53 protein-coding genes (1 of these 53 cut by a window edge) are annotated in these 56423 nt (G+C 66.8%); 30 read left to right on the top strand and 23 right to left on the bottom strand.

From position 1 onward, the window contains the following. The 8 genes from ACFVTD_RS06075 to ACFVTD_RS06040 all read left to right on the top strand — a co-directional run. A protein-coding gene (locus ACFVTD_RS06075) for a substrate-binding domain-containing protein (protein ID WP_387559591.1) crosses the window boundary here: on the top strand, positions 1 to 999 show its 3' portion. 96 nt of this gene lie to the left of the window's left edge; 999 of the gene's 1095 nt are visible here — the last part of the coding sequence; its start codon lies off the left edge, out of view; the stop codon is at positions 997 to 999. Positions 1000 to 1197: 198 nt separating this feature from the next. Beyond that, complete coding sequence (locus ACFVTD_RS06070) at positions 1198 to 2643, top strand: ABC transporter permease (RefSeq protein ID WP_387559588.1); 1446 nt, start codon at positions 1198 to 1200, stop codon at positions 2641 to 2643. 2 nt (positions 2644 to 2645) lie between these two features. Then, the gene (locus ACFVTD_RS06065) at positions 2646 to 3353 is read left to right on the top strand and encodes an ABC transporter ATP-binding protein (RefSeq protein ID WP_387559585.1); all 708 of its coding nucleotides are present in this window, start codon (positions 2646 to 2648) and stop codon (positions 3351 to 3353) included. A 120-nt stretch (positions 3354 to 3473) separates the two neighbouring features. After that, positions 3474 to 4544, top strand: a complete 1071-nt coding sequence (locus ACFVTD_RS06060) for a Gfo/Idh/MocA family protein (RefSeq protein ID WP_387559582.1) — start codon at positions 3474 to 3476, stop codon at positions 4542 to 4544. A gap of 204 nt (positions 4545 to 4748) precedes the next feature. Then, positions 4749 to 5711, top strand: a complete 963-nt coding sequence (locus tag ACFVTD_RS06055; RefSeq protein ID WP_387559579.1) for a hypothetical protein — start codon at positions 4749 to 4751, stop codon at positions 5709 to 5711. Positions 5712 to 5799: 88 nt separating this feature from the next. Continuing rightward, positions 5800 to 7227, top strand: a complete 1428-nt coding sequence (locus ACFVTD_RS06050) for a hypothetical protein (protein ID WP_387559576.1) — start codon at positions 5800 to 5802, stop codon at positions 7225 to 7227. A gap of 285 nt (positions 7228 to 7512) precedes the next feature. Beyond that, positions 7513 to 8721 carry a serine/threonine-protein kinase gene (locus ACFVTD_RS06045; RefSeq protein WP_387559573.1) on the top strand — a complete coding sequence of 403 codons (1209 nt, stop codon included), beginning with the start codon at positions 7513 to 7515 and terminating at the stop codon, positions 8719 to 8721. Beyond that, entirely contained in the window at positions 8718 to 9215 is a 498-nt protein-coding gene (locus tag ACFVTD_RS06040; RefSeq protein WP_387559570.1) for a hypothetical protein, read from the top strand. The genes ACFVTD_RS06045 and ACFVTD_RS06040 overlap by 4 nt, the downstream gene beginning before the upstream one ends. Before the next feature lie 80 nt (positions 9216 to 9295). Here the strand turns inward: ACFVTD_RS06040 and ACFVTD_RS06035 are convergent, their stop codons facing one another. After that, positions 9296 to 11515: an NADP-dependent isocitrate dehydrogenase gene (locus ACFVTD_RS06035; RefSeq protein WP_387559567.1), complete on the bottom strand. Its 2220-nt coding sequence runs from the start codon at positions 11513 to 11515 to the stop codon at positions 9296 to 9298. A 327-nt stretch (positions 11516 to 11842) separates the two neighbouring features. Here ACFVTD_RS06035 and ACFVTD_RS06030 point away from each other — a divergent pair, with 327 nt between their 5' ends. Then, positions 11843 to 12811 (top strand): hypothetical protein, encoded by a 969-nt coding sequence (locus ACFVTD_RS06030; RefSeq protein ID WP_387559564.1) that lies wholly within the window; start codon positions 11843 to 11845, stop codon positions 12809 to 12811. A 7-nt stretch (positions 12812 to 12818) separates the two neighbouring features. Further along, entirely contained in the window at positions 12819 to 12968 is a 150-nt protein-coding gene (locus ACFVTD_RS06025) for a hypothetical protein (protein WP_387559561.1), read from the top strand. A gap of 139 nt (positions 12969 to 13107) precedes the next feature. Here the strand turns inward: ACFVTD_RS06025 and purH are convergent, their stop codons facing one another. After that, positions 13108 to 14793: a bifunctional phosphoribosylaminoimidazolecarboxamide formyltransferase/IMP cyclohydrolase gene (gene purH, locus ACFVTD_RS06020; protein ID WP_387559558.1), complete on the bottom strand. Its 1686-nt coding sequence runs from the start codon at positions 14791 to 14793 to the stop codon at positions 13108 to 13110. A gap of 140 nt (positions 14794 to 14933) precedes the next feature. Between purH and ACFVTD_RS06015 the strand changes: the two genes are divergently transcribed. Then, on the top strand, positions 14934 to 16286 hold the full coding sequence (locus ACFVTD_RS06015) for an MFS transporter (RefSeq protein ID WP_387559555.1): 1353 nt from the start codon (positions 14934 to 14936) through the stop codon (positions 16284 to 16286). 113 nt (positions 16287 to 16399) lie between these two features. Here the strand turns inward: ACFVTD_RS06015 and purN are convergent, their stop codons facing one another. After that, on the bottom strand, positions 16400 to 16981 hold the full coding sequence (gene purN / locus ACFVTD_RS06010; protein ID WP_387559552.1) for a phosphoribosylglycinamide formyltransferase: 582 nt from the start codon (positions 16979 to 16981) through the stop codon (positions 16400 to 16402). A 39-nt stretch (positions 16982 to 17020) separates the two neighbouring features. Here purN and ACFVTD_RS06005 point away from each other — a divergent pair, with 39 nt between their 5' ends. Then, positions 17021 to 17452, top strand: a complete 432-nt coding sequence (locus ACFVTD_RS06005; protein WP_387559549.1) for a hypothetical protein — start codon at positions 17021 to 17023, stop codon at positions 17450 to 17452. Between the two features lie 14 nt (positions 17453 to 17466). On the opposite strand, the gene ACFVTD_RS06000 is transcribed toward ACFVTD_RS06005, so the two are convergent. Together ACFVTD_RS06000 and ACFVTD_RS05995 are read right to left on the bottom strand one after the other, a co-directional pair. Next, on the bottom strand, positions 17467 to 18783 hold the full coding sequence (locus ACFVTD_RS06000) for a DUF6350 family protein (RefSeq protein ID WP_387559546.1): 1317 nt from the start codon (positions 18781 to 18783) through the stop codon (positions 17467 to 17469). 438 nt (positions 18784 to 19221) lie between these two features. Next, positions 19222 to 20064: a DUF2382 domain-containing protein gene (locus ACFVTD_RS05995; RefSeq protein WP_387559543.1), complete on the bottom strand. Its 843-nt coding sequence runs from the start codon at positions 20062 to 20064 to the stop codon at positions 19222 to 19224. A gap of 259 nt (positions 20065 to 20323) precedes the next feature. Between ACFVTD_RS05995 and ACFVTD_RS05990 the strand changes: the two genes are divergently transcribed. Both ACFVTD_RS05990 and ACFVTD_RS05985 read left to right on the top strand, forming a co-directional pair. Continuing rightward, a complete protein-coding gene (locus tag ACFVTD_RS05990; RefSeq protein ID WP_387559540.1) occupies positions 20324 to 21481 on the top strand; it encodes a glycosyltransferase family 4 protein in 1158 nt (385 codons plus the stop codon). Beyond that, entirely contained in the window at positions 21478 to 22845 is a 1368-nt protein-coding gene (locus ACFVTD_RS05985) for a UDP-glucose dehydrogenase family protein (protein WP_387559537.1), read from the top strand. Before ACFVTD_RS05990 ends, ACFVTD_RS05985 begins: the two co-directional genes overlap by 4 nt. A gap of 19 nt (positions 22846 to 22864) precedes the next feature. Here ACFVTD_RS05985 and ACFVTD_RS05980 read toward each other — a convergent pair whose 3' ends face one another. Next, entirely contained in the window at positions 22865 to 23728 is an 864-nt protein-coding gene (locus ACFVTD_RS05980; protein WP_387559534.1) for an HAD hydrolase family protein, read from the bottom strand. Between the two features lie 198 nt (positions 23729 to 23926). On the opposite strand from ACFVTD_RS05980, the gene ACFVTD_RS05975 reads away from it, so the two are divergent. Both ACFVTD_RS05975 and ACFVTD_RS05970 read left to right on the top strand, forming a co-directional pair. Continuing rightward, positions 23927 to 24196, top strand: a complete 270-nt coding sequence (locus ACFVTD_RS05975) for a GlsB/YeaQ/YmgE family stress response membrane protein (protein WP_141161250.1) — start codon at positions 23927 to 23929, stop codon at positions 24194 to 24196. A gap of 210 nt (positions 24197 to 24406) precedes the next feature. Then, entirely contained in the window at positions 24407 to 26518 is a 2112-nt protein-coding gene (locus tag ACFVTD_RS05970) for an EAL domain-containing protein (RefSeq protein ID WP_387559531.1), read from the top strand. A 14-nt stretch (positions 26519 to 26532) separates the two neighbouring features. Here ACFVTD_RS05970 and ACFVTD_RS05965 read toward each other — a convergent pair whose 3' ends face one another. Continuing rightward, the gene (locus tag ACFVTD_RS05965) at positions 26533 to 26907 is read right to left on the bottom strand and encodes a hypothetical protein (RefSeq protein ID WP_387559528.1); all 375 of its coding nucleotides are present in this window, start codon (positions 26905 to 26907) and stop codon (positions 26533 to 26535) included. 221 nt (positions 26908 to 27128) lie between these two features. On the opposite strand from ACFVTD_RS05965, the gene ACFVTD_RS05960 reads away from it, so the two are divergent. Beyond that, positions 27129 to 27683, top strand: coding sequence for a dihydrofolate reductase family protein (locus tag ACFVTD_RS05960; RefSeq protein WP_387559525.1), 555 nt, complete (start codon positions 27129 to 27131; stop codon positions 27681 to 27683). Here the strand turns inward: ACFVTD_RS05960 and ACFVTD_RS05955 are convergent. Beyond that, positions 27680 to 28030: a hypothetical protein gene (locus tag ACFVTD_RS05955; protein ID WP_387559522.1), complete on the bottom strand. Its 351-nt coding sequence runs from the start codon at positions 28028 to 28030 to the stop codon at positions 27680 to 27682. The genes ACFVTD_RS05960 and ACFVTD_RS05955 overlap by 4 nt on opposite strands. 73 nt (positions 28031 to 28103) lie before the next feature. Between ACFVTD_RS05955 and rlmC the strand changes: the two genes are divergently transcribed. Further along, positions 28104 to 29231, top strand: a complete 1128-nt coding sequence (gene rlmC, locus ACFVTD_RS05950; RefSeq protein WP_387559519.1) for a 23S rRNA (uracil(747)-C(5))-methyltransferase RlmC — start codon at positions 28104 to 28106, stop codon at positions 29229 to 29231. On the opposite strand, the gene ACFVTD_RS05945 is transcribed toward rlmC, so the two are convergent. Together ACFVTD_RS05945 and ACFVTD_RS05940 are read right to left on the bottom strand one after the other, a co-directional pair. Next, positions 29228 to 29869 (bottom strand): FMN-binding negative transcriptional regulator, encoded by a 642-nt coding sequence (locus tag ACFVTD_RS05945; RefSeq protein ID WP_387559516.1) that lies wholly within the window; start codon positions 29867 to 29869, stop codon positions 29228 to 29230. The two genes, rlmC and ACFVTD_RS05945, sit on opposite strands and share 4 nt — an antisense overlap. A gap of 16 nt (positions 29870 to 29885) precedes the next feature. Next, positions 29886 to 30809, bottom strand: a complete 924-nt coding sequence (locus ACFVTD_RS05940) for a DMT family transporter (RefSeq protein WP_387559513.1) — start codon at positions 30807 to 30809, stop codon at positions 29886 to 29888. Here ACFVTD_RS05940 and ACFVTD_RS05935 point away from each other — a divergent pair. From ACFVTD_RS05935 to ACFVTD_RS05920, 4 genes are all read left to right on the top strand, one after another. Further along, positions 30808 to 32220, top strand: a complete 1413-nt coding sequence (locus ACFVTD_RS05935; protein ID WP_387559510.1) for a PLP-dependent aminotransferase family protein — start codon at positions 30808 to 30810, stop codon at positions 32218 to 32220. The genes ACFVTD_RS05940 and ACFVTD_RS05935 overlap by 2 nt on opposite strands. Positions 32221 to 32349: 129 nt before the next feature. Further along, positions 32350 to 33369 (top strand): DUF6454 family protein, encoded by a 1020-nt coding sequence (locus tag ACFVTD_RS05930; RefSeq protein ID WP_387559507.1) that lies wholly within the window; start codon positions 32350 to 32352, stop codon positions 33367 to 33369. A 61-nt stretch (positions 33370 to 33430) separates the two neighbouring features. Continuing rightward, positions 33431 to 35125, top strand: coding sequence for a phospholipase C (locus ACFVTD_RS05925; RefSeq protein WP_387559504.1), 1695 nt, complete (start codon positions 33431 to 33433; stop codon positions 35123 to 35125). 188 nt (positions 35126 to 35313) lie between these two features. Next, positions 35314 to 35787 carry a hypothetical protein gene (locus tag ACFVTD_RS05920; RefSeq protein ID WP_387559501.1) on the top strand — a complete coding sequence of 158 codons (474 nt, stop codon included), beginning with the start codon at positions 35314 to 35316 and terminating at the stop codon, positions 35785 to 35787. Positions 35788 to 35799: 12 nt separating this feature from the next. Here ACFVTD_RS05920 and ACFVTD_RS05915 read toward each other — a convergent pair whose 3' ends face one another. Further along, positions 35800 to 36663: an SDR family NAD(P)-dependent oxidoreductase gene (locus ACFVTD_RS05915; protein WP_387559498.1), complete on the bottom strand. Its 864-nt coding sequence runs from the start codon at positions 36661 to 36663 to the stop codon at positions 35800 to 35802. 211 nt (positions 36664 to 36874) lie between these two features. Between ACFVTD_RS05915 and ACFVTD_RS05910 the strand changes: the two genes are divergently transcribed. Both ACFVTD_RS05910 and ACFVTD_RS05905 read left to right on the top strand, forming a co-directional pair. Beyond that, positions 36875 to 38281 (top strand): gluconate:H+ symporter, encoded by a 1407-nt coding sequence (locus tag ACFVTD_RS05910; protein ID WP_387559495.1) that lies wholly within the window; start codon positions 36875 to 36877, stop codon positions 38279 to 38281. Continuing rightward, positions 38281 to 38892 carry a gluconokinase gene (locus ACFVTD_RS05905; protein WP_387559492.1) on the top strand — a complete coding sequence of 204 codons (612 nt, stop codon included), beginning with the start codon at positions 38281 to 38283 and terminating at the stop codon, positions 38890 to 38892. The genes ACFVTD_RS05910 and ACFVTD_RS05905 overlap by 1 nt, the downstream gene beginning before the upstream one ends. 78 nt (positions 38893 to 38970) lie before the next feature. Here ACFVTD_RS05905 and ACFVTD_RS05900 read toward each other — a convergent pair whose 3' ends face one another. The 6 genes from ACFVTD_RS05900 to ACFVTD_RS05875 all read right to left on the bottom strand — a co-directional run bounded on the left by ACFVTD_RS05900 (position 38971) and on the right by ACFVTD_RS05875 (position 43265). Further along, the gene (locus ACFVTD_RS05900) at positions 38971 to 39924 is read right to left on the bottom strand and encodes a plastocyanin/azurin family copper-binding protein (protein WP_387559490.1); all 954 of its coding nucleotides are present in this window, start codon (positions 39922 to 39924) and stop codon (positions 38971 to 38973) included. A gap of 408 nt (positions 39925 to 40332) precedes the next feature. Further along, on the bottom strand, positions 40333 to 40536 hold the full coding sequence (locus ACFVTD_RS05895) for a cold-shock protein (protein WP_015936345.1): 204 nt from the start codon (positions 40534 to 40536) through the stop codon (positions 40333 to 40335). Positions 40537 to 40737: 201 nt separating this feature from the next. Then, a complete protein-coding gene (locus tag ACFVTD_RS05890) occupies positions 40738 to 41085 on the bottom strand; it encodes a PRC-barrel domain-containing protein (protein WP_387559487.1) in 348 nt (115 codons plus the stop codon). Then, positions 41072 to 41482: a hypothetical protein gene (locus ACFVTD_RS05885; RefSeq protein WP_387559484.1), complete on the bottom strand. Its 411-nt coding sequence runs from the start codon at positions 41480 to 41482 to the stop codon at positions 41072 to 41074. Before ACFVTD_RS05885 ends, ACFVTD_RS05890 begins: the two co-directional genes overlap by 14 nt. Next, a complete protein-coding gene (locus tag ACFVTD_RS05880) occupies positions 41479 to 42705 on the bottom strand; it encodes an Nramp family divalent metal transporter (protein WP_387559481.1) in 1227 nt (408 codons plus the stop codon). The genes ACFVTD_RS05885 and ACFVTD_RS05880 overlap by 4 nt, the downstream gene beginning before the upstream one ends. Beyond that, positions 42702 to 43265, bottom strand: a complete 564-nt coding sequence (locus tag ACFVTD_RS05875) for a hypothetical protein (RefSeq protein WP_387559478.1) — start codon at positions 43263 to 43265, stop codon at positions 42702 to 42704. Before ACFVTD_RS05875 ends, ACFVTD_RS05880 begins: the two co-directional genes overlap by 4 nt. A 171-nt stretch (positions 43266 to 43436) precedes the next feature. Here ACFVTD_RS05875 and ACFVTD_RS05870 point away from each other — a divergent pair, with 171 nt between their 5' ends. Together ACFVTD_RS05870 and ACFVTD_RS05865 are read left to right on the top strand one after the other, a co-directional pair. Next, on the top strand, positions 43437 to 43829 hold the full coding sequence (locus ACFVTD_RS05870) for a TfoX/Sxy family protein (protein ID WP_387559475.1): 393 nt from the start codon (positions 43437 to 43439) through the stop codon (positions 43827 to 43829). A gap of 2 nt (positions 43830 to 43831) precedes the next feature. Further along, the gene (locus tag ACFVTD_RS05865; protein ID WP_387559472.1) at positions 43832 to 45094 is read left to right on the top strand and encodes a flavin-containing monooxygenase; all 1263 of its coding nucleotides are present in this window, start codon (positions 43832 to 43834) and stop codon (positions 45092 to 45094) included. 104 nt (positions 45095 to 45198) lie between these two features. Here the strand turns inward: ACFVTD_RS05865 and ACFVTD_RS05860 are convergent, their stop codons facing one another. After that, positions 45199 to 45903, bottom strand: a complete 705-nt coding sequence (locus ACFVTD_RS05860) for a hypothetical protein (protein ID WP_387559470.1) — start codon at positions 45901 to 45903, stop codon at positions 45199 to 45201. 316 nt (positions 45904 to 46219) lie between these two features. Between ACFVTD_RS05860 and ACFVTD_RS05855 the strand changes: the two genes are divergently transcribed. The 3 genes from ACFVTD_RS05855 to ACFVTD_RS05845 all read left to right on the top strand — a co-directional run bounded on the left by ACFVTD_RS05855 (position 46220) and on the right by ACFVTD_RS05845 (position 47882). Further along, complete coding sequence (locus ACFVTD_RS05855) at positions 46220 to 46756, top strand: hypothetical protein (protein WP_387559467.1); 537 nt, start codon at positions 46220 to 46222, stop codon at positions 46754 to 46756. 23 nt (positions 46757 to 46779) lie between these two features. Continuing rightward, on the top strand, positions 46780 to 47118 hold the full coding sequence (locus ACFVTD_RS05850; protein ID WP_387559464.1) for a hypothetical protein: 339 nt from the start codon (positions 46780 to 46782) through the stop codon (positions 47116 to 47118). A 77-nt stretch (positions 47119 to 47195) separates the two neighbouring features. Then, positions 47196 to 47882, top strand: a complete 687-nt coding sequence (locus ACFVTD_RS05845) for a response regulator (protein WP_387559461.1) — start codon at positions 47196 to 47198, stop codon at positions 47880 to 47882. Positions 47883 to 47913: 31 nt separating this feature from the next. Here ACFVTD_RS05845 and ACFVTD_RS05840 read toward each other — a convergent pair whose 3' ends face one another. The 5 genes from ACFVTD_RS05840 to ACFVTD_RS05820 form a co-directional block, all read right to left on the bottom strand. Further along, positions 47914 to 49593 carry a GAF domain-containing sensor histidine kinase gene (locus ACFVTD_RS05840; RefSeq protein ID WP_387559458.1) on the bottom strand — a complete coding sequence of 560 codons (1680 nt, stop codon included), beginning with the start codon at positions 49591 to 49593 and terminating at the stop codon, positions 47914 to 47916. 115 nt (positions 49594 to 49708) lie between these two features. Then, positions 49709 to 52435 carry a magnesium-translocating P-type ATPase gene (gene mgtA, locus ACFVTD_RS05835; RefSeq protein WP_387559455.1) on the bottom strand — a complete coding sequence of 909 codons (2727 nt, stop codon included), beginning with the start codon at positions 52433 to 52435 and terminating at the stop codon, positions 49709 to 49711. Between the two features lie 97 nt (positions 52436 to 52532). Then, complete coding sequence (locus ACFVTD_RS05830; RefSeq protein ID WP_387559452.1) at positions 52533 to 52844, bottom strand: alpha/beta fold hydrolase; 312 nt, start codon at positions 52842 to 52844, stop codon at positions 52533 to 52535. A 15-nt stretch (positions 52845 to 52859) separates the two neighbouring features. Then, complete coding sequence (locus ACFVTD_RS05825) at positions 52860 to 53501, bottom strand: class I SAM-dependent methyltransferase (RefSeq protein WP_387559450.1); 642 nt, start codon at positions 53499 to 53501, stop codon at positions 52860 to 52862. 41 nt (positions 53502 to 53542) lie between these two features. Then, on the bottom strand, positions 53543 to 54250 hold the full coding sequence (locus ACFVTD_RS05820; RefSeq protein ID WP_387559447.1) for a hypothetical protein: 708 nt from the start codon (positions 54248 to 54250) through the stop codon (positions 53543 to 53545). 469 nt (positions 54251 to 54719) lie between these two features. Here ACFVTD_RS05820 and ACFVTD_RS05815 point away from each other — a divergent pair. Continuing rightward, positions 54720 to 56423, top strand: a 1704-nt coding sequence (locus ACFVTD_RS05815; RefSeq protein WP_387559444.1) for a S8 family serine peptidase, incomplete at its 3' end; no start/stop codon positions are given.

Here is a 56423-nt window from a genome sequence, read left to right as displayed (position 1 = left end):
TCCAGCAGCGGTGCCGCGGGATTCGACCAGAACTCCTCCATCGGCGTCGCCCTCCCCCAGAAGACCAGTGAAAACTGGGTCCTGGCGGAGAAGCTGTTCAATGACGGCCTCAACGGTGCCGGGTTCAAGGCTGACGTCCAGTTCGCCAACGGCGGCGTGTCGGAGCAGCAGAACCAGATCAGCGCAATGGTCACCAAGGGTGCCAAGGTCATCATCGTGGGCGCCATCGACGGCTCCCAGCTGGGTACCCAGCTCAAGCAGGCCAAGGACGCCGGCGCCACGGTCATCGCCTACGACCGCCTCCTGCTGAACACGGACAACGTGGACTACTACGTGGCCTATGACAACTTCAAGGTCGGCGTGCTCCAGGGCCAGGCCCTGCTGGACGGCATGAAGGCGAAGAAGCCCGCTGGTCCGTACAACATCGAACTGTTCGCCGGTTCCCCCGACGACGCCAACGCCAAGGTGTTCTTCAACGGTGCCATGAGCGTCCTGAAGCCCAAGATCGACGACGGCACCCTGAAGGTCGTCTCCGGACAGAACAGCTTCGAACAGGCCGTGACCCAGGGCTGGAAGGCTGAAAACGCCCAGCGCCGCATGGACACCCTGCTCAGCGGCAGCTACACCAGCGCCAACGTGGACGGCGTCCTGTCCCCGAACGACACCCTGGCCCGCGCGATCCTGACCTCGGTCAAGGCTGCCGGCAAGCCGATCCCGGTTGTCACCGGCCAGGACTCCGAAGTTGAGTCGGTCAAGTCGATCATCGCAGGTGAGCAGTACTCCACCATCAACAAGGACACCCGCAAGCTGGTTGAGCACGCCATCACCATGGTCAAGGACCTGCAGGCAGGCAAGAAGCCTGAAGTCAACGACGACAAGTCCTACAACAACGGCAACAAGGTGGTTCCCGCCTACCTGCTGGAGCCGGTCATCGTGACCTCGGCCAACGTCAAGACGGCCTACACGGACGATCCCGTACTCGGCCCGATCACCAAGTAATACCGATAGCACAGCCGGCACCCGCCGGCGGGCGGAAAGCCCGGTCCTTCAAAAGGACCGGGCTTTCCTGCGTCCTGCCCCAGGAGCAACACCCTTCACAGGCCAGACACAGGTGTGGCCGTATTCCCGCACAGGATGCCCGGCGAGGGTTGATGCGAAGCCGGCCCCCCGCGCCGGCACCTGAGTCATAGGAGTAACGTGAGCGTCCTTGCCCGAAGCGTAGGCAATGCCTTCAGAAACAAGGTCCGCACCGCAGCAGTCGTAGCGGTGCTGGCCGTCGCCATTGGCCTGGCCTTGGCCATGCTGGTGGCGAACCAGGCGGTCGGAGCGAAGGTGCAGGAGCTCAATGCCTCCGTCGGCACCGTCCTGACCGTCAACCCCGCCGGCGGGCAAGGCTTCGAAGGCGGCGGTGAACCCCTCACGGCCAGCCAGGCAGCCACTGCCGCCGGCCTGCCCAACGTCAGTGCCGTCGTCGGGACCACCTCCCTGCGGTTGAGGAACGCGGCCACAGCAGCGGCACAGGCAGCCGCAGGCCAGGCCGGCCAGGCCGGCCCCGGCGGCCAAACCGGACAGGGCGGTCCCGGCGGCCAGGCTGCGGCCACCCTGACCACCAGCCTCACAGCCGCGGTGGACGCCGGCACCCTGGGCAACCGCAACCAGCAAGCCAACGGAACCGCAGGGTCCACCGGTACCACCCAGCAGCCGGTCCGTTCTCTCCCGATCACCGCCACGGGGATCGGGGCCGAAGTGGACACAACCGGCAAGGCCCTGAACATTACCCAGGGCACCGGGCTGGGCGACTACTCGGCAGCCTCCACCGGGGCGCTGCTGGGAACCACCCTGGCGGAGAAGAACAGCCTCTCGGTCGGCTCCACCTTCACCATCAATGACCAGGCCTACACCGTGACCGGACTGTTTGACGCCGGAACAGCCTTTGGCAATAACGCTGTTTACCTCACCCTCCCTACGGCCCAAGCACTGGCCGGGACGCCCGGTGAGCTGTCCAGCATGATCGTCACGGTCAATTCCATGGACAACGTGGCCACCGCGAAGACTGCCCTGCAGGCCGCCCTGGGCACCGACAAGGCGGACGTCACCCAGGGACAGAACCTGCAGACCGCCGTCAGCTCCCTTGACAGCGTCAAGAACATCTCCTTCATCGCCTTCATCGCTGCCCTGGGCACAGCCGGGCTGATCATCCTGCTCATCATGGTGATGCTGGTCCGCGAGCGCCGCCGCGAAATTGGTGTCCTCAAGGCCATCGGCGCACCCAACCGCACCATCGGCCTGCAGTTCGTCCTCGAAGCACTGGTCCTCGCGGCCCTGGGCAGCGCAGTAGGGGCAGCGATCGCATCCTTCGCCAGCGGCGGGATCGCCTCGGCCCTGATCAGCAGCAACACCACCACGGCCACCGCCGGCCGCAACATCTCGGCCGGCGCGGCAGGTGGAGGAGGTTTCCGCGGTGGACAGGGTGGCCCCTTCGGCGGCGCTTCCCAACTGCTGGGCTCCGTCACCGCGAGCGCGTCCCCGGGGGTGATCGCAGGCGGCATCGCAGCCGTGTTCGGCGTGGCCATTATCGGCGCCCTGGTCCCCGCGCTACTCACCGCGCGCATCCGTCCCATCGAAGTCCTGCGAGGAGAATAGCCATGATTGAAGTCAAGAACCTTGTCCGCACCTTCAACTCCGGTGACCGCGCCATCAAGCCGGTCAACGATGTCAGCTTCGTCCTGGAGCAGGGCACCCTAGCCTCGATCGTGGGCAAGAGCGGCAGCGGCAAAAGCACCCTGTTGTCCCTCCTGGGTGCGCTGGACAAACCCACCAGCGGGGACGTCGTCGTCAACGGCGTCAGCCTGGCGGGAATGCCGGACGGCAAGCTGACCGAGTACCGGCGCCGGGACATCGGATTCGTGTTCCAGCAATTCAACCTGATCCCCAACCTGTCCGCCGTGGACAATGTCATGCTGCCGATGGAATTCGCCGGCATGCGGAAGTCGGCCAGGCTGGAGCGGGCCAAGGGACTGCTGGAACAGGTGCAGCTTGATCCGTCCAAGCACGACCGGCGGATCAACAGGCTCTCGGGCGGCGAGCAGCAGCGCGTGGCCATTGCCCGCGCCCTGGCCAACGAGCCGAAGCTGATCCTGGCCGACGAGCCCACCGGCAACCTTGATGAGCAGACCGGTGACCACATCATCGAGCTCCTCAGCTCACTCAGCCGCGACCACAACACCACCATTTTGGTGGTCACCCACGACAGGGTCCTGGCAAACAAGACCGACCGCCGGTTCCGGCTGCAGCAGGGCAAGCTGACGGAAGAGCCGGTCCGGGGACGGACCGCCGTCGCCGCGAGCGCCTGACCTCCGGAAGAGGGCCAGGGGCAGGGGCTTGCGCTCCACCCCCGGCCCTCTTTTCCCATAGCTCCTCCCCTCGCCGGAGGTTCTCCTCTCCTGCGGTGCCGCTGTGACAGGATGGCAGCTATGAGCGCTCCCATCGCCACACCGTGGCTTTCCACGCAGCCTGACCAGGATCCCCGGACCGCCACCGGAAACCCGCTGCGCTGGGGAATCATCGCAACGGGCAGCATCGCCCGGGCCGTCTCCCAGGATTTGGCACTGCTTGAGGATGCCGAGCTCTATGCGGTCAGTTCCAGGGCGCAGGACACCGCGGATGCGTTCGCCGTGGCCTACGACTTCGCAAAGGCCTACGGGGACGACGGCGGGGTCCCCGGCTACCAGCGGCTGCTCGCCGACGATGCGGTGGACGTTGTCTACGTCGCCACCCCGCATGCGCAGCACCACGAGATGGTCCTGGCTGCGCTGAACGCGGGCAAGCACGTCCTGTGCGAAAAGGCCTTCACTATCAACGCCCGGGAAGCGGCGGAGCTAATCGAGGTTGCGCGCAGCCGGAACCTGTTCCTGATGGAGGCGGTCTGGAGCCGGTTCCTGCCGTCAATGCAGCGCGCTTTCGAAATTGCGGCGTCCGGCGAGCTGGGCGACATCCATTGGGTCACTGCAGACCTTGGTTTCCCAGCGCCCTACTCCCCCACGGCGAGGTTGTGGGCGCGGAAGGACGGCGGAGGTGCCCTGCTGGATCTGTCCGTTTACCCGCTGCTGTGGGCGCTGGGTACTATTGGTTTTCCGCAGACCGTCAGTGCCACAGGCTTCGTCAACGACGACGGCGTGGACGCCCAAAACGCACTGAGCCTTGGCTACGGCCACGCCGCCCAGGTCCAGCTCACCTCCTCCCTCCTGGCCCACGGTCCGCGCACTGCCACGGTGGCCGGGAGCCTGGGGTTCCTGCAGAGCGTGGGTTCCATCAACAATCCCCGCGAACTGGTCATCGCCAGGGGGTGGGAGGACCGCCGGACAGAGACCTTCGACGTCGTGGGAAAGGGCTATGCCTACGAGCTCCGCGAGGTGATGCGGTGTGTCCAGCAGGGGCTGACCGAGAGCCCGGTAATGCCGCTTGAGGACACCCTGAACACGATGCGCCTCTTCGACGGTGTTCGCGCGCAACTCGGGGTGACCTACCCCAACGACAGGCACTAGCAGGACCGACAGAGGCTGCGCACGACGGCGACGGGCAGCTTTTGCTTGAAGATCAAGTACCGCGGCCCCTTTTTTTCCGTTGACAGTTTCTGCGTCCATTGCCGGCATTTGTAAATTCCCTTGACTGAATGCTGGACTTTGAGCGATAAGCAGTCTTAGCATTTAGGCAGCATCGATTGCGCCGGTCACTGGGGGGTGGTACGCATGGCTCGTAATAGCTCGCCATGGCATGCCCTGCGCCCTGTACTTCTTGCCGGAGCTGCAGCCGTCACATGGCTGACCCTTTCCTCAACGGCTGCAACCGCCGACACAAGTACTGAGTCCTCCTCCCTGCTGAACGGGGTCACCAGTTCCGTGTCCTCCCTGACCCAGGATCTTCCGGCAACCGTCGCACAGGTTCCTGCCGGCTCCGCGGGCGGCCACGCTGCGGAGCCCGGGCTGCTGCAGCCTGCCGTAGCACCGGTTGCCGGCCTGGCGGACAACCTCATCGCCGCCGTTCCCGTGGTGGACCAGGTGGTTCCGGCCGGAACTGTTTCCGGGGTTTCGGATCCTGTGGTTCAGATTGCCGACAACGTGGCTGCGGGTGTGGCCCGGGATCTTACAGCCCCTGCAGCCGAGGCTCTTCCGGTGCTGGAGCCGGTGCTCCAGCCGGTTTCAGATCTTCTGACCGGCGCTGTTCCGCTGGCCCTCCCATCCTTGGATGACGTGCAGGTGGATGTTCCCGGCACAGTGGTCCCCGCTCCTGCGCAGGAGCAGCCCCCAGCGGTGGAAGAGGCGCCGGATGCTATAGGCACGGCCGCAGAATCCGGCGAGGCAGTTGATGAGCTGTCCGCGGCAGCAGCCGGCATTTACGGGCCGGGCCTGGAATCCTCGGATGCACGCGTCCTGGCCGGCGCGGCAGTAACAAAGGCCCTGGTTTTCGAGGCCATGGGCTCCCAAGCGGAACAGCCGCTGGCTGTCGACCCGTTGCCCGTTCCTGCCCAGGCTCCGGCAGCCCCGGCGTCCGGCGCAGGCAGCAGCGGTTCATCGGGCGGCACGTCGGCCGCCGCCGCGTGGCTCAACCCCATTCACTTCGACCTTGAAGGGGCCGGCGCTGTCCGCGCCGACCCGTCCCCCGGGCACGTTCCCTCACCGGTGTCATTCGACCCCGGCTCTTCTCCTGACTAGTTGAGACCCCCTGCCCTGCCACGGGCAGCACGCGGCTCTACGGGCAGCTCTCCAGCGCCCGGACACTCAACTATTCAGGAGTACAACCATGAACTGCACACTTCGCAGGGGGCTGCTGAGCACCCTCTTTGCCGGCGGCCTGCTGGCCTTCGGCTGCGCCACCGCTAACGCGGCGGACACCACCAGCGGGACGGACCTCTCCGCCTCCGCCCTGGTCTCGGCGGCGGCACCCGCTGACTCGACGTCGTTGGGCCTGCTGGGTGACCCAACGCCGGCCGGATCAACAGGTGTCGCCGCTGCAGTGGACGTCAACCTCGGGCTGGGGGCTGTCGCGCCCACAGATACCTCAACCACCGGCACCACTGACGTGGCGGCCGCAGCGGACGTCAACCTCGGCCTCGGCGGCGTCGCCGACCCCGCCACCGGCACGGGAACCACGGCAGACCTCGCCGCCAACGCCAACGTGGACCTCGGGCTCGGCAATGCCACAACCACCGATCCCACAACCACCGGCACCACCGACCTCGCCGCCGCAGCGGACGTCAATCTCGGGCTGGGCAGCATCACCAGCCCCGCCACCGACGGCACGGGAACAACGGCGGACCTCGCCGTCGACGCCAACGTGGACCTGGGGCTCGGCAATGCCACAACCACCGATCCCGCAACCACCGGCACCACCGACCTCGCCGCCGCAGCTGACGTCAACCTAGGGCTGGGCAGCATCACCAGCCCCGCCACCGACGGCACGGGAACAACGGCGGACCTCGCCGTCAACGCCAACGTGGACCTCGGGCTCGGCAATGCCACAACCACCGATCCCGCAACCACCGGCACCACCGCAGATCTCGCCGTCGACGCAGCAGTCAACCTCGGGCTGGACAGCATCACCAGCCCCGCCACCGACGGCACGGGAACAACGGCGGACCTCGCCGTAGAAGCAGCTGTAGGCCTAGGCCTTGGCGGCATGACCGGTGGCGACACGGCGGCAGCGATCGACGCAGCCGCAGACCTTGCTGTTGATCCAGGCACCGGAACCGCAGGCAACGGCGGCCTCGATGCCGTCGCCGATCTTGGTATTGACCTGGGCATCGGGCTCGGCGGTGACAACACCACGGGAACTCCGGGTACCTCGGATCCGGGTACCACCGGCCCGGGTGACGGCACCACCGGTGACACCGGCACCCTTGACCCCGGCGCGGACAACCCGGGTTCGGACAACGCTGGAGACAATGGCGCCGGCAACGGCACCACAGGCGATGACTCGACCGGCGGTACGGGTACTGCAGGCGTCGACGGCTTCACGGCAGCACCAGCCGGCTCCGCGGCAGTCAGCGGGGCCATCGCCCCTGTGACTGCGCCACGGGTTGCCCCTGCCAGCGGCAACCCGGCGGCTGGTACGGCGAACGGTGCCCACACAGCCCTTGCCAACACGGGCTGGGACGGATCGCTGGTTCCCCTGGCCCTGCTGCTGCTGGCCGCCGGGATCCTGGTGCTCCGCAGGCGCAAGGTCTCGTAGCGGCCCACGACAGAACGGTATGTGCCCGCACCTGTGCGCCTGAAGCGGCAGCACGCAGCGGGCTGGCGGAAGGAGGTCAGCAGCCCCGAAACGCATTACCTGTATAAAACATGTCTTCAGCACACATGTCCTTGTAGCCGGTAGTCCGGCGGCGAATGTGTTCGAAAATCGCCGCCGGGCTGTCGGCGTGCCGGGAGGCGAACGCCGGGGTCAATCGCCGGTTCTGCCCCACCGCCCGTATAATTTGGGGTACGACAGTGCCGCAGCGCACCGGGAGGAACGGTCATGGTGGCGGAATCGCCTAGCTCCATCAAGAATGAAGTTGTCGGCGGTCGCTACCGTTTGGGTGAAGTCGTAGGCCGTGGCGGAATGTCGTCGGTCTATTGTGCGCGGGACGAAAACCTGGGCCGCGACGTTGCATTGAAGCTTTTCGCCCCGCAAGCCCCGGACGCGGACGAGCTCAAGCGGCAGGAAGCCGAAATCCAGCTCCTGGCAACGCTCAACCACCCCGGCCTGGTGACACTTTTCGATGCGGGAATCGATGACCGTATCCCGGATGAGCCCCGGCCGTTCCTGACCATGGAACTGGTGGAGGGCCAGGACCTGCGCAGCCGTATCCGCCACAGCACCGTTCCGTTGGAGGAGTTGTCGGTCATCGGCGCCGGCATCGCCGACGCCCTGGCCTATGTGCACGGCCTGGGTATCATCCACCGCGACATCAAGCCGGGCAACATCCTCCTGGTGCAGATCCGCCCCGGCGAACCGCTGCGTCCCAAGCTCACGGATTTCGGCATCGCGAGGATTGTCGATTCCACCCGGCTCACGGCCACGGGCACCATGGTGGGGACCGCCGCCTACCTCAGCCCGGAGCAGGCCCTGGGCAAACCCCTGTCGTCGGCCACGGACATTTATTCTTTGGGGCTGGTGCTGCTCGAATGCATCAAAGGCACCGTCGAATACCCCGGCAGCGCCGTGGAGTCGGCGGTTGCGCGGCTCCACCGTGCCCCGGAAATTCCCGACGACGTCCCCTCAGAATGGGCCGACCTGATCCGTTCGATGACCGCCATCGAGCCGCTGGAACGGCCGGCTGCCGCTGACATTGAAACGGCGCTGCGCCAAGCGCTGGTCTCCCCCGCGTCGACGCCGGGCGAGCTGGCACCGGAAACGACGCGCGTACTGCCGGCCATGCCCTTCCACCCTCCCTCCATTACCGCAGAGGAATCGGTGGATGAGGTGCGGGAGGCTGCGGCGGCACCCGGGACTGCGGGTCCTGCCCCGGACACGGAGGCCGGCAAGTCCGGTTCAAAGCCGCGCCTGACCCGGAGCCGGCGCATCTGGCTGGCCGTCGTGGTCGGCGTCTTGTTGGTTGCCGCAGCCGCCGCTGCGGTGCTGATGAGCATCTCCGCCCGCCCGGCCGACGTCGTGCCTTATCCGACTGTGACGGGCGTTCTGGGTGACCATCTGCAGGAACTCCAAAAGAGCGTGGCACCGTGATCCTGAAGCAGGGTACGCCGGGCCGGCTCCTGCTGGCCTGGGGCGCGGCTGCGCTGGCGGCAGCCCTCCTCAGTGCCTGCGCCGCCCCTGGGACCGGACTGCAGCGCGAAGCCGCAACCCAGTTGCAGGCCCGGGTGCTTGAAGTTACCCAGGCCTCGTCCCAGAATGATCCCGAAGCCGCGCTGAAGGCATTGGAGGGTCTGGAAGCGGACCTTTCCGCGGCGCAGGCCAAGGGTCAGGTTTCCGAGGAAAGGCGCCGCAGCATCACCACCGTGGCCACGGCCGTCCGGGCAGACCTCAACGAAGCAATCAGCGCGCAGGCCGCGGCCGCGAAGGCTGCCGAAGACGCCAGGATTGCCGCCAGCCAGGCAGCGCAGGCTCCTACAACCGCTCCCGGCCCCGCCCCGCAGCCAGCCCCTGCGCAAGGCAACTCCTCGGGAAATGGCTCAGACGCCGGCAAGAACAACGGCGACAAGGGCAAGGGCAAGAACTAGGTCCGCACCCAGCAGCAAACGAAAGAAGCGGTGCTCCGGTAAAACCGGAGCACCGCTTCTTTGTGCCGTAACGGCAGGTGCTAGGCCAGGCTGGCGATGACCTTGTTCAGCGTGGCGGAAGGACGCATGACGGCGGACGCCTTGGCATCCTCCGGACGGTAGTAGCCTCCAATGTCCACCGGTGATCCCTGGACCTCGGCCAGCTCGCCCACGATCGTTTCTTCCTTGGTGGAAAGCTCGTTGGCGACCGGGCTGAACGCGGCGGCCAGGTCGGCGTCGTCCGTCTGCTTGGCCAGTTCCTCGGCCCAGTAGCGGGCCAGGAAGTAGTGGCTGCCCCGGTTGTCCAGCTCACCGGCGCGGCGGCTCGGGGACTTGTTCTCCAGCAGGAACGTGCCGGTGGCGCGGTCCAGGGTGTCGGCCAGGACCTGGGCGCGGGCGTTGCCGGTGGTGGTGGCCAGGTGCTCGAAGCTGACGGCCAGGGCCAGGAATTCACCCAGGCTGTCCCAGCGCAGGTGGTTTTCCTTCAACAGCTGCTGGACGTGCTTGGGAGCGGATCCGCCGGCACCCGTTTCGAAGAGCCCGCCGCCGTTCATCAACGGAACAACCGAGAGCATCTTGGCGCTGGTGCCCAGTTCCAGGATGGGGAACAGGTCCGTGAGGTAGTCGCGGAGTACGTTGCCAGTGACGGAGATGGTGTCCTCGCCCTTGCGGATGCGCTCGAGGGTGAAGGCAGTGGCCTTGACCGGCGACATGATCTGGAGGTCCAGGCCCTCGGTGTCGTGGTCCTTCAGGTACTCGTTGACCTTGGTGATGAGGTTGGCGTCGTGGGCGCGCTGTTCGTCAAGCCAAAACACGGCCGGAGTCTGGGAGGCGCGGGCACGGGTGACGGCCAGCTTGACCCAGTCGCGGATGGGGGCGTCCTTGGTCTGGCAGGCGCGCCAGATGTCACCGACGGAAACCTCGTGCTCCAGCAGGACGTTTCCGGAGCCGTCAACAACCTGGACGGTGCCGGCTTCCTGGATTTCGAACGTCTTGTCGTGGCTGCCGTATTCCTCGGCGGCCTGTGCCATGAGGCCCACGTTGGGGACCGTGCCCATGGTGGTGGGGTCGTAGGCGCCATTGGCACGGCAGTCGTCGATGACCACCTGGTAGATGCCCGCGTAGGAGCTGTCCGGGAGGACTGCCAGGGTGTCGGCTTCCTTGCCGTCCGGGCCCCACATGTGGCCGGAGCTGCGGATCATGGCGGGCATGGAGGCGTCCACGATGATGTCGGAGGGTACGTTCAGGCTGGTGATGCCCTTGTCGGAGTCCACCATGGCCAGCGCGGGGCCGTCTTCCAGGCCCTTCTTGATCAGGTTCTGGACGCCGTCGCGGACGTCCGCCGGCAGGTCTTCGAGGCTGCTCAGGATGGCTGCGAGGCCGTTGTTGGGGCTGATGCCGGCGGCGGAAAGCTGCTTGCCGTAGGTCTCGAACAGCTCGGAGAAGTACGCCTTCACCACGTGGCCGAAGATGATGGGGTCCGAGACCTTCATCATGGTGGCCTTGAGGTGTGCGGAGAACAGCACGCCCTCTTCCTTGGCGCGGGCAACCTGCGCCTTCAGGAACTCGTCCAGGGCGGCGGCGCGCATCACGGTGCCGTCGATGACCTCGCCGGCCAGGACCGGGAAGGCCTTCTTCAGGACCTTGACCGAGCCGTCTTCGCGGACCAGCTGGATGGCAATGGTGCCTTCGGATTCGATGACCACGGACTTCTCGTTGGAGCGGAAATCGTCCTGGCCCATGGTGGCCACGTTGGTCTTGGACTCCGGGGTCCACGCGCCCATGGAGTGCGGGTTCTGGCGGGCGTAGTTCTTGACGGACAACGGGGCGCGGCGGTCCGAGTTGCCCTCGCGCAGGACCGGGTTCACGGCGGAGCCCTTGATCTTGTCGTAGCGCGAGCGGATGGCGGTCTCTTCGTCCGAGGACGGGTTGTCCGGGTAGTCCGGCAGCGCGTAGCCCTGGCCCTGCAGCTCTGCAATGGCGGCCTTCAGCTGCGGGATGGACGCGCTGATGTTGGGCAGCTTGATGATGTTGGCTTCCGGCGTCTTCGCCAGCTCACCGAGTTCAGCAAGGGCGTCACCGATCTGCTGCTCGGGGGTCAGGTAGTCACCGAAGACGGCGATGATGCGGCCGGCGAGCGAGATGTCGCGGGTCTCCACCTCCACACCTGCTGTCGAAGCAAACGCCTCGATGATGGGCAGGAACGAATAGGTAGCCAGCATCGGCGCTTCGTCGGTGTGGGTGTAGATAATCTTGGACATGCGCGGGCGTCTCCCTGTGGGTCGGCTTGGTTGTGAAAATTCGGTCTATTTCACCATGTACAACTTACCCGAGGACCCGGCTTTGAACCGTACCGGGACCCCAGCGTTACCCCGGCGGTGAGCAGGATTACAGCGATGGAGAACGGACGACGGCGGCGGCGGGCGTGGGTGCCGGGGCCACCGCTCTGCGTACGGTGCGGATAGGGAGAGGAAAGGGCGCCGGCCGCTATTTGATATCTCACTACTGTGTACAAACTTGCCGGGTGACGATAAGTTCGCTAAGTCACTCCCGCCCCAGGCCCCACCCCCCTTCCAGACAGGACAACAATGACACGCACCAGGTCTCTGGCCTCCGGCCTCCTCACTCTCTCGGCGGCGGCAGTGCTGGCTTTCGCTTCCGCAGGCGGGGCCTCCGCCGCCCCGGCTTCGTCCGACGGAGACGACACTCCGTCGGTAGCCAGCGTCACGCTCGATGCCGGCGCTGCAGCCGATTACTGGACTCCGGAGCGGATGAAGGCAGCCGTTCCTGGTGACACGCTGGCCGGCAAGGCCCTGGAACGTGGAAACCGCTCCAGCGCCGCCCTCGTGGAGAAGGGAAAGCCTTCCACCACCCAGGGCACCAAGGGCAAGCCCACCATCGCCAAGAGCGAGAACCCCGTCTCGCACATCGGCAAGGTCTTCTTCACCCTCGGCGGTACAAACTACGTGTGCTCGGGCAACGCCGTGTCCTCAAAGAACGGCAGCACCGTGGCCACGGCCGGACACTGCGTGAACGAGGGTCCCGGCGCCTACGCCACCAACTTCATCTTCGTGCCCGCCTATGAGAATGGCACGGCACCGTACGGCAAGTGGACCGCCAGGGCGCTGTACGCCCCCAACCAGTGGGTTTCCAACGGCGACATGACGTATGACACGGGCTTCGCCGTCGTAGGGAAGAACGCCCAAAGCCAGACCCTGACGTCCGTCGTCGGCGGCTCCGGCGTGGCCTTCAACCAGGCTCGCGGCCTGACCTACACGTCGTACGGCTACCCCGCCGCCTCGCCGTTCAATGGTGAGGCCCTCTGGAGTTGCACCGGCGCCGCAGCGCCCGACCCCAACAACCCGCAGTTCGGCACCCAGGGCATCCCCTGCGACATGACCGGCGGCTCCTCCGGCGGCCCGTGGTTCATTGGCAGCGGCTCGGGTGGGGTCCAGAACTCCATCAACAGCTACGGCTATAACCGGTCCGCCGTGATGTACGGCCCGTACTGGGGCTCCGTCATCCAGTCCACCTACGCCAATGCAGCGGCCTCCTAGCAAACCCGTGCCGGAGGACGACGGTTCCGTCAGCCACGTGGAACTGAACCAGTCACCCGAGGAAGTCCTCGAGTACTGGACCGAGGAGCGGATGGCGGCAGCGAAGCCCCGGGAGATCCAACTTCCGGAGCCGGAAACTCCTACCGACCAGCACTAAGCCAAAACAACAACGACGGCGCCCGTCCCCTTCGCAGGGGACGGGCGCCGTCGAAGGTTAACCACCATCCACTGCTCCGTAACTGCCGTTTTCACGCTCGAAAACGGCAGTTACGGAGCAATCGATGAACGGTGGCGGGCTAGTGGAAGAAGTGGCGGGCTCCCGTGAAGTACATGGTGATGCCGGCGGCGTTCGCCGCGGCAATGACTTCCTCATCCCGGACGGAACCGCCCGGCTGCACCACGGCGCGGACACCGGCGTCGATCAGGATCTGCAGGCCGTCGGCGAACGGGAAGAACGCGTCCGAGGCAGCAACGGCACCGCGGGCACGCTCAGGCGCGCCGCTCGCGTCCGCGTTGGAGGCACCGCCGGCACCTTCGACGTCGGACTCCACCGTGACACCCAGCGTGTTGGCCCGCTCCACGGCGAGGCGGCAGGAATCAAGCCGGTTGACCTGGCCCATGCCGATGCCTACCGCGGCACCGTTCTCTGCGAGGAGGATGGCGTTGGACTTCGCGGCCCGGCATGCAGTCCAGGCGAAGGCAAGGTCCGCGAGGGTCTTCTCATCGGCAGCCTCGCCGGCGGCGAGGGTCCAGTTGGCGGGGTTGTCGCCGTCGGCGTCCACCTTGTCCGTGACCTGCACCAGCATGCCACCGGAGACCTGGCGGAACTCCGTGGGGTACCGGCCGTAGCCCTCGGGCAGGGTGAGGAGGCGGATATTCTTCTTCTTGGCGAGGATCTCCACGGCTTCCGGCTCGAATCCGGGTGCGATGACCACTTCGGTGAAGATGTCCTTGACGGTGTTGGCCATGCCGGCGGTGACGGTGCGGTTGGAAGCGATCACGCCACCAAATGCGGAGACGGGGTCGCAGGCGTGGGCCTTGGCGTGTGCGTCAGCGATGGCGTCAGCGGCATCAGCGGAACCGACGGCCACACCGCACGGGTTGGCGTGCTTGATGATGGCGACGGCGGGCTCGCTGAAGTCATAGGCAGCGCGCAGGGCGGCGTCGGCGTCGACGAAGTTGTTGTAGCTCATGGCCTTGCCGTGCAGCTGGTCCGCCTGGGCGATGCCGACGGGCGCAGCCTTGTCCACGTACAGGGCTGCTTGCTGGTGGGGATTCTCGCCGTAGCGGAGGACCTCGGAGCGTTCCAGGGACAGGCCGGCGTAGGCGGGCCAGTCGATGACGCCGTCGCCGTCCTCGTCAAGGAACTGGCTGGCGGTCCAGGTGGCCACCGCATTGTCGTAGGCAGCGGTGTGCGCGAAGGCCTTCGCGGCGAGGCGTCGGCGGGTCTTCAGGTCGAAGCCGCCTTCCGCGGCAGCCTCCACCACCTGTCCGTAGAAGGTGGGGTCCACCACGATGGCGACGGCGGCGTGGTTCTTCGCGGCCGACCGCACCATGGCGGGGCCTCCAATATCGATCTGCTCCACGACGTCGTCCTGCGCGGCACCGGACTTGACGGTCTCCACGAACGGGTAGAGGTTCACCACCACCAGGTCGAAGGCTTCGATGTCCATGCTGGCGAGCGTCTCCATGTGGGCCGGGACGCGGCGGTCCGCCAGGATGCCGCCGTGGACGCGCGGGTGCAGCGTCTTGACGCGGCCATCCAGCATCTCGGGCGAACCTGTGACTTCCTCAACCTCCTGCACGGGAATGCCCGCGGCGGCGATCTTCTTGGCCGTGGAGCCGGTGGAGACGAGCTTCACGCCTGCTGCGTGCAGGCCCGAGGCGAGCTCCTCCAGACCGGTTTTGTCGTAAACCGAGATCAAAGCCCGGCGGATGGGTACACGGTCAATGGATACGCGCTCATGCTGCGTGAAGCTCACAAATGTCTCCGTCTTATCTCGCGGAACAAACCGCGGTTGGTGGGGATAGGGCCAGTTTATCGCGAAGGGCGCGGATGGCCTGTGTCTGCCGGAGTGTGAACGCCGTGGGCGCGGACTAGAGTTTTGACCAGGAGGCGGCGATGAATACTTACACCACTGTGCCCAGCGGCGAACAGGTGGTCCAGGAACTGCCCTGGCGATGGAAAGTCCAAGGCAGGATCTTCCTGATCGGCGGGCTCGGCTTCATGTTCGACGCCTGGGACGTGACCCTGAACGGCATCCTGATCCCGCTGCTGTCCAAGCACTGGTCGCTGTCCGCCGGGGAGGCGGCCTGGGTTGGAACTGCGAACCTGATCGGCATGGCGCTGGGCGCCTTCATCTGGGGAACCATCGCGGACACGGTGGGGCGGAAGAAGGCGTTCACCGCCACGCTGCTGCTCTTCTCCGTGTTCACGGTCCTCGGTGCGTTGGCCCCCGATTTCGTCTGGTTCTGCGTGTTCCGGTTCATGGCCGGGTTTGGCCTGGGCGGGTGCATCCCCGTGGATTACGCGCTGGTGGGTGAGTTCACCCCGCGGAAACAGCGCGGGAAGGTGCTCACCGCCATGGACGGCTGGTGGCCGGTGGGCGCAGCCCTGGCCGGGTTCGTCTCGGCAGGCCTGGTGGCCCTCTACGGCGACTGGCGCCTGACCATGCTGGTCATGGTCCTGCCGGCCCTGCTCGTTTTCTGGATCCGGCGCAGCGTCCCTGAGTCACCGCTCTTCCTGATTCGGAAGGGTCGAAGGGAAGAAGCGGCCAAAATCATTGACGGCCTGGTGGAGGCCACAGGTGCGGAACCGCGTGCGTACAGCCTTCCCGATGCCCGGGATGTCCCCCGGCTTTCCGCCGGCAGCGCCTGGACCCAGCTGCGTTCGGTGTGGCAGTTCAACTGGAAGATCACCGCCGCGGCCTGGTCCCTGTTCTTCAGCGTCCTGCTGGTGTACTACCTGTCCCTGACGTGGATGCCCAGGATCCTGATTGGTGCCGGCTTCGCCGAGTACAAGGCGTTCATCACCACGGCGTCCATGGCCGCCGTCGGCTTCCTGGGCGTGGTGGTGGCCGCCCTCCTGGTGGAGCGGGTCGGGCGCAAATGGATTCTGGCCATCACCGGGCCGTTGTCTGCGCTGACCCTGGTGATCGTGGCATTCGTGGTGGATATCCCAACGGCCGCGGTGTTCTGGCTGCTGGTGTTCGGGTTCGTGGTGCAGGTAGCCATTCCGGTGCTCTACGCCTACGTGTCCGAGCTCTACCCCACCGAGCTGCGCGGCACCGGGTTCGGCTGGGCGTCCACATTCTCGCGTCTTGGGGCCGGCTTTGGGCCGCTGGTCTTCGCGAATTACTTCTGGCCGGAACTCGGGCTGGCCACGTCCTTTGCCCTGGCCGGGGCCCTGGTGCTGGCTTCCGTGCTGTGGATGGCGTTCTTCTCCCCCGAGACACGCCAGGCCCGCCTGCAGTAAGCCGCCGGCCGCGACGCCCTTCGCCACGGGCGACGCGCATATTCCCTGTCGCGGATTCGGGGTTCGCGAAGGAATGGGCGCGTCCTGAAACAGGGTGCGCCTCAGACAGTGGGTTAGGCGGCGGAGTATCCCGGGTCCGCGGCGAGTGCGGCCAGGGTGGAAACCAGGAGCCGACGCTCCACCACCTTGATGCGTTCGTGCAGGGTTTCCTCGGTGTCTGCGTCCTCGATGGCCACGGCTTCCTGGGCAATGATGGGGCCGGTGTCCACGCCGGCGTCGGCCCAGTGCACGGTGCAGCCCGTGACCTTGACGCCATAGGCCAAGGCATCGTGAACGCCGTGCGCGCCAGGGAAAGCCGGGAGCAGCGCGGGGTGGGTGTTGAGGTACCTGCCGTTGAACGCGTCGATGAAATCCGGGCTGACAATCCGCATGAACCCGGAGGACACCACAACGTCCGGCGAGTAGGCGGCGACGGCACTGGCCAGCGCGGCATTCCACTCGGCGCGGTCCGGATAGGCCTTGAAGTCCACCACAAAAGTGGGGATGCCGGCGGCAGCGGAGCGTTCGACGCCGTAGGTTCCCTCGCGGTCGGCGCCCACCGCCGCGATTTCCACATCGAGCTCCCCCGCCTCGACGGCGTCGATAACTGCCTGGAGGTTGGACCCGGTGCCGGAGACGAGGACGACGATACGCATTGGTCCAGCTTAGGTGCAGGCTCGCGTACGCTGGAAAACATGAACAGCGAACCGGGCCGGGGCGGGGGGCACCAGGCCAGGCCCCCGCTCAGCGAGGCAGCGAAAGCCTCCCGCGCCAAGACCCACACCCTGTTCAGGACGTTCGTGGTCACGGTCCTCGGGGCGTTCTTCGTGTACCAGCTGGACGTGGGCTACCTGTGGCTGACCATCCTGCTCACCGCGGCGAGCCTGGTCCTCGGCATAGTCCTGCTGGTCCGGTCCATCCGGTTGAAGGAGTCCAAGCTGGTCCTCCTGGGCACCATTTCCGGGCTGGTGGTGTCAGCCGTGATGGTGCTGCTGGTCGTCACCACCTTGGTCCTGTTTAACCAGGTGCGCGAGTACCAGGCCTGCCTGGGACGGGCGCTGACGGACCGGGCCACCCAGGTGTGCATGACGCAGTTCCAGGACGTCCTGCCCGCCAGGGTTCCCTAGCCCCGGAAGCGGTCCTAATGGACCAGTTCCCCTTCACGGTTGGCCGCCCCGGCCTTCTCCCGTTCCAGCCAGGGTCCGGCCGCGTAGCCAACGACGACGCCGACGGCCACCTCCGCAGCCACCCACAGGGCCGTCCATAGCGGATCAGGACCAATCGCGGTCAGGCGCCCCAGCCCTGCCGACCCCCGCGCGATCCAGGCCAGGCCCATAACCAGCACCCCCGCGGCCAGGCCCGCGAGCATACCGAGGACAAGGGTGGAGACGGTGGCGGTGAACCAGCGGGCGTGGACCTTGATGGCGAGCCACTCGTCAAAGTGGTTCTCCCCCTCCCGCAGGAACCACCATCCCGCCATGACGCCCGCCAGCACCGGGACGATCAGGGCGACGGCGGCGTAGTCCAGGGATCCTGACGGGATGGCGGCCAGGACAGGTATGGACGGGAGCGGTCCCACTGCCGTGCCCAGCGCCCCGGCCTGGGATCCGGCCCCGAGGGCAAATCCGGCCCCGGACGTCCACGCCAGTGCGAAGACCACAAGGTTGGGCAGGAAGCCCAGCTGCGCGATGGTGAGGGCGGCGCCTCCCACCGGGCCGGCGTCGAGCGCTTCATACACGGACACCACCAGGTTCCAGTGGATGAACAGGTCCACTGCCAGCAGCGCAGCGGCCAGGGTTAGGGCGGAGGCGACGGCAACAAAGCCCGCCTTCGCCGCGGAGGCAAAGTAGGATCCGGCCCAGCGGGAATGCTGGCTGGTGCGGGAGATCCAGTCCACCGCGTCGACGCCGATGAGCCGGCTCCAGGACTCGGCTTCCCTTCGCGCCCCGACCACCATGCCGAGGCCGAACGGGACCAGGGGAACCAGCATGGCGTACCAAAGATTGATGACGACGTCGCTGCTGCGGCAGACGAACCCGGTGGCTGCGCCGAACGCTGCATAGACTGCCCACGAACCCAGCAGGGCCTGCCACAACTGGTCAGTATACGAGGCCCGTGCGAGCCTCCGGCCCGCCCGCCACGCCAGGAGGAACGGGATCAGGGTCAGGCCCAGTGGAATCAGGCTCAGAGTGCCGGAGCCGCCGTGGGTGGCGGTCCCGGGACCGGCGCCGGCAAGCTCCAGCGGCACCCCATGGACCAGGAGCCAGGACTGCCCTGCCAGGCGTGCCAGTACCTCGAACTGCCCGTTCTCGAATCCCGCTGTGGCCCAGACTGCCACGATGGGCGCCACGACCACCAGTGCCGAGATGATGGCCGCCTGCGCTGCCTCCAGGGCACCCTGCAGCCACAACGGCATCGGAAGGCCACGGTCTCCGGTCTGATCAGCGCGCAGTTTCATCGTGTTCCATGGTGTCACGGCGGGTGCGCCGCATCCGCGAACGACAGGCTCGCGGTTGGCACCGATCAAGATCCAACTGCCCGGCCGTGCGGCGCTTTTTGCCTGGCCCCGCCGTAAAATTGGTAGAAACCAACACACGCCTGCCCCGCCGGGGCATCCCGCCTTCTCTGCTGGCCGTGGGCGTGAACCGGACCAGCCGCCTACCCGGATACCGTCAACCGGGAAAACAGGAGCCGCGAATGAGAGATGAACCGTAAGTTCTGAAGATATTCGTCCTACTGGCTGGTGCAGTTGCCGCTTCCAGCGCGGCTGCACCAGCGTTTTAAACGGTGCGGCGCCGGGAGCCTCCAACCAGGCTCCCGGCGCCGTTCACCGTGTCCGGGCCCGCTGCTCCAGCCAGCCGGCCCTGCTTAGCGGGGACAGAGTTCCCCCCTCCGGTCAGCGACTCGTGTCGCCGTCCGTGTCGATGTGCTCCTTGCGGACCTCCTCGTTGACTGTGACGTCATCGCGGACTGTCTCTTTGTCCAGCCGTACCCGCTCCACCGGTACGGCTTCCTTCTCCACGACGGGACGCTCCTCGTGGAGAACCACTTCGTGCTCTTCCTCGCTGATGGCAGGTCCGTCCAAGGCCGCACCGCGGTTGGCGTCCGTGATGGGCTCGCGCTCGACGCGGACTTCCTCACGCTCCACGGGGATCGTCTTGGTGACGTTCTCCGTAGTGACGTACTTGCGCAGCCGGGCCCGGCCTGCGGTCTCGCGCTCCTTGCCCACGTGCAGCTGTTCCTCGGACCGGGTCATGGCGTCGTCAGTGGTGGGGCCGGACGTATCGTGGCCCACGGTCCCGTGCGTGTGGGTGTCCCGGTCTGACGTGATTCCGGCGGTGGGAGTGCCGGCGTTCAGGTCCGCATCGCCCTGAAGGTCGGCGTCGCCGGCGGTGCCAGCGGTGGCCTCGGTGTAGGTCCGTGCACCGCGGTCGTAGTAGGTGTAGAGCCGGTCCTCTTCCTCGGGGGTGAGGTGGCCGTCGGCATCAACGCGGGGCGCGTCCTTGACGTGCTCCTTGGTGAAGGGCACTACCAGGTCTTCGCCTTGGTTGTGCGCGCCTTCAACCGGCACGAAGGATTCGGAGGTGCCGAAGAGGCCGGTCTTTACGGTGACCCAAGTGGGTTCGCCCGTATCGTCGTCTGCGTACAACTGGCCGATCGAACCGATCTTCGTGCCGTCGGAGCCGACCACGTGGCCGCCCTTGGTGAGCAGGTTTTCAAGGTTTTCCCTGTTGAGCATGACGTCTCCTTGGATTGTCGTTGCACTGGGTGTGCCAGCAGTGGATGTTCCGGACCGGGGCTGCCTCCCGTCATCCGGCTTCCGCCCCGGCTGCTTGAGGCTCTGCGCTGACTGCCCCACTACCGTAAGCATGCTTAGCATCAAATGCCAAGCCTACTTAGTACTTTTCTTGGCGTCCGGGGCAGCTGTTCACCCGGCCTTCTCCTCCGGGTAACGCTTTTTCCCCCGCCATTTCAAGGACGGCGCGCACGGTGAAGGGGTGAGGATCGCAATCGTCGCCGAATCATTCCTGCCGTTGATGAACGGCGTCACCCATTCAATCCTTCGGGTCCTGGACCACCTCCAGGAGCGGGGTGACGACGTACTGGTCATCGCTCCGTCAGCGCAGGAAGGAGCCGCGGCGGGCCAGGTCAAGGGAGCGGAGGTCCACCGGCTACCGGCAGTCCCGCTCGCCGGCTACACGAACGTCCGGGTGGCGATGGGCGGTGTGTACCGGGTCAAGCGAATCCTTGCCGACTACGCACCGGACGTCGTCCATCTGGCCTCGCCCTTCGTCCTGGGCTGGCGCGCAGTACAGGCAGCGCACCAGCTCGGCATCCCTACGGTGGCGATCTACCAGACCGAAGTTCCCAGCTACGCGGCCCGGTACGGCGTTCCCTTCCTGGAGAACTGGGCCTGGAACCGGGTGGAGAACATCCACGTGTTGGCCTCACGCACCCTGGTGCCCTCCACGTTCGCGCTGAACCAGTTGCGCGGACGGGGCATCCCGCGGGTGCGGATGTGGCGCCGCGGCGTGGACACCGCCCGGTTTTCGCCGGAAAAGCGCGACGACGGGTGGCGGGCTTCGGTTGCCCCGGACGGTGAGCGCATCATCGGCTACGTGGGCAGGCTGGCGGTCGAAAAGCAGGTCGAAGACCTCTCGGCCCTCGCCGGCATTCCCAACACCAGGCTGGTGGTGGTGGGCGACGGCCCGCAACGGGCAGCCCTGGAGGCGGCACTCCCGCAGGCGGCGTTCACCGGCTTCCTGGGCGGTGAAGACCTGGCGCGGACGGTGGCATCCTTTGACCTGTTCGTCCATCCCGGCGAGTTCGAAACCTTCTGCCAGACCATCCAGGAGGCCATGGCGTCGGGTGTACCGGTAGTGGCGACGGGCCGGGGCGGCCCCTTGGACCTGGTGGAGAATTCACGCACCGGCTGGCTCTACGAACCGGGTGACCTGTCCGCCCTGCGCGCCCGGGTGCAGGACCTGGTGGGCGACGACGCCAAACGCCGCGCCTTCGCCGCCGCGGCCCACGCCTCGGTCCAGGACAGGACGTGGCCGGCGCTTTGCACTGAACTGGTACGGCACTATTCGGACGTCATAGCGGCGGTGCCCGCACCCCCGCGGAAGGCTTCAAAGGCAGGAGCAACATCATGAAGATATCGGTGATCGGCTGCGGGTATCTCGGCGCCGTCCACGCGGCTACCCTTGCGTCCATGGGCCACACGGTGGTGGGCATCGACGTTAATCCCGGCAAGGCGGCCCAGCTGGCGCAGGGAGCTGCACCGTTCCACGAACCCGGGCTTGATGAGCTCCTGGCGCACGGCCGTGCCACCGGACGGCTGCGCTTCTCCACGGATCCGGCCGAGGCGCGCACGGCCCAGGTCCACTTCCTGTGCGTGGGGACGCCGCAGGACAAAACGTCCGACGCCGCCGACCTGACCTTCCTGGTCTCCGCCGTGGAAGGGCTGCTGCCGCATCTGGCCGCGGGCGCCGTCGTCGTCGGTAAATCCACGGTGCCGGTCGGCACTGTGGACATGCTCCGGGAGATCCTGGCGCGGCGGCCGGATGTGATGCTCGGCTGGAACCCCGAATTCCTGCGGCAGGGCACCGCCGTCAAGGACTCACTGGTCCCGGACCGGCTGGTCTACGGCGTTGACGGCGGCCGCTCCGCGGCGTTCAACCCCCACACCGGGGCACCGACCGGCGTGACTGAGGCCCTGGACGCCGTATACGAACCGCTCCTGGCTGCCGGCATTCCCAGGCTGGTCTGCAACTTCGCCACCGCCGAACTCATCAAGTCCGCCGCGAATGCATACCTGGCCACGAAGGTGAGCTTCATCAATGCCGTGGCCGAACTGTGCGACGCCGCAGGCGCCGACGTCACGGAGCTCAGCGAGGCAATGGGGCTGGACCCGCGGATCGGCAGCCGGTACCTGCACGCCGGGCTCGGCTTCGGCGGCGGCTGCCTGCCCAAGGACATCCGCAGCTTCCGCACCCAGGCGGCTGCCCTGGATGTGCCCGCCGTGGAGGACTGGATGCGCCTGGTGGATTCCGTGAACCTGGGCCAGCGGGAGCGCACGGTGGGACTGGCCGCAGAGTTGTGCGGCGGAACCCTCGCCGGGCGTTCCATCACCGTGCTGGGCGCATCATTCAAGCCTGACACCGACGACATCCGCGACTCCCCTGCCCTCGATGTTGCGGACCGGCTGGCCGCTGCCGGAGCCCACGTCACCGTCACGGATCCCAAGGCAGTGAACCTTGCGTGGCGCCGTTATCCGAGGCTTCGGTTCGAGGCCTCCGCCCAGCGGGCGCTCCTGGATGCCGAGCTGGTACTGCTCCTCACGGAGTGGGATGAGTACCGGCAGCTGTGTCCCGCCGCGGCCGGGCAGCAGGTACGACGCCGGGTGGTCCTGGACGCGCGCAACGTGCTGGATGCGCAGGCCTGGCAGGAACACGGCTGGGTGGTGCGCGGGCTCGGAACGGCCCCCGGCGCCCTGACGGCGGCCGCAGCGCGCTGAAGGCAGGCCACGCGCAGGGCTAGCCCAGGAGTCCAAGCTCCCCGAACGCCAGCGCCACGCCGTTGCCGGCGGGCGGGACCGTGATCCGGTCCGCTACGGCAAGCACAGCGGGATGGCCGCCTTCCACGGCGATGCCCACCGCCGCGTACTCAAGCATCTCGATGTCGTTGGCACTGTCGCCGATGGCCACGATGTCCGCCCGGTCCAGGCCGAGCCGGGCTTCCACTACCTGGATGCCCACGGCTTTGTGGGTGCCGGCCATGAAGATCTCCCCCGCACGGTCCCCCAGCGCCGACAGTGAGCTGGGGATCAGGCCGACCCCGGGGCCGAAGTCTGCCATCAGTCGGGCCAGCGGCACCGGTGAGTCAAAGCAGGAGATTTTGGCGTAGGAGGTGGCTCGGAGATCATCGCCGTACTGCATCGGCCCCAGGATGTCCTCCAGCGGGTCGACATCCGTGCTGAGGATGCCGTCATGCTGGGGTCGGCCGGCAAAGATGGGCTCCAGGACCTCCCGGAGCCGGCGGTCCACGCCGGTCCGGCCGTGCAGCGCCTCCGGCGCTTCCAGGATGTAGGCGGCGCCGTGGGCATCGAGCGTTTCGACGAGGCGTGCGGCGAGCCCAGGTTCAAAACGTGCGTCCTTGAGCACTTCACCGCCGACCTCAACCCTGGCACCGGCCCCCGTGATGGTCCCGTCAAAACCCGTGTCCAGGATGTGCCCGGGGACCATGGCAAGGGGACGCCCGGTGCAGACGAAGACCAGGTGGCCGAGCTTCCGGGCAGTCCGGACGGCGTCGACATGCGCCTCGGGAGCCAGCCCGTGGTCGGCGTAGGTGCCGTCGATATCGAGGAATATGGCCCTCTGCCGCGAGGCCTGGCTGGACATGCGAGCTCCTTCATCAGATGCAGGGACACCCAGATCCTATCGGCAGCGGTTTGTCGACGGCACAGGGTTCCCCCACGTCAGGACCAAACTGACAGTCATCCTGTGATATCGGAGGTCTTGCAGAATAGTAAGCCTGCTGATTGAATGAGGGAACCGGAAATGGGGGCCCGGCACAACTGACTGACAAGGAGTGGCAACATGGGCATTATCGGATTTCTCATTTTGGGCCTGATTGCTGGAGCCATTGCAAAGGCCATCCTGCCGGGCCGCCAAGGCGGGGGCTGGGTGGTCACCATGGTCCTCGGCGTTGTCGGAGCCATCTTGGGCGGCTGGATCGGATCGCTGATCTTCGGCGGCGGACTGGCGGAGTTCTTCGACCTCCGGACCTGGCTGCTGGCCATCCTCGGCTCGATCATCGTGCTGCTGATCTACGGCGCCGTCACCAACCGCAGTGGCCGCCGGGTATAGCCGCCAACATCACCTATCGGTAAAAAGCGCCGGACTCCACGTGGAGGACGGCGCTTTTTACGTTCTGCCGCAAGTCAGTGCCGATTCGATCTGAGGTGGCCGGGGCCGCCCATTTTCCTCCTGCTGCCTTTATGATGGCGAAGGGGTGGTGTGATGACCGGTTTTCTGGGCCGTGACAACAGTGTGGCATTACAAACTTTCGGTACGGTCATGAATGCAAGTCCGGACGCACTTTTGGCGCTGGACACGAACGGGACCATCCTGGCGGCCAACACTGCAGCCTCAAGGATGTTCGGGCTGCGGCAGGAAATCTTTTCCGGCCTGGACTACCGGCGGCTCATTGGGGAGAATTTCCACGACGACGTGGCCCTGCTGCTGCACCAGCTCCTGGCCCTGCCGGAAGAGCTTCCGCCGCCGCGGGAAATCACCGCACTGAGGCAGGACGGGACCGAGTTCCCCGTTGAACTCGCCGCCGCCCTCCTCCCCCACCAAGACCCGCCGGATTCAGGGAACAGCCCCGGCGGGAGCGGGCCGCCAACCGCCAGGCTGCTGCTCTCCATCCGCGGCACAGCCCACCGGAAGGCGGCCGACGCAAACCTCCGCGAGGCCATGTCGCTCCTGACGGCCACCCTGGAATCAACCGCAGACGGCATCCTGGTCATCGCCAATGACGGCAGTGTGGCCGGCTTCAACGACCAGTTCCTTTCGATGTGGCGTATTCCTCCCGAGCTGATGGAAGGGGACAGCGAGGATCCGATCATGCGGGTCGTCGTGGAGCAGGTGGCCGACCCCGTGGCCTTCACCGCCAGGCTGGGCGAACTCCAGGACGATCCGGCAGTGGAAAGCCACGACGTTGTGGAATTCCGTGACGGCCGTACCTTCGAGAGGTATTCGCGCCCTCAACGGGTGGGCGAGAAGATTGTGGGCCGGGTGTGGAGCTTCCGCGATGTGACGCCGCGGCGAAAGGCGCAGGAGCAGGCCCACCGGGCCATGATGGACCTCGCAGTGCAGGCGGAGAAGCTGCGTGCCATGGCCTTCCAGGATCCGCTGACCGGACTGGCCAACCGTGCGGTGTTCAACGACGCCCTGGCCGAATCGCTGCAGGCACCGCGGCTGAAAACGGTGGATGTCCTGCTCCTTGACCTGGACGATTTCAAGGAAGTCAACGACATCCTCGGCCACCAGGCCGGTGACGACATGCTCATCGAAGTGGCGCGCCGGCTCCGGGGCTGCGTCCCGACGGCTGACGTGGTGGCACGGCTGGGCGGGGACGAGTTTGTGGTGCTCCTGACGGCCTGCCCCGACGCTGATGCCATCGCGGCGTGCATCGTCCGCTGCCTGCACGTTCCGGTAACCATCAGCGGCACCGTCCTCCGTCCCAGCCTGAGCCTGGGGGTGGCCTCCCTGGGCCAGGACAGCATGGGGCCTTCCGAGCTCCTGCGGCATGCGGACATTGCCATGTATGCGGCGAAGGCTGCCGGCAAGAACCGGTTCCTGCGCTTCCACCCGGACATGATGCAGGCATTGGTGCAGCGGACGCATATGGAGAGTGGCCTGCAGCTTGCTGTCCCCCGAGGCGAGATTACCGTCGACTTCCAGCCGATCGTTTCGCACCGCATGGGCCAAGTGGTCCAGCTTGAGGCTCTGGCCAGGTGGGACCGGGGCGGCGAGCGCGTGCCGCCGTCGATCTTTATCCCGCTCGCCGAGCGCACCGGGCTGATTGGTGAGATCGGCGCCGAGGTGATGGCCACGGGCATGGTGCAGCTGGCACGGTGGCTCAGCGAGGATCCATCACGGTCCTTGGCTGTGAATGTTTCCGGCGTGCAGCTGCAGGAACCGGACTTCGCCGACGGCGTCCTCAAATTGGCCGAGGCCAGTGGCGTCGCACCTTACCAACTGGTGGTGGAGGTCACCGAGAGCGTATTTTTCGACGCCGACTGCAGCCTGATCCAGCAGCTCAGCGCGCTGCGCGATGCGGGTGCCCGGGTGGCCCTGGACGATTTCGGTACCGGCTATTCGTCGCTGGGCCGGCTGCAGGACCTGCCGGTGGACACCGTCAAGATCGACAAGACCTTCGTGTCCATGGTTAGGACCGGGAACGAGCGGCTGCCGATCCTCAGTTCCATGATCAACATGGCACACAGCCTGGGGCTGACTGTTACGGCGGAAGGAATCGAGACGGCCGCGCAGGCGGATTACCTGACGGCGCTGGAGTGCGATTCGCTGCAGGGGTACTTGTTCTCGCTGCCGGAACCCGGTGACCGGCTGGGCCAGGCGTTGAATCACGCAGAAGAGGCCCTCCATGCCCTGAAGGGCAGGTAGCCGGGCTGCTCCGCCTAGGCTGCTTCCTGGCGGCCGGGGCGCTCCGGTTTTGCGGGCGCGGGGTGGGAGTTCCGGGGCTGCGCGGGGTACGGCGCTTCGCCGGCGGCGGCGGACGGGGCGGCCGTCCCGGTGGTGGCGGCGGGCGCGGCGGCGCGGTTCCGGCGCCAGCGGCGCACCAGGTCGACGGCGGCCAGCAGCCCTGCGAGCGGGGTCAGCACGGCTGCGGCATAGACGAACAGCATCCATGTCAGGGTGGTGAGCGGCGGCTGGTTGTTGTTAAGCAGCGACAGCCCGCCAAACAGCGCAACAACCCAGAACAGCAGGACAGCCGTCAGCACGGCGCCGGCAGGGAAATACTGGTTGGTCACGATTTTTTTCAGGGTTTCCATGCACTTCCTCCTGCCTGGCCGGGGGGACGGCGAAAGCCGTTCAATGACAAGTATGGGCCCCGGCGGGCAGGAAACTGTGCAAGACGACACGGCGAGTGATGAAGCTAACGCGGCCGCCCGCCGTCGTACGATTTGCGGGGCTGGGCTGCTGGTTTTCCCCTTTTCGTCAAGCGTCCGGGCGAATACCGTAAAGCCTGTCCGCTCACTATTTGGAGGCTCCCATGCGCAAAGTCACCGCCGGCCTGTTCCACTCCGTGGACGGTGTGGTGTCCGAACCGTTCAACTTCCAGTTCGACAGCTTCGACGCGGAGCTCGGCGAGGGCCTGACCAGGATGATCAACAGCGTGGACACGGTGGTCCTGGGCCGGGTCAGCTACCAGGAGTGGGCCGGGTATTGGCCTACCGCCCCGCAGGACCAGGACTTCGCGGCGTTCATCAACCCCGTGGAGAAGTTCGTCGCCTCGCGCACGCTGACAGGGCCGCTGGAATGGGAGAACTCGCAGTTGATGGATGAACCGCTTGAGGATTTCGTTGCGGGCTTGAAAGAGCGCGACGGCGGCGAAATCGCGGTGTGCGGGAGCATCTCGGTGGTGCGGCAGCTGTTGTTCGCCGGGCTGCTGGACTCGCTGCAGCTGATGACCCACCCGGTGGTTGCGGGCAGCGGGCGGCGGTTGTTCGAGGACGGCGACCCGCTGACCCGCCTGGTGCTGCAGGAGCAGTCCACCACGAGCAAGGGCAACGTGCTGAGCACCTATGGGGTCCGCGCCAACGATTAGGCTGCCAGCGGCGCCCCGAACAGTTCCTCCGCGAGCCGGGCCAGGTGGTCCGGGATGTCCGCCTCGGATGCGTGTTCGCCGCGGCCCAGGAAGACTGCGGTGCCGCGGATCCCGTCGAGGTCCAGGCCGCACTCGTGCATCAGCTGTCCGGCGCGGAAGTTGACCGGGAGGACCATTGTGCCGCTTTCCGCGTTGAGGTAGACATGCCAGTCGCCGCGGATTACCGACTCCAGCGGGCCGCCCACCAATGATTCAAGGGCCCGCAGGTCCGGGCCCACCTGTTCCAGGCGCATGGGCTCGGAATTGCCGGCCGGTACGACGAGTGCTGTGTAAGTCCTGGTGTCCATCGTTCGTGTCTCCACTGTGTTTAACACCTGTGGAGGGGGCCGTGTTCCCACGACCGGGTAAACTTGTGCAGTCATGCGCTGTTCCTACTTTGATGCCGGCACCTGCCGCTCCTGCACCCAGATGGGCGTGCCGTACGGCGAACAGCTGGCCGGTAAGCAGCTGCACTGCCAGGCCCTCCTTGCCGGGCACACGGACCTGGAATGGCTGGAGCCCGTGGCCAGCCAGGAGTCCGGCTTCCGCAACAAAGCCAAGATGGTGATCGGCGGAACGGCGCAGAACCCCACCATCGGAATCCTTGACGCCGACGGCCACGGCGTGGACCTGCGCAAATGCGGCGTCTGCTCCCCCGGCCTGCGCGCCGTCTTCCCGGTGCTGGCCACCTACATCCGCCGCCTCCGCCTGACGCCCTACGACGTCCCGAAACGCACCGGGGAACTCAAGCACGTCATCATCACCGAATCCCCGGACGGCGAAGTCATGCTCCGCCTGGTCCTCCGTTCGGAACAGGTACTGCCGCGCATCCGGAAGCACCTCCCCGAACTCCTGGCCGACCTGCCGCAGGTCAAGGTGGTCTCCGTCAACCTGCTCCCGGAGCACAAGGCCGTGCTCGAAGGCGACCGGGAGATCCTGCTGACGGAGCAGTCCACCCTGGAGATGCGGGTCAATGACATCAACCTGCACCTGCGGCCGCAGAGCTTCTTCCAGACCAACACCGCCATGGCCGCGGCCCTGTACCGCCAGGGACGCGAGTGGGTGGATGAACTGGCGCCCGCCTCGGTGTGGGACCTCTACTGCGGCGTGGGCGGTTTCGCCCTGCACAGCGCTGCCCCGACCCGCACGGTCACCGGCATCGAGGCGAGCAGCGAGGCCATCGTCTCGGCGCGGCTCAGCAGCGACGAGGCAGGCCTGGCGGGCATGGAGTTCCATGCAGGGGATGCCACCGCCTACGCGCTCGGGGCCGAAGAGTCGCCGGACCTGGTCATCGTGAACCCGCCGCGGCGCGGCATCGGCAAGGAGTTGTGCGGCTGGCTGGAGTCCTCGGACGTGCGGCACGTGGTCTACTCCAGCTGCAACGCCACGTCGCTGGCCCGTGACCTGGCCGCCCTCCCGTCCTTCACTGCCCGGCGCGCACGGGTCCTCGACATGTTCCCGCAGACCACACACTACGAGGTCATGGTGCTGCTGGAACGGGCAGCTTAGCTCCGGTTTCCCGGTGCATTGGGGCGGACGCGTTCGACGGCGGCCGCACCGGTTTCCCGGCCGATCGACCGGAGGCCCGCTGCCACCCCTGCCGCGTCGGCTGCGGAGCGGTTCTGGCTCAGTTTCTCCTTCGCCTCGATCCGGGTAATGACCAGTTCCACGCCCACGATCGCCCGCAGCTGCCCGGCGATGAACTTCTCCGGAGCGTCGTCCACGGCCCACGGATCCTGCCGGCCGCCTTCATGCAGCCCGGTCAGGTGGCGGACATGCCGGGCCAGCCAGCCGGCGTCGTCATGGACCACCAGCTCCCCGTAGACATGCGCCGTGCTGTAGTTCCAGGTGGGGACCACCCGGCCGTGTTCCGCTTTGGAGGCGTACCACGACGGCGAGACGTAGTCGTCCGGGCCCTGAATGATGGCCAGCGCTTCACCGGTTGGCGCGGTGGACCACTGCGGGTTGCTCCGGGCCATGTGCGCCTGGAGTGAGCCGTGCTCCCCCACGCCCGGATTGACGGCGACGGGCAGCAGCGTCGCCAGCAGGCCGGCGTCGGTCATGGTCACCAGGTTGGCGGCGCCGGGGTGCGCCAACAGGTTCCGGACGGCGTCGGGTTCGGCGGCGAAATGGGCAGGAATGTACATTGGAGTCCTTTCGGGGTCAGGTGGTCTTGGTCCGGGAGCGGACCGCAGCGCCGGCGCACAGGATGACGGCAAGGGCGCCGATGGCGGTGGTCCACGTCAGTGCCTCGCCGAGCAGGAGCGCGGCCCAGCAGATACTCAGGACGGGCTGGAGCAGCTGGACCTGGCTCACCTGCGCCATGGGCCCGATGGCCAGTCCCCGGTACCAGGCGAAAAAACCCAGGAACATGCTCACCACGGCCAGGTAGCCGAAGGCGCCCCACTGGACGGGGGTGGCCGACGGCGGCTGGTCCAGGAGGGAAACAACGGCCAGGACCAGCATGGCCGGCGCGGCGAGGACCAGCGCCCACGCAATGGTCTGCCAGGGGCCAAGTTCGCGGGCCAGGAGGCCGCCTTCCGAATATCCGATGGCGGCGCAGGCCACGGCGCCGAGCAGCAGCAGGTCCGCCCAGTGCAGGTGGCCGATCCCGCCCGACTGCAGGACGGCGAAGGCAACCGCCACCAACGAACCGAGTGCGGTCACGGCCCAGAAGGGCGCCGGCGGCCTCTCCCCCGTCCTGAGCACCGCGGCAGTGGCCGTGGCGGCGGGCAGGAGCGCAATCACCACGCCACCGTGCCCGGCCGGCAAGGCGGTGAGTGCATAGGACGTCAGCAGCGGAAAACCGGCGACGACGCCGCCGGCCACGAGCGCGAGGCGCAGCCAGGTGCGTGGGCGCGGCAGCCGCTGCCGGGTGATCACGAGTGCTGCGGCGGCAAGGACGGCGGCCACCACTGCGCGGCCGGACCCGATGAACAACGGCGGCAGGCCGACGACGGCCACCTTGGTGAAGGGGACCGTGAAGGAGAAGGCCGCGACACCCGCCAGGCCCCACCTGATCCCGGAGGCCGTCCGGGGCAGTATCACTGGGCTCAACATTACAGTAGCGCTACTATGTTCTTTCATGAATAACGATAGCAGTTCGCGGATCGTGGCGGCACTCCGGACGTGGGTCGCGGGAGCGGCGCCGGGATCCAGGCTGCCCTCCACCCGGCAACTGGTGGCCGAGTACCAGGCGAGCCCGGTGACGGTCCAGAAAGCCCTGCAGGCGCTGGCGTCGCAGGGCCTGATCGACAGCCGGCCCGGGGTCGGGACGTTTGTCCGTGCCGTCCGCACCGCACGCCCGTCGGACTACGGCTGGCAGACCGCTGCGCTGCGGTCGCCCGCATCTCCGCTGCCGCCGTCGTCGGGCACCATGCGGAACGTCCCCGCCGACGCCATCTGGTTCCACTCCGGCTACCCGGACCGGGAGCTGTTGCCGGAGCGGCTGGTCCGGTCCGCGCTGGCCCGGGCCGCCCGCGGCGACGCAGCCCTGTCCCGGCCGCCTGCCGCCGGCATGCCCGAACTGCAGCAGTGGTTCGCCCAGGAGCTCGGTGCGGCAACTCCCGCGGGGACCACGCCACCAACCCCCAGTGACGTAATCGTGTTGCCGGGCAGCCAGAGCGGACTCAGCTCCATCTTCCGGGCACTGGTGGCCGCCGGGCAGCCGATGCTCATCGAATCCCCGTCCTATTGGGGCGCCATCCTGGCCGCTGCCCAGACCGGGGTGCGGCTGGTCCCGGTCCCCACCGGGCCGGACGGGCCGGACCCTGCCGACGTTGACCGAGCCTTCGCGGAAACCGGTGCGCGGGCGTTCTACGTGCAGCCCAACTACGCCAACCCCACAGGCGCGCAGTGGGCGCCGGACCGTGGCGACGAGATCCTTGCCGTTGCCCGCCGGCATGGGGCGTTCCTGGTGGAGGACGACTGGGCCCACGACTTCGGCATCACTTCAAACCCCCTTCCGCTGGCCACCCGCGATGATTCCGGCCACGTGGTCTACATCAGGTCCTTGACCAAGAGTGTGTCCACGGCCATCCGCATCGCCGCCGTAATCGTGCGCGGGCCCGCGCGCGAACGCATCCTGGGTCACCGCGCCGCCGAGTCCATGTATGTCAGCGGACTCCTGCAGGCAGCGGCACTGGACGTGGTGACGCAACCAGGATGGCAGACCCACCTGCGGAGCCTCCGCCAGCAACTGCAGTCCCGCCGCGACCTGCTGGCCACCAGCATCCGGGAGCATGTCCCGCAGGCCCACATCGACAACCTCCCCAAGGGTGGGCTGAACCTGTGGGTGCGCCTGCCGGACACCACCGACCTCCCCAGGCTGGCGCACGACTGCGAGGATGCCGGTGTGGTCATCGCCGCCGGCACCGAGTGGTTTCCGGCAGAGCCCGCCGGAGCGTTCATCCGCCTCAACTACTCCGGCCCGAATCCCGGAGCCTATCCCGAAGGCGCGCGGATCATCGGCGAGGCCCTGACCCGGAACAGCCGCTAATAACCGGTCCTGTGCGCCAATCGGTCAGCCTGGCGCCGGGAGTCGTTCACCGGGCCGCCATTCCCGGTTCACTACCCATTAGTAGCTTGAGAGCTCCTGTTGAGACCCCAACCTTAAGAGGCCCCCTCCATGAGCTCCACACCAAACCGGCCCGCCCTGACCCTGGCCGCATCGCTGATCGTTGCCGCCTGCGCGGCCGCCGGCGCTGCCGCAGCGCAGGCCAACGTCCCGGAGCAGGGCACCAGCCCCGCCGTGGGAACCCACCATGAAACCACTACGGAACTGGCCAACGCGTTCGACGCCGTCAACCGCAACACCGCCTGGCAGCAAACGTCCAAGCTGAAACTGAACTTCCCGACGTACCACACCGAGGGAATCGCCTACAGCCAGGACCACATCTTCCTTTCGGCCGTCCAGATCCTGGAACCTACCGCCAAGTACCCCGCTCCGCAGGGCGGCTACGACCGCACGCCCGGCAAGGGCATCGGCCACCTGTTCGTCATGGACAAGGCCGGCAACCTGCAAAAGGACATCACCCTGGGCGAGGGCGACATGTACCACCCCGGCGGCATCGACTTTGACGGCACCAACGTCTGGGTTCCAGTGGCCCAGTACCGGCCGGACAGCAGCGCCATCATCTACAAGGTCGATGCGCAGACCCTGGACGTGCACAAGCAGTTCGAAGTCAAGGACCACTTCGGCGGCATTGTCCTGGACAAGCAGACCGGGCACCTGGTGGGCAACACCTGGGGTTCCCGGCGGTTTGCCGAATGGGACCTCCAGGGCAAGGAACTCGCCACCTGGGAGAACCCGAACTATTTCATTGATTACCAGGACTGCCAGTACGTGCCCAATGCCAAGATGCTCTGCGGCGGAGTGACCAACCTCCCACAGGCCCCCTCCGCCGGCGGTACGGCAGCCACCTATGAACTTGGCGGCATGGCGATGATCGACCTCAAATCCCACGAGGTCACCCGCGAGGTCCCGTTCCAGCAATGGTCCACCGCCGGGCACGTGGCCACCCGCAACCCCTTCAAAATGACCGCCGACGGAAACCACCTCACCATGACGGTGGCCCCGGACAACGGAGAAGAAGGCAACGGCACGGAAATCCTCACCTACGAAGCCGACGTCACCCCGGCGAAATAGCCCCCCAAAAAAACCACCGCTCCCCGCGGTGCCCACCCCATCTGAAACGATTGGAAACCCCATGCCTTCCCTGGCACCCCTCACCCGCAAAAGAGTTGCCACCGCCACCGGCGCGGCAGCACTCGCCGCTTCGGCCCTGACGGCCGGACTCGTCGGCTTCAGCGCCGCACCCGCGACCGCCGTCACGGCCCAGGGCAACACTGCCACGCCGATCAAGCACGTTGTGGTCCTCTTCCAGGAAAACGTGTCCTTTGACCACTACTTCGCCACCTACCCCAAGGCGGCCAACACCCCGGGTGAAACGCAGCAGGGTACCGGTACTGCCGCTGCTGCCTTCCAGGCGTCCGAGGATACTCCGAAGGACATCGACACCCTCGCTACCGCGGGGTTGCTGGCACCGAACAACCCCAACTCGGTCCAGCCCGCGCGCCTGTCTCCGATGCAGGCCGTCACCTGCGACCAGGACCATGAGTACACCGCCGAGCAGAAGGCCTACAACGGCGGCCTGATGGATAAGTTCGTAGAGTTCACCAGCAAGGACGCATGCGCCCCGAACCAATACGGGCGCCCAGGCTTGACAATGGACTATTACGACGGCAACTCGGTCACCGGGATCTGGAACTACGCCCAGAACTACGCCATGAGCGACAAGCACTTCAGCACCGTCTTCGGGCCCTCGACCCCTGGCGCGTTGAACCTCGTCTCCGGCCAGACCCATGGTGTCACGGAATTCACCGCCGCCGGGCAGCCCGTGAAGCCCACCGCCAGCGACTACACCGTCCGCGTCCCCGATGCCAACGGCGTCGGCACCATGATCAACGACCCGGACCCGGTCTATGACGACTGCTCCAACAACAGCCATGCCAAATCCAACAACCTGGCCGGAATGACCGGCAAGAACATCGGCGACCTGCTCAACGACCAAGGTGTGTCCTGGGGTTGGTTCCAGGGCGGTTTCACCCCCACCACCGCGGCAACGGCCACCACCCCGGCTGCCTGCAAGAGCACCCACAACAACGTGGCCGGAGTCTCCAGCACGGATTACAACCCGCACCACCAGCCCTTCCAGTACTACGCCAGCACCGCCAATCCGCACCACCTGGCCCCGGCGAACGATGCGGAAATCGGCCACGATGGCCAGGCAAACCACCAGTACGATCTGACCGATTTCAATAAGGTGGTCAACAGCGACAATATGCCCGCCGTGTCCTTCCTGAAAGCCTCCAACTACCAGGACGGCCACGCCTCCTACTCCGACCCGGTCGATGAACAGAACTTCATTACCAAGACCGTCAACGAGATCCAGCAGTCCAAGAACTGGGAGGACACCGCCGTTGTCCTCGCCTACGACGATTCTGACGGCTGGTACGACCACGCCGCCGCCAAGGTGAAGAACGCCTCCAACAGCCCCGACGACGCCGCCTGGTGCCAGAACGCCGCCGCAGCCGGTGTTCCGGTGGCCGGCGGCTACGCCGACCGTTGCGGCCCCGGCCCCCGCCAGCCGCTGGTGGTCATCTCCCCCTTCGCGAAGAAGAACTTCGTGGACCACACCGAAACCGACCAGGCCTCAATCCTGAAGTTCATTGAGGACAACTGGCACACCGGCCAAATCGGCGACGCCTCGGCCGATATGACCGCCGGGTCCATGAATGCCATGTTCAACTTCCACCACGAACGCAACGACAAGGTCCTGCTCAACGAGCAGACCGGCGCCGTCGCCTCGATCACCCACAACGGGCACCCGGCGGGGCAGTAACCCCACCCTCCGCACAGCAATAACGGCAGGAGCGCTGCCCGGCACGAGCCGGGCAGCGCTTTTTCCGTGAATGGCTCAAGATTTGCGCTTAATCCGTTCTCCGCCAGTACGCGAAGCTACGCTGGCCGTGCCATCCGCATCCAGCACACGCAATTGGGGGACGCATGCCTGCCAGCCGAGACTTTCCCGTGCCCGTTCGCGCGAACCGCAGGGACATGCCGCCCGCCGCGGCAGGACCCGGGCAGGCGATCCTGCGCGCGTGTGCCGCGGCCGCCGTCGTACTCCTGCTGGCCGGCTGCTCAACCCGGGCTTCACTGTCCGTTGCTGCCGCCCCCGCCAGTGAATCAGCCACGGCCAAAGCCGCTGCGGAGGCTGCTGCCCGGCAAGCCGCCGAAGTGAAGGCAGCCCAGGATGCGGCCGCTGCAAAGGCGGCGGCGGAGGCAGCCGCCAAGGCCGCCGCGCCGCCCGCGGCACAGCCGGTGCCGGGGACGAATCCGGGTTGCGACCCGAACTATTCAGGCTGCGTGCCGATCGCCTCCGACGTGGACTGCGCGGGCGGGAGCGGCAACGGGCCGGCGTACGTGCGCGGGCCCGTCCGGGTTATTGGCCGCGATATCTACGGCCTGGACGCGGACCACGACGGCGTGGGCTGCGAACGGTAGGACCGCGGCGGCTCAGGCGGAGACCTTGACCAGTTCTTCGCTCTTCTCCCAGAGGCCGCGCGCCAGTTCGGCGTCGTAGGCCTGGGCGTTGGCTTTGGCCAGGGCGCGCTTGGCGTAGTAGGCGCCCGAGATCCAGTCCGTTCCTGCGGTGCCGTTGATGAGCCAGAGCATGGTGTCGGCCCCCTGGTCCGGGCTCAACATGAAGCGGTTCAGCAACGTTGTGTAGGCGTGCCGCCACGGGCTTCCGGACTCCGCGGCGAAGTTGGTGCGGACCACGCCCGGGTGGAATGCCGCCGTCGTGATTCCCTGGTCATGGAAGCGGCGGTGCAACTCGGAGGTGAACAGGATATTGGCCAGCTTGCCCGTGCCGTAGGCGCGGTTGGTACTGTACCCGGACTCGGCGTTGAGGTCGAATAGGTCCAATTTGCCGAAGTTGTTGGCGGCGCTGGACGTGTTGATCACCTTGGCGTCGTTGGCAGTGAGCGTGTCCATCAGCAGGGTGGTGAGCAGGAACGGCGCCAGGTGGTTGACCTGGAACGTCGTCTCGTTGCCGTCCACGGTGAGCGTCCGCTTGCCCATGATCCCGCCGGCGTTGTTTGCCAGGACATCGATGCGGGGGTACTTCCCCTTGATTTTCTCCGCGAGGTCCCGCACCTGTGACAGCTGGGCGAAATCGGCCACGTAGTAGTCGGCGCCGATGCCGCCGGCCAGGGCACGGGTCTTGTCAGCGGAACGGCCCACCACAACCACCCGCTCCCCCGCCTTGGCCAGGGTGCGCGCGGCTGCGGCTCCGATGCCGTCGCTGGCGCCGGTAATCACGATGGTGCGTGTAGCAGTCACGGGGTGTCCTTTGGTTGGCAGGCGGTGCGCCGGCATGGCACGCCATGGGGGATAACGACGGCGGGACGGCAGGTGTTCCCGGACAGTGGCCTTCCGGCGCCCGCGCTCCGGCGTCCCGGTCCACTTGGAGGGCAAGCCCAGGGGAAGAGCAAATGTCCTACTTATTCACTTTTGAGGTGTCATACGTCATACTTATTGCGGCAGCCACCAGTTTCGTTGGCCGCCTACCCCATATCGAGGAAGCAACATGCAATCCCTTCTCCTTCCCGCCGCCACAGAGCCGTGGAACGGACACGACACCCAACTGGTCGTCGTCGCCGCCATCGGCATTGCGCTGATCGTATTCCTGATCGTCAAACTCAAGCTCCATCCTTTCCTGTCGCTGGTCCTCGGATCCGCGTTCGTCGGCCTCGCCTCCGGGGTTGAACTGGGGAAGGTCATCAGCAACTTCGAGGACGGCGTGGGGGGCACGCTGAAAGAAGTTGGCCTGCTGATCGCGCTCGGTGCCATGCTGGGCAAACTATTGGCAGACTCCGGCGGTGCCAACCGCGTCGTGGACACTTTGCTCGGCAAAGTCTCCCCGAAGGTCCTCCCCTGGGCCATGGCCCTGGTGGCCGTCATCATCGGTTTGCCGATGTTCTTCGAAATCGGCCTGGTGCTGCTGCTGCCCGTCATCGTCCTGGTGGCCCAGCGGTCGGGCCGGAAACTGATGCGCGTAGCCATCCCGGCCCTCGCCGGCCTCTCCGTCCTGCACGGCTTGGTCCCCCCGCACCCCGGTCCCCTCGTGGCCATTTCCAGCCTGAACGCCCCGCTGGGCATCACCCTGGCCCTCGGCCTGCTGATCGCCATTCCCACGGTCATCATCTGCGGCCCGCTGTTCGCCATCTACGCAGCGCGCTGGGTTCCCGTGGATGCCCCGAAGGTAGCAGGCGGCATCGATACCGAGCACACCCAGGCCGATCCCGACGCCAAACGCCAGCCCACGTTCCTCGTCACCTTGCTGACCATCGTCTTCCCAGTGGTGCTGATGCTCCTCAAGGCCGTGGTGGACATCGTCGACCCCAACGCCAAGAACCCGAGCGCGGCCCGCGTCTTCTTTGACTTCATCGGTGAACCGCTGGTTGCCATGACGCTGGCGGTCCTGCTGGCCCTGGTGACGTTCGGCTACGCCGTCGGCTTCACCGGCACCAAAATTGGAGCCAAGATTGGTGCGTCCGTTGGGCCGATCGCAGCCGTGATCCTGATCGTGGGCGCGGGTGGAGGCTTCAAGCAGACCCTCATCGGAGCCGGAGTGGGCGATGCGGTGGCCAAATGGGCCACCGGTGCCAACATCTCCGTCCTGGTCCTGGGCTTCCTCATCGCGGTCGCCATCCGGCTCGCAACCGGATCGGCCACCGTGGCAACGGTGACGGCGGCAGGGATCGTGGCGCCGCTGGCGGCGAGCCTCTCCCCCGGGCACGCAGGCCTGCTGGTCCTCGCCGTGGGTGCCGGTTCCCTGTTCCTCTCCCACGTGAACGATGCCGGCTTCTGGCTGGTCAAGGAACTCTTCGGCCTGTCCGTTGGCCAGACCTTCAAGACCTGGTCCGTCATGGAAACCCTTATCTCCGTGGTCGGGTTCGCCCTGGTCATGGTCCTGTCCGTGGTGATCCCTTGATGGACGCCAGCCAGACGCCCGAATCCGTCCAGCAGCCGGTCCTGGTCATCATGGGCGTGTCCGGCTCCGGAAAGTCCACGGTGGCAGGGATCCTTGCCGGCCAGCTCGGCTGGGACCTGGAGGAAGGTGACGACCTGCACCCGGCCGAAAACGTGGAAAAGATGGCGTCCGGCATTCCCCTGACCGACGAGGACCGCTGGCCATGGCTGGACACCATTGCCTCCTGGATCATCGAGCACACGATGGCGGGAATCCCCGGGATCATCACCTGCTCAGCGCTGAAGAAGATCTACCGGGACCGGCTCCGTGAAAAGAACGTCGTCTTCGTGCACCTGTCAGGTTCCAAGGAACAGATCGGCCGCCGGCTGACCGCGCGGATGGACCACTACATGCCCCCGTCCCTGCTGGATTCACAGATCGCCACCCTGGAGCCGCCGGGACCGGATGAGAACACCATCGTGGTGGACGTGGGGCGGACCCCTGCTGAGGAGGCTGCGGAAGTGGTCAGGCGGCTGGGTCTTTCTCCGGCTTCCGGTTCATCCGCGCTGGGGCACCCTCACCCGGGCAGGTCGTCCGCCGGCGGCCAGCCCGGGAACGCTGCCGGCGCGTAGGCCTGCCGGCCCGGCAGGCGGCAACGCCACCGTGCCCGGCCGGGGCAAACGCTCCCGCCGGGCACGGAACCTGGTTAATTAATCGACGACTTTCACCTTGCCCACCATGCCCATGTAGTCATGGAGTGCGCAGATGTACTTGAAGGTTCCGGTCGCTTTGAACGTCACTTCGAATGTCCCCTTCGGAGGGATAATTCCCGAGCTGAGGTCACCGCCCGAGAAATCCGTCGGGTCGCCGGACGGAGCGAAAATGTTCGCCGGCTCGTTACCGAAGGTGACCGTGTGTGGAGCACCCATTCCGTCATTGACGAAATTCACCTTTTCACCAACATGCACCGTCACGGTTGGCTGGACGAAACGCATGACCATCGCCACGCCGTCGTCACCGCCCGCCATGACCTGGTGGTTGTTTGCTTGTTCGGCCAGCGACTCGTCGAGCTGCTGCCCATCGCGGATGATGGACCGTGCCTGGTCCCGTGACTGCCTGTTGTAGTCACCCTGGCTGTAGGGATAATCGGTGCCACGGTCGCGCACGTGGACGGTTCCCTTCATCATCTTGCCGTGGACCAGGCAGTAGTAGGTGAAATTACCCTCATGCGGGAACGTCAGGCTGTAGTTCCGCGCAGTGGTAAAGCCCGGAACATCCACGTTGGCCATGATCCCCGAGTTGTAATAAGACTGCCCGTCGTAGCTGCTCCCACCGACCGGTCCCAGCTCATTTGGATCGAATGGATTGAAGTCCGTCAGCGGCTGGCCCTCCGCCAGGAAGGTCACCGTGTGGATCTCCGCAGCGTTTGCGTGCCACATGATGGTGTCCCGCTCGTTGATGAAGATCTCCGAGGGAAGGAACGCCATCCCTTGGATTTCCTGGTCGTGGGACTCGGAACCGACCTGCACGTGCCAGGTCCGGTGCCCCCAGTCACCGGCCGCGGCCGGGCCGGCAAACCCCAGTGAAGCGAGCAGTGCAACAGCAAAGGCCACAATGAACGCGAGTTTGTTGGATCTTGGAGTGATTCCCCGAATGTGCTTCATAGCGATGCTTTCTGAAACGGCAATCGGCCCCAGGGCCGGTATGCTGCAGCCGATTCAACGCAAGGCATGACGGGCCGAACCGGCCACTGTTTTTAGGAGTGAAGATGCCGGCTGCCATTGCCGGGGAGCGCGGGCAGCCAGTGCCGGCCGAACATCCGTGCCGGACATGCACCACCCCAACTGGTGCCGCGCTTATTGGAATTTTTTTGCCGCCGCCGGCGGCGTGGAAAGGCACGCTGCAGACGTACGCACCTAATAGATTGCTCCTTCAACTGAACTTTGTCGAGACACCAAAATTCGGCCGGAGGAACGCCGTTCCGGCAACTGCCTGGTTAACGAAAAAGCAGGGCCTGCCAAAGAAACGGCAAGCCCTGCTTGGAAACCTAACGGTCCCGGATCCCTAGGAAATTAGAGAGCCTGGATGTTGGTGGCCTGGGGACCCTTGGGGCCCTGCTCGGTGTCGAAGGAAACCTTCTGGTTCTCTTCGAGGGAGCGGAAGCCGGAGGAGTTGATCGCGGAGTAGTGCGCGAAAACGTCCTGCGAGGAGTCGTCCGGGGAGATGAAGCCGAAGCCCTTTTCAGCGTTAAACCATTTGACGGTACCAGTAGCCATTATTTTGTCCTTCGTGAAGGTGGAGGGAGTGTCCCGACTTTCGGGCCCTCCGGCGTGGGGTGTTCAAAAACCGCTACTTCAGAAGAACGCGGACTTTCGACCGCGCGTACTGCCTGAACTACCAACTGCATAAACACAACAACGGGTTCAACACTACAGGAGATTTGACGCTCACCTAATTGCATGCCTGCCGGGCCCTGATCATGCCTCCGCCGCATCCTGCAGGGCCGTGCTGTAGCGGGTGAACCCGGGGCGGAGCCGGACTGAGCCTGCGCCCACCACCGCGATGTCTTCCCACAGCACCAGGAACGAGCCGCGGTGCCGCCACCGGAGCATCCGCGCCAACAGCCAGGGGCGGGTAAGTCCGTTCCGTTCATAGCCCAGGAAGGATGCCGCGCTGTGCGGGCTGACGACCAGGCCCAGCAGCCGCGGCTCGGCCATCAGCTGGTGCGCAGTGCCGTCCAGCGCGAACCGGACGTCGGCCACACGGCCCAGCCACCCGCCGTCGGCGTCAAGGACGGTGGTGCCCAGCAGGTCACCGAGGATCATGGCTGCCTCCCGGGATGCGCGCAATGATTTTGTCGCGAACCCACCGTTCCACCCAGGCTGCGTCCAGCGACTCCCCGCTGACGCCCAGCCGAACCACCACGCCCACCTCCGCCACGTCCTTCCACGGGATCCGGATCAGCCGGGACGACGGCGGCCTGCCGCCGAAAATGCGCGTCCCCAGGACCGGCCCGGTCAGCAGCGCAGTGAGGACAGGCGCCGCTGTCCCGGGCTCAATCGCCTGATCCACGGCTGTGCCGGCCAGCTCGAGGTCGTCGACAGTGGTGACCGGAACGCCGTCGTGGTCCAAAACCTGCCGGTCCAGCAGGTGCAGCTGCGCGTCCAGGATCCGCCCGGCCACTTTCGGGGCGGGGCGCAGCGGGCCAGGCTGGGCGCTCATGCGCCTGCTCCTGTCACGATCATGAGGGGGATGGCAGCCATGGAGGCCACCACGATGATCACCAGGTAGACCATGCCCAGCACGTTGACCAGCGGCCCGTTTACGTGCTCGCGCATGTACTGCGGATCGTTGGCCACGATGAGGATGGGCAGGTAGGTCAGCGGCAGTGCGATCGCGGAGAACACCACCGAGTACTCGGTGACCAGCACGGGGTCCACGCCGGTGGCCAGTACCGCGATGCCCACCAGCAGGCACACGATCATGGACAGGTGGAAGCGGGCTGCCTGCGCGGGGCGGCGGAACTTGCCCCAGGACCAGCCGAAGAACTGTGCCAGGGTGTAGCCGCTGGAGAGCGTGGTTTCCAGGGCTGCGCCGAAAGTCGCCGCCACGATCCCCACCAGGACCAGCGCCAGGCCGATCTTCCCCGCGCCCTCGGCCACGGGCAGGATCACCTGGGACAGCGACGTCACCGAAATGCCGGCGGGCAGCAGGACGACGGCGGCGCACGCGGCGATGGACACGGACAACAGGCCGCCCAGCGGGAATCCGACCAGGACGTTGATCCGCTCCTGGAGCAGGTCTTTCACCGTCCACCCCTCCTCGACAGCGCCGGAGGAGAAGAAGAACACCTCGTACGGGGTCATCGCGGCGCCGAACAGGGCGATGGCGTAGTAGCTGTAGGTCCACACCGTTTCCTGGTCCGGCACCGCGGGAGTGAGCTGCCCGGCCAGCGAGCCCCAGTCCGGCTTGAGAAGGAAGAGTGCCACTGCAAAGATGACCAAGGTCAGCCCCATCAGGCCCGTCACGTTCTCCATGATGGAGAACCGGACGCGCCACACCACCAGCCACACCGCCAGCGCCGCCACCGGAATCCAGAACAGGTAGTAGACGCTGCTGGCCAGCTGCAGCGCCAGGGCGACGCCGCCGATCTCCGCCGTCACGGTCATCAGGTTGATCAGGAAGGACGCCGCCAGGTTGGCCAGCCCGGCCCGGGCGCCGAGCCGCTCGCGGATCACTTCAAAGGTGGCCCGGCCGGACGCTGCAGCCACCCGGCCGGACATGTTGGCGAAGAGGCAGATCCCCAGCACGCCAACCGCCACCACCCACACCAGCGACAGGCCGAAGCGGGAGCCGACGACGGCGTTGGTCACCAGGTCGCCGATGTCCACGAACCCGCCAATGGCGGTGAGGATCCCGAGCGCGACGCCGAGAAGCCGTTTCACTTGTCCCCCACCTTGTTTTCGAGCTGCTTCAGGACGTCCTGCGCGTCGGCGAGCGCTTTGTCACCGTCCGCGAGGGAGGGGGTGCCGCCGTCGGTCGCTGCCAACGCGGCGCGCACCGTGGCTAAGCCGGCTGCGCACTGGTCCAGCACGTCCAGTGCCTGCTTCTGGGTGTCCCGGTCCTCCGCGGTGGCCGGGGACAGCTTCAGGACGGTGCTTCGGCTGGACTGGAGTTCCTTTAGCTCGTCATCAAGCGTGGTGGAGGTGGCGGCACGGGTCAGCTTGCCATCCATGTCCTGGCGGAGGGCGATCCGGGCGGTGGCGACGGCGGAGGAGCTGTCCTTGACGGCGGTGGACACCGTCTGGCTGGTGCCGCCACTGCACCCGGTGAGGAGGGCCACGCCCAGGACGGCGGGCGCGGCGAGGGCCAGCGCACCCAGGTACGTCCGGCCCGGCCGCGTGATGCGTCCGTCCGGCCCCGGAGCCGGAGTTGCCAGCACCGTTGCCTCCAACCTTCCGGGAAAGCCCGGGTCCTCGGAATCCGCCCTTCGCGTGGCAGCCACAATTAGTTGCCTATGGTCAGGTATAGCACCGGTCCGGGAAGTTTGACCTGTTCAAAGCAGGATTTGTTGCCGGGCCGGGTCCTCCGTCAACGGCCCCTCGACCCCACCGCCAAACGGGCATATCCTGCATCCAGATCCTGCCGACAAACCCTGCCAACGGGAGGCAAAGCCATGGAGATGCCCAAGGCAACGGAGGAAGAAAAAGAGCGGTTCCGCCGCGTGGTCCCCGACCATCCCGGGGTGGTGGTCAAGCCGATGTTCGGCAACCTGGGGGCGTTCGTCAACGGCAACATGTTCGCCGGGCTGTTCGGGTCCACCATTGGCGTGAAGCTCTCCCGCGAAGACAAGGAGCTGCTGGAGTCCTCCGAACGGACCGTGCCGTTTGGACCCGCTGAGAGGCCCATGGGCGGCTACACCGGCCTGCCAGAGGTGTGGAATGAAGAGGGCGACGGCGACGACACCCGGGCGCGGGCATGGGCCGAAAAGGCGCTGGCCTACGTCGGCTCCCTCCCGGCCAAGGAGCCCAAGGCGCCGAAGGCCCGGGCACCCCGGAGGGCCCGGTAACCATGTCCGCCCCCGCTGTTTCCCGCGAGGCGACCAACACAGTGGTGGTGGGCGCCGGCCAGGCGGGCCTGGCCACCAGCTACTGGCTGGCGCAGCGCGGCGTTGAGCACGTGGTCCTCGAACGCCGGAACGCACTGGGCGGGGCCTGGCAGGACCGGTGGGACTCCTTCTACCTGAACACGCCCAACTTCTCGGTTGCGGTGCCCGGAAAGTCCTATGACGGACCCGAACCGGACGGCTTCATCTCCCGGGATGCCACCATCGATTTCTTCCGCCGCTACGCCCAGGACATCAACGCCCCGGTTCGGCTGCGCACAGAAGTCACCAGGATTTCGCCCACGGATACCGGCTTCGCCGTGGAGACTGGCCAGGGCAGCTGGTCCGCCCGCAACGTTGTCCTGGCCAGTGGCGCGTTCCAGCGCCCGCGCATGCCGGCCGCCGTCGGCATCTCCCCCGGGGTCCTCCAAGTGCACAGCCATGAGTACCGAAGCCCCGCCCAACTGCCGGACGGCGCGGTGCTGGTGGTGGGGACGGGGCAGTCCGGCGGGCAGATCACCGAGGATCTGCTCGACGCCGGGCGGACCGTGCACCTGTCGGTTTCCTCGTGCCCCGAGGCGCCCCGGCGGTACCGCGGCCAGGACATCTTCCACTGGATCATGGCGGTGAACATCCACGGACCCGAGTATGGAATCAACGCGCTCCAGGTGCATGGCCTCCCTTCCCCGGCCGGGCGGTTCCTGTGCAACCCGCTCGTCTCCGGCAACGGGGGCGGCCACAGCGTGCACCTGCGGGAACTGGGGCGCCGCGGCGTCCGCCTGCACGGCCGGTTTGAGGGAATGGACGCGGGCGCGTTGGTCTTCACCGACGACCTTCCCCAGCGCCTGGCCCTGGTGGAAGCCGGGTTCCGGCAGCGGCTCGGGGCGCTGTCCGACGCATACATCAAGGCAGCCGGGCTGGACGCCCCGGAAGCCGACGTTCCGGAGGAGGACCACTGGCTGCCTGCGGAAACCGGCGCCCGCCTGGACCTGGCTGCCGAAGGGATAACGTCCGTGATTTGGTGCACCGGTTACGGCCTGGACTTCGCCATGCTGGACCTTCCCCTCCTGGATGAGTGGGGCTACCCCCGCCACGCCAAGGGCGTCACCGAGCACCCGGGCCTGTACGCCGTCGGGCTCCCCTGGCTGACGCGGCACATCTCCGCCACCCTGGTGGGCGTGGGTCCGGACGCCGAGTTCGTAACCGAACACCTGGCGGCGCGCGGCTGACAGGCCTCCCCGGATGGTCTTTCCCCGCCGAACCGTACCGCGAGACCCTGCATCAATATCTCCGTGGATACGGTGGTGATGGCCATCTCCCAGGGCCAGTCCGCTCAACTTGCCCGTGGGCCGGGTCCGTGGGCCTTCTGCCGTCCGTCGCGGTGGGCGAGGTAGGCGTAGACCATGAGGGCGAGCCCCGCGAGGATCATCACCGCTGGGAAGGCGACGTCCATCGGGATGAGCACCGCCGTCGCCTGGAGGACGAAGATCAGGCCCATGACGGCGAGGATGCCGGCCGGGATCAACGGCCATCTCATCCGTTCGGCGCTGCCGCCGGCGTGGTCCGCGGCATGGACCGGGACCACCGACAGCACCCCGAAGGTTGCGGCCAGTCCGAGGAAGAGGACGGCGGCGGTGGGCGTGCCCTGCAGTTGCGGCGGGAGGGCCACGATGAGCGCCAGCGTGAACATGACGCCGGAAGGGATCAGGGCCCACCAAGTGGTGCGTTCGCGCACGAAGACGGCTGCGAAGCCGGCCCCCATGAAGAGGAACAGGAGAGCGGCGCCCCAGGCACCCCCTGTGAGCTGCGTGGCGGTGACCACCGCTGCAAGGCCAAGGAACACGGACCCGGGGATGGCCGCCCACCAGTTCTCCCGGCGGCGGACGAAGAGGGACAGGAACAGAACCCCCACGGCCGCGAAGATCAGCGGTGCCGTGAAAGCGGCAGTGTCCATGACGCCCAGCCGGTCAAGGAGCAACAGCACGCCCAGGGCAATGAGGATCACGCCTGCGATGACGCTGGTGTTTGCAGATTTCACCGTGTGCCTCCCGGTTCCGGCAGGCGGCCGTGCACCGCGCTGCCTATTTCAGGCTAGGGCGGCCAGTAAGCCCGAAAACAGGGCATTAAGCCCCCGTCCCCCGTGGTCGTTCCGGGGATCCCCGGCGATGACGGGACTTTCAGCCCTATAGCTGGGGCTGGGACGCTTGGCATTCTGGTGAGGGCAGCATCCGGGTCTCCACAGTGCGGGGCCGGGGCGGCCCGTCGAACCCCAGTGACTTTCCGCCGGAGGCATCCGCAGGGATGCCCGCCGGCGTGCAGCCGCATCCGGCCGGCTGGATTTTGAAAGGACCGGCATGTCCGCTGACATCCTCACGTTCCCTCCCGCCCGATTGCCGCAGGCAGAAGCAGCGCGCCGGCGCGCAATGCTCCTCCACCCTTCCAATTTCCTCCCGGAATCAGCTCCTTCCGGTGACACGGGGAAGGAAGCTGAAGGGCTCGCTGTCCGTTTCGATTCCCTCTGCCGGCACTTCCTGGACCAGGGAGTGCCGGCGGACCAGGCCCGGACAGAGGTGGCACGGACGGCAGCACGGGACATTTGGGACGGACTCGCCTCCCAGTTGCGCGGCCACCGGGCAGCAGGCCGGCAGCTCGACGCCAATGTCGTGGCCGTGGCCCTTGCCTCGATCCAGTGCATGAACATCGCGCTGCCACGGCGCCCGGAAGACCTCGATCACGCTGCCCGCACCGTCAGCACCGCCAGGCGCCGGCTCCAGTACAACGGTGGCCTCCTGGACCGCCTGCACCCGCACCGGAACCCGGCGTTCTATGATGCCGTGGCCACGCTCCAGGCGCTGGAGGTATTCCTCGCACCCCAAAAGAAGGCCGCCTAAGACGGGACGGGGTGGTCAGGAACATGTCAACCGAGGACGAATACAGGGCAGTGTACGGCGGCGACTACCCGCCTGCAGGCCTGGGCTCCGCGGCCGGGCTGGGCGACGGCGGGTGCAATGCCATTTCCCGGGATAACGGCGGGCTGGTGGGCCGCTGGAGTTCATGGGAAACTGCCAGCGTAGCGCTGAACCGGCTCCAGGAGCTTGGCGGGCGGTATGAATACCGCCTGGAGAAGTCCCACGAATGGGTGGCCGGTCCGGAACACAACATCATCTGCGCTGTCTGCAGCATCCCCCGGGAGGCTCCGGCAACTACTGTCACAGCGCTGGGAATGGAGTGGCCACAAGTGCTGGATGAATAAAAATGTGGTTCCTTCCGGAGGGGCGGCTGCAGGGAGAGGGCAGCCGGGAAGGGCGTCGAACCGATGAGAGTGTCTAGATGAACACACCTGCAGAACCCCCCGAAGAGGCTGCGTTCCCCGCCCTGCCCGTCCGGGTGTTCATCCTCAATGACCACGAGATGGTCCGCCGTGGCCTGGCCGACCTGCTCGAGCACGCCGGATTCGATGTTGTTGGCGAAAGCGGTTCCGCTGCCGAATCCAGCCGGCTGATCCATATCCTGCAGCCGGACATCGTTGTGCTCGATGACAGGCTGCCGGACGGCACGGGCATTGAGGTGTGCCGTGACCTGCGCTCCAGTTCACCCGACATTGGCTGTGTGATCCTCACCAGCTGGGACGAGCAGCACGCAATCCGGGCGGCCGTCCTGGCGGGGGCTTCGGGCTATGTGCTCAAGCGGATCGGAAACAACGACGCATTGATCAACTGCATCCGGAGCACGGCAGCAGGGATCGCCCCGATCGGCCCCGGTATCAGGGAGCGGGTTGCAGAGGGCCTTTATGCAACCGCTTCCGCCCCTTGGCTGAAGGCGATGACCCGGACGGAAAGGAAGGTACTTGGCCTGATGGCGCGGGGACTGACCAACCGGCAGATCGGCCAGGAGATGGTGCTGTCCGATTCGGCCGTTGCGTCAAGCGTCTCCTCCGTGCTCCACAAACTGGGCTTCCGCAGGCGCGGCCACCTGATCCCCACGCCGATACCGCGCGCGTGGGAACTCCTGCACTGACACGAGTACTCGTCGCAGCCGGTGGACAGCCTCAGCCGCCGGTGGGCGCCTTCCATGTCACGCTGGTGCCTTTGCCGGGGACGCTGTCAATGATGCACTCACCGCCCAGGCGGGTAGCCCGGTTCTTCATGTTGGTCAGCCCGCTGACCCGTTCAGGATCCTTGAACCCGCGCCCGGTGTCCCGGACGTTGAGGACCACCTCGCCGTCCTGCGCGGCCAGCACGATGGCGATGTCCTCCGAACCGGAGTGCCTGACGGCGTTACTGACGCTTTCGTAGAGCACGCGTAAAAGCTGTTCGGCCACTTCGTCGTCCACGGCGTCGTCAACCGGCCCGGACAGCTGGATCCTGGGGAGGAAGCCGGAAGCGTTGGCGGCTTCCTGGACGGCGCGCAGCACACGGCCGCTGAGAAGTTCCTTATCGGGTTTACGGGCTTGCAGGGAGTAGATAGTGTCCCGGAGCTGGTGGATGCAGTCATCAAGTTCGGCGGTGATTCCGGCGATGCGCCGTTCATGGGCCGGCGGATCCGCGGTGTAGCGGCGCAGCCCCTGGATGCTCAGTCCCGCAGCGAAGAGCCGCTGGATCACCAGGTCGTGTAGGTCCGCCGCGATCCGTTCCCGGTCGATGAACAGTGCGTGCTCTTCGCGCAGCTGGTTAGCCTTGAGCAGGTCCAGCGTCAGGCCTATCCGGGAGGCAAATATTGCACTCTGCTCGCCGTCCACATCGGTATACCTTGCTCCGCCAACGGCGCGGGCAAGGATGAGGACGCTGTCGCGGTGGCCGTCACTGTTGCTGCCCAGGGCGGCCACCAGGACGGGTCCCAGTTTTTCCGCCGACGTCGGGTCGAAGACCAGGCCCGGATCGGTCAGGAGTTTGGACTCCCCCGTTTCCAGGACCTCCGACAGGACGGCAGCTGCGGGAAGTTCCTGCCCGCGGGGCATGGACTGGGCGCCCACCGACGTCCGGCACCTGATGGTTCCGTCCGGTCCCACCGAGGCGATCAGGGACAGGACCGAGGAAGAAGCGTTGAGGGCGCGTTCGGCGATCATGTCCAGGTTCTCGGTGTCCGACCGCGGCTGGTCCTTCAGGCGGTCGCTGACTTCCATGCCCGCTTCCAGCCAGCGCTGGCGGCGCCTGCTGTCATCGAACAGCTTTGCGTTCTGGATGGCCACCCCGGCGGCGGCCGCCAGGGCAACCGCCAGGTCCTCGTCCTCCCCCGTGAAATCCTGGCCACCGATCTTTTCCGTCAGGTACAGGTTCCCGAACACCTCGTTACGGACCCGGACCGGGACGCCCAGGAAGGTGCTCATGGGCGGGTGGTTGGGGGGAAACCCCACTGCGATAGGGTGTTCGCCCAGGTCGTGGAGCCGCAGGGGCTTGGGTTCCCGGATCAGCTGGCCCAGCACGCCGTGGCCGGTGGGCAGGTCGCCGATCACCCGGACGCCTTCTTCATCAATGCCCACGGTAATAAAGTGGCTCAGTTGCTGGTCGTCACCGATGACGCCCAGGGCCCCGTACCGCGCCCCGACAAGTTCGCACGCAGACTGCACCAGGCGGTCCAGTACTGCCTCCAGGCTCAGGTCCTCCGTCATGGAAACGACTGCACCGAGCAGCCCCTCAACGTGTTCCTGTGCCCGGACAAGATCATCCGCCCGCTCCACGAACTCCCGCAGGAGTTCCCGGGTCCGCCGCCTGATAGGTTCACGCCACATGTAAATACGCTCCGAAATCGAACGCATCCACGGCGGGCTGCCTCACCCCGGATCCGATAAATGAAAGCCCCCAGCGTCCCTTACACCATGCTAACAAGCCGCGGCGCCGCGCGCCCTAAAGGTTACGGATGGGCCTGCCCCGCCGCGCCCCGCGTCCCCCCGGTGCGCGTCCCCGGGCAGCAGGAACCGGGAGTGGACGCACCCTGACGGGGATGCTGAACCGGAAAGCGCGCCGGGAAATGTGGTGGGTGGCGTGCCGCCGCTGCACCGGCGACGGTGCAGCCGGCAGCTGCTGGGCGTCCCGGGCGAAAAACCACTGCTTGGCGAACTCCACCAGCACCAGGTACACCACCACCATGCCCAGCAGCGCCAGGAAGAACGGGACCGGGAGCGGGTCGAAGCCCAGTACCCCGGCCAGGGGCGAGAGCGGCAGGAAAACCCCCAGTGCCACCACTCCCAAGGACGCTGCCAGCAGGCCCTTGGACGGCCGGCTGCGCAGGAACGGAACCCGGCGGGTGCGGATGGCGAAGATGATCAGCGTCTGGGTGGCGATGGATTCGATGAACCAGCCGGCCCGGAATTCCCCGGGAGCTGCGGTGAACACGAACAGCATGAGGGCGAACGTGGCGAAGTCGAACAGCGAACTGATGGGCCCGAAGAGGAGCATGAACCGGCGGATGAACGCGATGTTCCAGTGCGATGGCGCCCGCAGTTGTTCCTTGTCCACGCGGTCCCCCGGGATGGCCAGCTGCCCGGAATCGTAGAGCAGGTTGTTGAGCAGGATCTGGCCCGGCAGCATGGGCAGGAAACTGAGGACCACCGACGCCGTGGCCGCGCTGAACATGTTGCCGAAGTTACTGGACGTGCCCATCAGCACGTATTTGATGGTGTTCGCGAAAATCCGCCGCCCCTCCATCACACCGTCCGCCAGGACGCCCAGGTCCTTGTCCAGGAGGACGACGTCGGCCGCATCCTTGGCGACGTCCGTTGCGGTGTCGACGGAGATCCCAATGTCCGCCTTGTGCAGTGCCAGGGCATCGTTCACGCCGTCGCCCATGAACCCCACCGCACCGCCGCTCTGCCGCAGGAGGGTGATGATCCGCGCCTTCTGTTCCGGCGAGACGCGGGCGAAGATCGTGGCCTTGCGGGCGGCGGCGGCGAGGTCGGCGTCGGACATTCCTTCAACCTGGGCCCCCGTCAGCGTGCCGCCGGAAATCACGTCCAGGTCCGCGCACACGCGCTCGGCCACCTTGGCGTTGTCCCCGGTGGCGAGTTTCACCGAGATGCCCAGGGCCTCCAGCCGGTCCAGCGACTGCCGGGCGTTGGCCTTGGGCCGGTCCAGGAACACCAGGAACCCGGCCAGGGTGAGTCCCTCCTCGTCGGCGGGCGCCAGCCGGGACAGCCCGGGAGCAGGGCGGGTGGCCACGGCAACCACCCGGGCGCCGGCGTCGAACTGTTCATCCAGCAGTGCCTGCGCTGCCGGCGTGATGGCCCCGCACAGGGCCAGGACGTCTTCCGGGGCCCCCTTGGTGACCAGCAGGGCCGGGCCGCCGGTGTCACTGACCAGGGCCGTGGTCCGGCGGCGCTGGTGGTCGAACCCGATCAGGTCCAGCCGCTCGAACCGGGCCGGATCAAACGCTGAGGCACCGGGGCTCTCCCACAGCGCGGCGTCCAGCGGGTTCTGCCCGGCGGAGGAGGCCTTCGCTCCGGCGTAATTCGCCTCGGTGGCCAGCAGCCCCAGGGTGAGGAGGCCGTCGTCGGACATTCCGGCTCCGGCGGGAATCGCGCGCGTGAAGCTGATCTTGCCCTCGGTGAGGGTGCCGGTCTTGTCCGTGACCAGGATGTCCATGTCGCCCAGGTCCTCGATGCACACCAGCCGCTTGACCAGGACTTTGCGCTTGGCAAGCTGGCGGGTCCCGGTGGCCAGGCTGGTGCTGACAACGGCGGGCAGCAGCTGCGGCGTGATGCCCACAGCGATGGCCAGGGAGAACAGCAGCGATTCCAGCAGGGGGCGCTGCAGCAGCAGGTTGGCCACGAAGATCAGCGACGTGAGCACCACGGCCACCTGCAGCAGCAGGAACGAAAACCGTTTGAGGCCCAGCTGGAACTCGGTCTGCGGCTGCCGTTCGCCCAGGCCCAGCGCGATCCGCCCGAACTCCGCCCGGCCGCCGGTGGCCACCACCACGCCGCTGCAGCCGCCGGACTGGACCACGGTGCCCATGAACACGCAGGAGGCGAGGTCGCCCAGGGAGGAGCCGGCGGGGACCGGGGCTGGGTCCTTGGCGGCCGGCTGGGACTCCCCGGTGAGGATGCTTTCGTCGCAGAGGAGGTTGTTGGTGGTGAGCAGGCGGATGTCCGCCGGGACGATCGCGCCGAGGGAAAGATGGACGACGTCGCCGGGCACCAGGGCAGTGACGTCCACTTCCGTGGTGGTCCCGTCCCGCTGGACGGCAGCCTTATGGGTGACGCGGGAGTGCAGCGCCTCGGAGGCGAGCTCCGCGCGGTATTCGTTGGTGAAGCCCAGGCCCACGCTGACCAGGAGGATCACGCCGATGACGACGGAATTGGTGGCGTCGCCCAGGAATAGGGACAACCCTGCGGTAACGATCAGGAGGATCAGGATGGGGCTGGCGAACTGCCTCCCCAGGACTGCCCAGGCGTTGGCCCGGTGCGTGCGGACCGCGTTGGGCCCCAGTTGTTCCAGGCGGGCGGCGGCTTCCCCGCCGGTCAGGCCGCCGGGACCGGAGCCAAGGCGTGCGAGCGTTTGCTCCGCCGCCAGGCTTGCGGCATCGGTGATGGCCAGCTGGAGGGAGCTGCGCTCCCGGACATTCAGGTCTGTCATGCCGATCCGTTCGGACACGTTGGGCTGGGATATTGCCTTTATGGCATTAGGGTACGACGCTCCTCTGACAGCCGCCCGGACAACCTGGGACGCCGCATCAAAGTGCACGCTCCAGCAGCCACGAGGTGACCGTGGTGATGAACTGGGCCGGTGCTGCGGCGTGGACATTGTGCCCTGTGTCCAGCGTGAGCTCGAAGGAATACTCCCCGGGCCGGTCGCTGCCCCCGTGGCCGCGGAGGTCGACGGCGAACACCCGGAAGTCCGGCGCGAGGGCTTCGGCCACCGTTTCCCAGTCGCCTGCGGTGTCGCCCAGGGCATGCAGCAGGACCACCGGGGCCGCATCCGGGTCGCCGCACTCCTGGACGCTGATCTTCACGCCGTCCGCTCCCGGCAGGGTCAGGGTTCTCATGTCGGGGAGCCTACATCAGCCGGGCGGCCCAGGACTGGTGGCCGTTCCAAGGATGTGGGCAAGAGGCGGGTTCAGCTGCTGCACGGCGAAACCGAAGCGCTGGTTGTCCTGGACGGTGAATCCTGCTGCGGTGATGGCAGCCAGGGTGTCCCGGTTGAGGTGGCATCCGCCCATGAACCGCCCCCAAACCGGGGTCAGCACATCCTCTGCCGTGGCCACGACCGGGTGCCTGGACCGGACGTGCTCGTAGTAGGCCAGGGTCCCGCCGGGCTTGAGGACACGGCGGATCTCCGCGAGTACGGCCGCCTGGTCCCTGACGCTGCAGAGGACCAGGCTGGCCACCACGGCGTCGGCGCTGCCGGTTTCCGCAGGGATGTACTCGGCGGCGGCATCAACAACGGTGACGGGGACGGAGGCGGTAGCGGCCGATTCCTGGGCCACGCCTCTCAGGTAGTCATCTGGTTCCAGGGCCAGGACCCGGGTCACCGTGGAGGGGTAGAGGGGAAAGGAGGACCCGGCCCCCGCTCCGATTTCAATCACGGTTCCCCGCAGCCCGGCCAGGATGCTGCGGCGGTGCCCGGCGGCGCCACGGCGGTCCATGCCACCCACCGCGCGGGCGAAAGCGCGGGCGAAGAGCGGGTGCTGCAGGCTGTCCATCCGGTTCCTCCCAAGCGCTACTCCCGGCATACCACCCCTATCTACTTGAGGCTGAGGACCTCGTCAATCGGCCGGCCGTTGACGTACACCTGCGCGCTCGTGGCGCCGGACGCGCTCATGGCGGTGTACTCGAGTTGCGCCTTGGCCCTGGGGATGTCGCAAACGCCACCCAGCATGAACTGCCCGGAAAGCCAGATGCTGATAGTGCTGCCGTTCAGCTCACCGCCCAGGTACGTCAGGCTGGACTGGTACAGCACGTTGATCAGTCCGGACAGGCCTACGTCGCGGCTCTTGTTGGCCAGCAGGGCGTTGATGCTGGGGCCTACCTGGTCCCTGAACGTGACCGGTGCGGTGGTGGTGGCCACAAGGCTGTCGCCGCAGCCGATTTTCGGCCCCGAGAGGCCGTTGTCCCCCACCGCCACGTAGTAGATGGTCAGCGGGGCAGTTTGTTCGGGCAGGCCGGTAGGGGTGGGTTCCTGCGTGGGCTGGGGCTCCTGGGAGGGCGGCGGACTGGCAGGGACGGACGACGGCGGCGGGGCAGCCGGGCTGGTGGGGGCGGCGGAGGTGGTGGGCGGCGGAGTCGGGGTGCCGGTCGCCGTCGTACTTGGACTGGCACTGGCCGCCGGGCTCGCCGGGGGCGCCGGGGAGCTGCTGGTCGGGGACGGGCTGGGCGGGCCGAAGCACCCGGTAAGAATTATCAGGCCACTGAGCCCGAGAACGCTGAGTACTGTATGCCTGGGCCTGGTCATGATGCCCCCTTGAATGTGGGTTCCGCGTCCGTGGGACCCACATTCAAGCTACGCCTGAGGGTTACTCCAGAACAGGGACTAAAGTCCGCGCCGTCAAGGATGCACCAGCACCTTCACCGCGGTGTCCTTGTGGTTGATGAGGTCCAGCCGAGGTGTGGCCGCCGCTTCCGTAACCGGGGAGTTGTAAAATGGCCAGGGCTACACCGTCCGGCGCAACGCCTGCACTGGAGAAAGACCCGGGCTCAGCCGGGGCTCCTGGACAGGACGGGCAGTGTGGACCAGGGAATGGTTTCCGTTTCCGCCGAAAGCTGGGGAACACAAGGGATGTCTGGGGCTACCGAATTAACTGCCGGCCGTTGTACCAGCCGCCGGCCGGCAACACCTGCCTCCTTTGCCGTGCCCGGTACGGCCCGCGGAACCACTCGTGGTTTACTCACCGCAGGATGGATCGGTCACTAGGAGGCCACCCATGTCATTGTCCAAGCGATTCCGTGGCCCCGCCGGCGCGGTGCTGGCCGCTGCTGCTGCCGTGGTGCTGGCGGCGCCGCCGGCCGCGGCGTTCACCCCTGCGGCGCCCACCGCTCCACCACCCCCGCCCACTGCCAGCGTTGACGCCCAGGCGGCCAGCCCCCTGGCCGGTGACGAGGGCCGCTACCTGGTCCGGTTCGCCAAAGGCTCGGACGTGGCCACCGAAGCCCAGTCCCTGCAGGGCCAGGGAGTGCGCATCGGCAGGACCTTCTCCGCCGCCGTCCGGGGAGCCGCGGTCACCGCCACCAAGGCACAGGCGGCGGCCCTGGCCCGCTCGCCCCGGGTTGCCCTGATTGAGCCGGACTTGCCCGTGACGGTTGCCGACACCCAGCAGGCACCGCCCTGGGGCCTGGACCGGATCGACCAGCGCGCGCTCCCGCTCTCCGGCACGTTCACGCCCATGGCCAGCGGCGCCGGCGTCAGCACATACGTCATCGACACCGGGGTCCTGGCGGAAAACGCCGACTTTGGCGGCCGCGTGGCGCCGGGCTGGACCGCCATTGCCGATGGAAGGGGCAGCAGCGACTGCAACGGCCATGGCACGCACGTCGCCGGAATTATTGCCGGGAAGACCTACGGGGTGGCAAAAGCTGCCACCGTGGTCCCGGTACGGGCGCTTGGCTGCGACGGTTCCGGCTTTGACTCCGACGTCATCGCGGGCCTGGATTGGATCGCCTCCCAGCATGCCGCCGGCACCCCCGCAGTGGCCAACCTCAGTATCGGCGGCCCCACCAGCACCACGCTGGATGACGCCATCAGGGGAATCATCAACGACGGCGTCACGGCCGTAGTAGCAGCCGGCAACGCCGCCGTCGACGCCTGCACCACCTCCCCCGCACGGGTACCCGAAGCTTTGACCGTCGCGGCCAGCGATTCCTCGGACCGGCAGGCAGGGTTCTCGAACTACGGGAGCTGCGTTGACATGTACGCGCCGGGGGTGAACATCCAATCCGACTGGGACACCTCCACCACCTCGCTGGCCACGTTGAGCGGCACGTCCATGGCGTCTCCGCACGTTGCCGGTGCTGCGGCGCTTTCGCTGTCGCGGAACCCGCAGCAGACCCCGGCTGCGGTGGCAGCGGACCTGACGGCTGCCGCCACCCAGGGTACTGTCAGCAACGTGTCAGCGGGCACCCCCAACCGCCTGCTGTTCACCGGCCCTACTCTGGGACCGGTTCCGGCCCCGGTGGCAAGGGACTTCACCAGCGACGGCAAGGCCGACCTGCTGGCGCAGGACGGAAATGGAAGCCTGTGGACCTACCCTGGCCAAGGCAATGGCCTGTTCGGCTGGCGGATCAAGGTCGGGGACGGCTGGAACGTCATGACGGCGGTCAGCGCGGCCGGCGACCTCACCGGGGACGGTAAACCCGACCTGGTCGCCCGGGACACCACCGGCGCACTCTGGACGTACCCGGGCCTCGGCAACGGCCTCTTCGGCTGGCGGATCAAGGTCGGGGACGGCTGGAACGTCATGACCTCCATCAGCGCGGCCGGCGACCTCACCGGGGACGGCAAACCCGACCTGATCGCCCGGGACACCGACGGGACCCTCTGGACGTACCCGGGCCTCGGCAACGGCCTCTTCGGCTGGCGGATCAAGGTCGGGGACGGCTGGAACGTCATGACCTCCATCAGCGCGGCCGGG

Source organism: Pseudarthrobacter sp. NPDC058119 (assembly GCF_042884655.1).
Lineage (GTDB): Bacteria > Actinomycetota > Actinomycetes > Actinomycetales > Micrococcaceae > Arthrobacter.
The sequence above is the reverse complement of the archived record's forward strand: the minus strand, read 5'-3'. Positions and strand labels throughout refer to the sequence as shown.

Coding starts and splice junctions, on each gene's coding strand:
- ACFVTD_RS05885 (WP_387559484.1), bottom strand. CDS start 41,482: ATGAGCGCCCAGCCTGGCCCGCTGCGCCCCGCCCCGAAAGTGGCCGGG.
- ACFVTD_RS06015 (WP_387559555.1), top strand. CDS start 14,934: ATGAATACTTACACCACTGTGCCCAGCGGCGAACAGGTGGTCCAGGAA.
- ACFVTD_RS05945 (WP_387559516.1), bottom strand. CDS start 29,869: ATGTACATTCCTGCCCATTTCGCCGCCGAACCCGACGCCGTCCGGAAC.
- ACFVTD_RS05890 (WP_387559487.1), bottom strand. CDS start 41,085: ATGATCCTCGGTGACCTGCTGGGCACCACCGTCCTTGACGCCGACGGC.
- mgtA (WP_387559455.1), bottom strand. CDS start 52,435: ATGACAGACCTGAATGTCCGGGAGCGCAGCTCCCTCCAGCTGGCCATC.
- ACFVTD_RS06005 (WP_387559549.1), top strand. CDS start 17,021: ATGAACAGCGAACCGGGCCGGGGCGGGGGGCACCAGGCCAGGCCCCCG.
- rlmC (WP_387559519.1), top strand. CDS start 28,104: ATGCGCTGTTCCTACTTTGATGCCGGCACCTGCCGCTCCTGCACCCAG.
- ACFVTD_RS05995 (WP_387559543.1), bottom strand. CDS start 20,064: ATGCTCAACAGGGAAAACCTTGAAAACCTGCTCACCAAGGGCGGCCAC.
- ACFVTD_RS06000 (WP_387559546.1), bottom strand. CDS start 18,783: ATGAAACTGCGCGCTGATCAGACCGGAGACCGTGGCCTTCCGATGCCG.
- ACFVTD_RS05940 (WP_387559513.1), bottom strand. CDS start 30,809: ATGAAAGAACATAGTAGCGCTACTGTAATGTTGAGCCCAGTGATACTG.
- ACFVTD_RS05895 (WP_015936345.1), bottom strand. CDS start 40,536: ATGGCTACTGGTACCGTCAAATGGTTTAACGCTGAAAAGGGCTTCGGC.
- ACFVTD_RS05935 (WP_387559510.1), top strand. CDS start 30,808: ATGAATAACGATAGCAGTTCGCGGATCGTGGCGGCACTCCGGACGTGG.
- ACFVTD_RS05900 (WP_387559490.1), bottom strand. CDS start 39,924: ATGAAGCACATTCGGGGAATCACTCCAAGATCCAACAAACTCGCGTTC.
- ACFVTD_RS06060 (WP_387559582.1), top strand. CDS start 3,474: ATGAGCGCTCCCATCGCCACACCGTGGCTTTCCACGCAGCCTGACCAG.
- ACFVTD_RS06045 (WP_387559573.1), top strand. CDS start 7,513: ATGGTGGCGGAATCGCCTAGCTCCATCAAGAATGAAGTTGTCGGCGGT.
- ACFVTD_RS05960 (WP_387559525.1), top strand. CDS start 27,129: ATGCGCAAAGTCACCGCCGGCCTGTTCCACTCCGTGGACGGTGTGGTG.
- ACFVTD_RS05865 (WP_387559472.1), top strand. CDS start 43,832: ATGTCCGCCCCCGCTGTTTCCCGCGAGGCGACCAACACAGTGGTGGTG.
- ACFVTD_RS05870 (WP_387559475.1), top strand. CDS start 43,437: ATGGAGATGCCCAAGGCAACGGAGGAAGAAAAAGAGCGGTTCCGCCGC.
- ACFVTD_RS05825 (WP_387559450.1), bottom strand. CDS start 53,501: ATGGACAGCCTGCAGCACCCGCTCTTCGCCCGCGCTTTCGCCCGCGCG.
- ACFVTD_RS05925 (WP_387559504.1), top strand. CDS start 33,431: ATGCCTTCCCTGGCACCCCTCACCCGCAAAAGAGTTGCCACCGCCACC.
- purN (WP_387559552.1), bottom strand. CDS start 16,981: ATGCGTATCGTCGTCCTCGTCTCCGGCACCGGGTCCAACCTCCAGGCA.
- ACFVTD_RS05915 (WP_387559498.1), bottom strand. CDS start 36,663: ATGCCGGCGCACCGCCTGCCAACCAAAGGACACCCCGTGACTGCTACA.
- ACFVTD_RS05845 (WP_387559461.1), top strand. CDS start 47,196: ATGAACACACCTGCAGAACCCCCCGAAGAGGCTGCGTTCCCCGCCCTG.
- ACFVTD_RS05830 (WP_387559452.1), bottom strand. CDS start 52,844: ATGAGAACCCTGACCCTGCCGGGAGCGGACGGCGTGAAGATCAGCGTC.
- ACFVTD_RS06065 (WP_387559585.1), top strand. CDS start 2,646: ATGATTGAAGTCAAGAACCTTGTCCGCACCTTCAACTCCGGTGACCGC.
- ACFVTD_RS05910 (WP_387559495.1), top strand. CDS start 36,875: ATGCAATCCCTTCTCCTTCCCGCCGCCACAGAGCCGTGGAACGGACAC.
- ACFVTD_RS05930 (WP_387559507.1), top strand. CDS start 32,350: ATGAGCTCCACACCAAACCGGCCCGCCCTGACCCTGGCCGCATCGCTG.
- ACFVTD_RS05955 (WP_387559522.1), bottom strand. CDS start 28,030: ATGGACACCAGGACTTACACAGCACTCGTCGTACCGGCCGGCAATTCC.
- ACFVTD_RS05905 (WP_387559492.1), top strand. CDS start 38,281: ATGGACGCCAGCCAGACGCCCGAATCCGTCCAGCAGCCGGTCCTGGTC.
- ACFVTD_RS06050 (WP_387559576.1), top strand. CDS start 5,800: ATGAACTGCACACTTCGCAGGGGGCTGCTGAGCACCCTCTTTGCCGGC.
- ACFVTD_RS05855 (WP_387559467.1), top strand. CDS start 46,220: ATGTCCGCTGACATCCTCACGTTCCCTCCCGCCCGATTGCCGCAGGCA.
- ACFVTD_RS06055 (WP_387559579.1), top strand. CDS start 4,749: ATGGCTCGTAATAGCTCGCCATGGCATGCCCTGCGCCCTGTACTTCTT.
- ACFVTD_RS05850 (WP_387559464.1), top strand. CDS start 46,780: ATGTCAACCGAGGACGAATACAGGGCAGTGTACGGCGGCGACTACCCG.
- ACFVTD_RS05970 (WP_387559531.1), top strand. CDS start 24,407: ATGAATGCAAGTCCGGACGCACTTTTGGCGCTGGACACGAACGGGACC.
- ACFVTD_RS05840 (WP_387559458.1), bottom strand. CDS start 49,593: ATGTGGCGTGAACCTATCAGGCGGCGGACCCGGGAACTCCTGCGGGAG.
- ACFVTD_RS06035 (WP_387559567.1), bottom strand. CDS start 11,515: ATGTCCAAGATTATCTACACCCACACCGACGAAGCGCCGATGCTGGCT.
- ACFVTD_RS05985 (WP_387559537.1), top strand. CDS start 21,478: ATGAAGATATCGGTGATCGGCTGCGGGTATCTCGGCGCCGTCCACGCG.
- ACFVTD_RS05965 (WP_387559528.1), bottom strand. CDS start 26,907: ATGGAAACCCTGAAAAAAATCGTGACCAACCAGTATTTCCCTGCCGGC.
- ACFVTD_RS06030 (WP_387559564.1), top strand. CDS start 11,843: ATGACACGCACCAGGTCTCTGGCCTCCGGCCTCCTCACTCTCTCGGCG.
- ACFVTD_RS05820 (WP_387559447.1), bottom strand. CDS start 54,250: ATGACCAGGCCCAGGCATACAGTACTCAGCGTTCTCGGGCTCAGTGGC.
- ACFVTD_RS05980 (WP_387559534.1), bottom strand. CDS start 23,728: ATGTCCAGCCAGGCCTCGCGGCAGAGGGCCATATTCCTCGATATCGAC.
- ACFVTD_RS05975 (WP_141161250.1), top strand. CDS start 23,927: ATGGGCATTATCGGATTTCTCATTTTGGGCCTGATTGCTGGAGCCATT.